The organism is Methylotenera oryzisoli, from assembly GCF_004661485.1.
GTDB lineage: Bacteria > Pseudomonadota > Gammaproteobacteria > Burkholderiales > Methylophilaceae > Methylotenera > Methylotenera oryzisoli.
Genome location: NZ_PQVH01000011.1, coordinates 56,988 through 108,247, shown reverse-complemented (window position 1 = coordinate 108,247; position 51,260 = coordinate 56,988). Strand labels below are relative to the sequence as shown.

At 44.2% G+C, this 51,260-nt stretch carries 45 protein-coding genes and 3 tRNA genes (1 of these 48 only partly in view); 43 read left to right on the top strand and 5 right to left on the bottom strand.

Annotation, left to right across the window (positions count from 1 at the left end; genetic code table 11):
* Positions 1 to 317 precede the first annotated feature (317 nt).
* From C3Y98_RS09235 to C3Y98_RS09205, 7 genes are all read left to right on the top strand, one after another.
* The gene (locus tag C3Y98_RS09235) at positions 318 to 2,051 is read left to right on the top strand and encodes a ShlB/FhaC/HecB family hemolysin secretion/activation protein (protein WP_209308779.1); all 1,734 of its coding nucleotides are present in this window, start codon (positions 318 to 320) and stop codon (positions 2,049 to 2,051) included.
* 46 nt (positions 2,052 to 2,097) lie between these two features.
* Complete coding sequence (locus tag C3Y98_RS09230; RefSeq protein WP_135278306.1) at positions 2,098 to 2,799, top strand: hypothetical protein; 702 nt, start codon at positions 2,098 to 2,100, stop codon at positions 2,797 to 2,799.
* A 66-nt stretch (positions 2,800 to 2,865) separates the two neighbouring features.
* Positions 2,866 to 9,711, top strand: coding sequence for a hemagglutinin repeat-containing protein (locus tag C3Y98_RS09225; RefSeq protein ID WP_135278305.1), 6,846 nt, complete (start codon positions 2,866 to 2,868; stop codon positions 9,709 to 9,711).
* Positions 9,708 to 10,583: a hypothetical protein gene (locus tag C3Y98_RS09220; RefSeq protein ID WP_135278304.1), complete on the top strand. Its 876-nt coding sequence runs from the start codon at positions 9,708 to 9,710 to the stop codon at positions 10,581 to 10,583. The genes C3Y98_RS09225 and C3Y98_RS09220 overlap by 4 nt, the downstream gene beginning before the upstream one ends.
* Positions 10,584 to 10,762: 179 nt before the next feature.
* Positions 10,763 to 12,247, top strand: a complete 1,485-nt coding sequence (locus C3Y98_RS09215) for a cytochrome P450 (RefSeq protein ID WP_135278303.1) — start codon at positions 10,763 to 10,765, stop codon at positions 12,245 to 12,247.
* A 734-nt stretch (positions 12,248 to 12,981) separates the two neighbouring features.
* The gene (locus C3Y98_RS09210; protein WP_135278302.1) at positions 12,982 to 13,824 is read left to right on the top strand and encodes a hypothetical protein; all 843 of its coding nucleotides are present in this window, start codon (positions 12,982 to 12,984) and stop codon (positions 13,822 to 13,824) included.
* 369 nt (positions 13,825 to 14,193) lie between these two features.
* Positions 14,194 to 14,595 carry a hypothetical protein gene (locus C3Y98_RS09205; RefSeq protein ID WP_135278301.1) on the top strand — a complete coding sequence of 134 codons (402 nt, stop codon included), beginning with the start codon at positions 14,194 to 14,196 and terminating at the stop codon, positions 14,593 to 14,595.
* A gap of 201 nt (positions 14,596 to 14,796) precedes the next feature.
* Here C3Y98_RS09205 and msrA read toward each other — a convergent pair whose 3' ends face one another.
* On the bottom strand, positions 14,797 to 15,336 hold the full coding sequence (msrA, locus tag C3Y98_RS09200; protein ID WP_135278300.1) for a peptide-methionine (S)-S-oxide reductase MsrA: 540 nt from the start codon (positions 15,334 to 15,336) through the stop codon (positions 14,797 to 14,799).
* A gap of 134 nt (positions 15,337 to 15,470) precedes the next feature.
* Between msrA and C3Y98_RS09195 the strand changes: the two genes are divergently transcribed.
* The 5 genes from C3Y98_RS09195 (at position 15,471) to C3Y98_RS09175 (ending at position 21,226) form a co-directional block, all read left to right on the top strand.
* Positions 15,471 to 16,700: a Y-family DNA polymerase gene (locus C3Y98_RS09195; protein WP_135278299.1), complete on the top strand. Its 1,230-nt coding sequence runs from the start codon at positions 15,471 to 15,473 to the stop codon at positions 16,698 to 16,700.
* Positions 16,701 to 16,864: 164 nt separating this feature from the next.
* The gene (locus C3Y98_RS09190; RefSeq protein ID WP_135278298.1) at positions 16,865 to 17,548 is read left to right on the top strand and encodes a glycine zipper 2TM domain-containing protein; all 684 of its coding nucleotides are present in this window, start codon (positions 16,865 to 16,867) and stop codon (positions 17,546 to 17,548) included.
* 150 nt (positions 17,549 to 17,698) lie between these two features.
* Positions 17,699 to 18,667, top strand: coding sequence for a hypothetical protein (locus C3Y98_RS09185; RefSeq protein WP_245234352.1), 969 nt, complete (start codon positions 17,699 to 17,701; stop codon positions 18,665 to 18,667).
* Entirely contained in the window at positions 18,664 to 20,364 is a 1,701-nt protein-coding gene (gene recJ, locus C3Y98_RS09180) for a single-stranded-DNA-specific exonuclease RecJ (protein WP_135278297.1), read from the top strand. The genes C3Y98_RS09185 and recJ overlap by 4 nt, the downstream gene beginning before the upstream one ends.
* 7 nt (positions 20,365 to 20,371) lie before the next feature.
* Entirely contained in the window at positions 20,372 to 21,226 is an 855-nt protein-coding gene (locus tag C3Y98_RS09175; protein ID WP_135278296.1) for an NAD(P)H-hydrate dehydratase, read from the top strand.
* Between the two features lie 93 nt (positions 21,227 to 21,319).
* Here the strand turns inward: C3Y98_RS09175 and pagP are convergent, their stop codons facing one another.
* On the bottom strand, positions 21,320 to 21,868 hold the full coding sequence (gene pagP, locus C3Y98_RS09170) for a lipid IV(A) palmitoyltransferase PagP (protein ID WP_135278295.1): 549 nt from the start codon (positions 21,866 to 21,868) through the stop codon (positions 21,320 to 21,322).
* 173 nt (positions 21,869 to 22,041) lie between these two features.
* Here pagP and tpiA point away from each other — a divergent pair, with 173 nt between their 5' ends.
* The 31 genes from tpiA (at position 22,042) to C3Y98_RS09015 (ending at position 49,876) form a co-directional block, all read left to right on the top strand.
* A complete protein-coding gene (gene tpiA / locus C3Y98_RS09165) occupies positions 22,042 to 22,794 on the top strand; it encodes a triose-phosphate isomerase (RefSeq protein WP_135278294.1) in 753 nt (250 codons plus the stop codon).
* A 72-nt stretch (positions 22,795 to 22,866) separates the two neighbouring features.
* The gene (secG, locus tag C3Y98_RS09160; RefSeq protein ID WP_135278293.1) at positions 22,867 to 23,208 is read left to right on the top strand and encodes a preprotein translocase subunit SecG; all 342 of its coding nucleotides are present in this window, start codon (positions 22,867 to 22,869) and stop codon (positions 23,206 to 23,208) included.
* Positions 23,209 to 23,227: 19 nt separating this feature from the next.
* Positions 23,228 to 23,312, top strand: a tRNA-Leu gene (locus C3Y98_RS09155).
* Positions 23,313 to 23,440: 128 nt separating this feature from the next.
* Positions 23,441 to 23,797, top strand: coding sequence for an NADH-quinone oxidoreductase subunit A (locus tag C3Y98_RS09150; RefSeq protein ID WP_029144011.1), 357 nt, complete (start codon positions 23,441 to 23,443; stop codon positions 23,795 to 23,797).
* 7 nt (positions 23,798 to 23,804) lie between these two features.
* Complete coding sequence (locus C3Y98_RS09145; RefSeq protein WP_015832544.1) at positions 23,805 to 24,281, top strand: NuoB/complex I 20 kDa subunit family protein; 477 nt, start codon at positions 23,805 to 23,807, stop codon at positions 24,279 to 24,281.
* Between the two features lie 32 nt (positions 24,282 to 24,313).
* On the top strand, positions 24,314 to 24,910 hold the full coding sequence (locus C3Y98_RS09140) for an NADH-quinone oxidoreductase subunit C (protein ID WP_135278292.1): 597 nt from the start codon (positions 24,314 to 24,316) through the stop codon (positions 24,908 to 24,910).
* Positions 24,903 to 26,156: an NADH-quinone oxidoreductase subunit D gene (locus tag C3Y98_RS09135; protein ID WP_135278291.1), complete on the top strand. Its 1,254-nt coding sequence runs from the start codon at positions 24,903 to 24,905 to the stop codon at positions 26,154 to 26,156. Before C3Y98_RS09140 ends, C3Y98_RS09135 begins: the two co-directional genes overlap by 8 nt.
* Before the next feature lie 89 nt (positions 26,157 to 26,245).
* Positions 26,246 to 26,719 carry an NADH-quinone oxidoreductase subunit NuoE gene (gene nuoE, locus C3Y98_RS09130; protein WP_135278290.1) on the top strand — a complete coding sequence of 158 codons (474 nt, stop codon included), beginning with the start codon at positions 26,246 to 26,248 and terminating at the stop codon, positions 26,717 to 26,719.
* On the top strand, positions 26,719 to 28,035 hold the full coding sequence (gene nuoF, locus C3Y98_RS09125) for an NADH-quinone oxidoreductase subunit NuoF (protein WP_135278289.1): 1,317 nt from the start codon (positions 26,719 to 26,721) through the stop codon (positions 28,033 to 28,035). Before nuoE ends, nuoF begins: the two co-directional genes overlap by 1 nt.
* Positions 28,036 to 28,059: 24 nt before the next feature.
* Positions 28,060 to 30,495 carry an NADH-quinone oxidoreductase subunit NuoG gene (nuoG, locus tag C3Y98_RS09120; RefSeq protein WP_135278288.1) on the top strand — a complete coding sequence of 812 codons (2,436 nt, stop codon included), beginning with the start codon at positions 28,060 to 28,062 and terminating at the stop codon, positions 30,493 to 30,495.
* Positions 30,495 to 31,523, top strand: a complete 1,029-nt coding sequence (nuoH, locus tag C3Y98_RS09115; protein WP_135278287.1) for an NADH-quinone oxidoreductase subunit NuoH — start codon at positions 30,495 to 30,497, stop codon at positions 31,521 to 31,523. The genes nuoG and nuoH overlap by 1 nt, the downstream gene beginning before the upstream one ends.
* A gap of 57 nt (positions 31,524 to 31,580) precedes the next feature.
* Positions 31,581 to 32,072 carry an NADH-quinone oxidoreductase subunit NuoI gene (gene nuoI / locus C3Y98_RS09110; RefSeq protein ID WP_135278286.1) on the top strand — a complete coding sequence of 164 codons (492 nt, stop codon included), beginning with the start codon at positions 31,581 to 31,583 and terminating at the stop codon, positions 32,070 to 32,072.
* 124 nt (positions 32,073 to 32,196) lie between these two features.
* Entirely contained in the window at positions 32,197 to 32,865 is a 669-nt protein-coding gene (locus C3Y98_RS09105; RefSeq protein WP_209308778.1) for an NADH-quinone oxidoreductase subunit J, read from the top strand.
* Positions 32,865 to 33,170 (top strand): NADH-quinone oxidoreductase subunit NuoK, encoded by a 306-nt coding sequence (nuoK, locus tag C3Y98_RS09100; RefSeq protein WP_135278285.1) that lies wholly within the window; start codon positions 32,865 to 32,867, stop codon positions 33,168 to 33,170. Before C3Y98_RS09105 ends, nuoK begins: the two co-directional genes overlap by 1 nt.
* Before the next feature lie 9 nt (positions 33,171 to 33,179).
* Positions 33,180 to 35,207 carry an NADH-quinone oxidoreductase subunit L gene (nuoL, locus tag C3Y98_RS09095; protein WP_135278284.1) on the top strand — a complete coding sequence of 676 codons (2,028 nt, stop codon included), beginning with the start codon at positions 33,180 to 33,182 and terminating at the stop codon, positions 35,205 to 35,207.
* 21 nt (positions 35,208 to 35,228) lie between these two features.
* On the top strand, positions 35,229 to 36,728 hold the full coding sequence (locus tag C3Y98_RS09090; protein WP_135278283.1) for an NADH-quinone oxidoreductase subunit M: 1,500 nt from the start codon (positions 35,229 to 35,231) through the stop codon (positions 36,726 to 36,728).
* Positions 36,729 to 36,731: 3 nt separating this feature from the next.
* Positions 36,732 to 38,180, top strand: coding sequence for an NADH-quinone oxidoreductase subunit NuoN (gene nuoN / locus C3Y98_RS09085; RefSeq protein WP_135278282.1), 1,449 nt, complete (start codon positions 36,732 to 36,734; stop codon positions 38,178 to 38,180).
* Positions 38,181 to 38,483, top strand: a complete 303-nt coding sequence (locus C3Y98_RS09080; RefSeq protein WP_135278281.1) for a DUF2818 family protein — start codon at positions 38,181 to 38,183, stop codon at positions 38,481 to 38,483.
* 187 nt (positions 38,484 to 38,670) lie between these two features.
* Positions 38,671 to 39,213 (top strand): NUDIX domain-containing protein, encoded by a 543-nt coding sequence (locus C3Y98_RS09075; RefSeq protein WP_135278280.1) that lies wholly within the window; start codon positions 38,671 to 38,673, stop codon positions 39,211 to 39,213.
* Complete coding sequence (locus C3Y98_RS09070; protein ID WP_135278279.1) at positions 39,206 to 40,060, top strand: SDR family oxidoreductase; 855 nt, start codon at positions 39,206 to 39,208, stop codon at positions 40,058 to 40,060. Before C3Y98_RS09075 ends, C3Y98_RS09070 begins: the two co-directional genes overlap by 8 nt.
* Positions 40,053 to 41,372 carry a lytic murein transglycosylase gene (locus tag C3Y98_RS09065; protein WP_135278278.1) on the top strand — a complete coding sequence of 440 codons (1,320 nt, stop codon included), beginning with the start codon at positions 40,053 to 40,055 and terminating at the stop codon, positions 41,370 to 41,372. Before C3Y98_RS09070 ends, C3Y98_RS09065 begins: the two co-directional genes overlap by 8 nt.
* 228 nt (positions 41,373 to 41,600) lie before the next feature.
* Positions 41,601 to 41,677, top strand: a tRNA-Val gene (locus C3Y98_RS09060).
* Positions 41,678 to 41,879: 202 nt separating this feature from the next.
* A complete protein-coding gene (gene thrS / locus C3Y98_RS09055) occupies positions 41,880 to 43,787 on the top strand; it encodes a threonine--tRNA ligase (RefSeq protein ID WP_135278277.1) in 1,908 nt (635 codons plus the stop codon).
* A gap of 39 nt (positions 43,788 to 43,826) precedes the next feature.
* Positions 43,827 to 44,351 (top strand): translation initiation factor IF-3, encoded by a 525-nt coding sequence (infC, locus tag C3Y98_RS09050; RefSeq protein ID WP_135278276.1) that lies wholly within the window; start codon positions 43,827 to 43,829, stop codon positions 44,349 to 44,351.
* 110 nt (positions 44,352 to 44,461) lie between these two features.
* Positions 44,462 to 44,659 carry a 50S ribosomal protein L35 gene (gene rpmI / locus C3Y98_RS09045; RefSeq protein WP_019897898.1) on the top strand — a complete coding sequence of 66 codons (198 nt, stop codon included), beginning with the start codon at positions 44,462 to 44,464 and terminating at the stop codon, positions 44,657 to 44,659.
* 9 nt (positions 44,660 to 44,668) lie between these two features.
* Positions 44,669 to 45,028, top strand: coding sequence for a 50S ribosomal protein L20 (rplT, locus tag C3Y98_RS09040; RefSeq protein ID WP_015832524.1), 360 nt, complete (start codon positions 44,669 to 44,671; stop codon positions 45,026 to 45,028).
* A gap of 213 nt (positions 45,029 to 45,241) precedes the next feature.
* The gene (pheS, locus tag C3Y98_RS09035) at positions 45,242 to 46,240 is read left to right on the top strand and encodes a phenylalanine--tRNA ligase subunit alpha (protein ID WP_135278275.1); all 999 of its coding nucleotides are present in this window, start codon (positions 45,242 to 45,244) and stop codon (positions 46,238 to 46,240) included.
* Between the two features lie 70 nt (positions 46,241 to 46,310).
* The gene (pheT, locus tag C3Y98_RS09030) at positions 46,311 to 48,680 is read left to right on the top strand and encodes a phenylalanine--tRNA ligase subunit beta (protein WP_135278274.1); all 2,370 of its coding nucleotides are present in this window, start codon (positions 46,311 to 46,313) and stop codon (positions 48,678 to 48,680) included.
* 99 nt (positions 48,681 to 48,779) lie between these two features.
* The gene (locus C3Y98_RS09025; RefSeq protein ID WP_135278273.1) at positions 48,780 to 49,073 is read left to right on the top strand and encodes an integration host factor subunit alpha; all 294 of its coding nucleotides are present in this window, start codon (positions 48,780 to 48,782) and stop codon (positions 49,071 to 49,073) included.
* Positions 49,074 to 49,246: 173 nt separating this feature from the next.
* Entirely contained in the window at positions 49,247 to 49,717 is a 471-nt protein-coding gene (locus C3Y98_RS09020; protein WP_135278272.1) for a MerR family transcriptional regulator, read from the top strand.
* A gap of 82 nt (positions 49,718 to 49,799) precedes the next feature.
* Positions 49,800 to 49,876 (top strand) — tRNA-Pro (locus C3Y98_RS09015).
* Positions 49,877 to 49,965: 89 nt separating this feature from the next.
* Here the strand turns inward: C3Y98_RS09015 and tatC are convergent.
* The 3 genes in view from tatC to tatA are tightly spaced (at most 22 nt apart) and all read right to left on the bottom strand, a layout consistent with a single transcriptional unit that may run on beyond the window.
* Positions 49,966 to 50,730: a twin-arginine translocase subunit TatC gene (gene tatC / locus C3Y98_RS09010; protein ID WP_135278271.1), complete on the bottom strand. Its 765-nt coding sequence runs from the start codon at positions 50,728 to 50,730 to the stop codon at positions 49,966 to 49,968.
* Between the two features lie 5 nt (positions 50,731 to 50,735).
* Complete coding sequence (gene tatB, locus C3Y98_RS09005) at positions 50,736 to 51,197, bottom strand: Sec-independent protein translocase protein TatB (RefSeq protein WP_135278270.1); 462 nt, start codon at positions 51,195 to 51,197, stop codon at positions 50,736 to 50,738.
* A gap of 22 nt (positions 51,198 to 51,219) precedes the next feature.
* A protein-coding gene (gene tatA / locus C3Y98_RS09000; protein ID WP_135278269.1) for a Sec-independent protein translocase subunit TatA crosses the window boundary here: on the bottom strand, positions 51,220 to 51,260 show its end. 181 nt of this gene lie beyond the right edge of the window; only the last 41 of its 222 coding nucleotides appear in the window; the start codon falls outside the window, past its right edge; it ends in the stop codon at positions 51,220 to 51,222.

Here is a 51,260-nt window from a genome sequence, read left to right as displayed (position 1 = left end):
GTGATTAAGAGTAGTCTGTATTCTAGTCTTGTACGTCATTAGTGTAGGCCTAGCGTTTGATATCTTAAGCGTTAGGTTTTGCTTCATGTAATACTTTATCCTCAATTAATCAATCAGTTGCAATCGTGATTGAGTGTTTATCGGCGTGTATTGTAAACAATTGTTAACTTTATAGGTCGAGTCAACTGTAGCTCGGTATTGTCGGATATTATTTTCAAAAAATTAAAATAGCACGCATCGCTATCTATACTTTAATGAAAATAATAACAATTAATCATACACAATTTTGTTTCGTCGTTCTGTGCCTGTTTACCCCTTTGCAACTTTTATCTGCTGAAGTTATTAATCAAGCAGATACCAACGCGCTTGAGCAAAACCGCCAACAAGAGCGTTTGCGTCTATTAAAACAACAGCAAGAAATCAAGCCCGATGTACGCGAAGCGGTTGAAAAACTGCAAAATGCTGCCACGGTAATCAGTGATCAGATTCCTGAGTCTGAAACACCATGCTTTGCTATTCATCAAGTTGAGCTGGTTGGAGACTCCGCTAGTAAATTTCAATTTGCCTTAGATGCTGTCCTCACCCATGCGCAGGAAGTTAATCAACCAATTTTAGGACGCTGCCTCGGTGCTGTGGGGATTAATGCTCTAATGGCACGTGTTCAGCATGCCATTATCGCAAAAGGCTATATCACCACCAGAGTGCTAGCCGCGCCGCAGGACCTTAAATCTGGCGTACTTAAACTTACTATCGTTCCCGGTAGGCTATCTTCAGTACGTTTTACACCAGACTCAAGTAAGCGCATATCGGCGTGGAACAGTCTGCCAATCCATGTAGGTGATATTTTAAACCTACGTGATATTGAGCAGGCGCTGGAGAACTTTAAACGCGTACCTACTGCTGAGGTAGATATTCAAATTGAGCCAGCTCAGTCTGGATTGAACGGAGAACAACCATTATCTCAGCCAGGTTTAAGTGATCTTGTGATTAGCTACCGCCAACGCTTTCCACTAAGAGTGTCGCTCAATTTAGACGATAGTGGCGTTAACAGTACGGGTAAGTATCAAGGTGGTATTACCCTATCAGCTGATAATTTGTTATCCATTAATGATTTGTTTTATGTGAACTATAACCATGATTTAGGTGGCGGTGATTCAGGAAGAAGGGGTAACGAAAGCCATAGTGCGCATTATTCTATTCCTCTTCAAAACTGGTTATTAAGTACAAGTGCATCACACAGTACATTTCACCAAACGGTAGCAGGTACTAACCAAAGCTATGTGTTTAGTGGTATTTCCCAGCAAGGTGATGTGAAAGCCTCACGGCTAGTTTACCGTAGCCAAATCAACAAGACGTTTCTCTCTGTAAAAGGCTTTTTACGCAAATCTAGCAACTATATAAACGATACTGAAATTGAAGTGCAACGTCGTCGCACTGCTGGTTGGGAGCTTGGTGTTAATCAAAGCTGGTATTTAGGCAGTGCTGTTTTAGATTATAACCTTGCCTATCGCCGTGGCACTGGCGCAAAAGACTCACTTAAAGCGCCTGAAGAGGCCTTTAACGAAGGCACTTCACGGATGGAGATGCTTATCGGTGATTTAAGCTTAAATGTGCCATTCAAGGTGAGTGCTCCTTGGGGGATGCAGCCCTTGCAATACAACGCTAATTTACGCGGGCAAGCCAACTACACACCGTTAACTCCACAAGACCGATTTAGCATTGGCAACCGCTTTACTGTGCGAGGTTTTGATGGTCAGCAGACTTTATTAGCAGACCACGGATGGTTTATACGCAACGAGCTTGCTGTACCTATCGCTGCATCTGGTCAGTCTATGTATTGGGGGCTGGATTATGGAGAGGTGGGCGGTCAGTCTGCTAAAAACTTACTGGGTCAATACTTAGCTGGTACAGCTCTCGGGATGAGGGGAGGGTTAGGCAGCCGCTTTGGATATTTAAGTTACGACGTATTTGTGGCAAAGCCAATTAACAAGCCGCAAGGGTTTGAAACGCATAGCACCACAGCTGGTTTTAACTTCAATTACTCATATTAGATTTAGTCACACATTTTTTAAGTTCAACAATAGGAACAATCAAGCAATGAAAGCACCAGTATATATATACACCTTGTCAGCATTAATCGCATTTACAGCAACTGCGTGCTCAACAACACCATTAACATCGAAAGATGCACTGAGGGATTCAATATTAAATAGCCATATCGTCGTTGCGCCAATCGCTAAACCAGCGCAGCTTGCAGAGCGTACAAAAGCACAAGCGGTTGGTAACTTTGTGGTGTCGTCTGTCGCTGGGAGTGTGGCAGGTAGTGCAGGGGATGCTAGAAACATGCAGCAGCTACAAAATAACATGAACATCGGTCAGACATTCGGCAGAGAGCTCTCCAAAGCATTACCAGATAGTTATGCCGTAGGGGCTGGTAAAGGAGCTGATTTAGCACTGGCAAAAAAACTTTCTGATTATTTTGATAATCGTGCACCAGCGTCTGCCTCTGTTGGGCGTGAACTCACCATAGCTGTCAATGCGCCATTATGGGAGTTGGGCTACGTGTCTTTTCTTACGAGTCAAGATTACGCATTGAACTATCACTTACAGGTAACTTTGCTAGAGCAAAAAGAGGGGAAGCGGCAGGCAATTAAGACCGTCAGTTGTGGTAGCGCTGCAAAGGAAAAAATGCCACTAGAGAACTGGAAAGCAGAAAACTACAAAGCAGTAGATGCTAGTGCGGCAATGATCGTCAATGAGTGTTTTGGTCGATTCCTAGCTGAAGTCGGCCTGAATTAGAAATAGCACGAGTGCTAGCTAGCCAGTTTTTTATTTACCTAACCTGTATTCAAAAGGAAGTTGTTGATGAACAAACAATGCTATCGCATCATCTTTAACGCTGTACGTGGCAGTATGATGGTTGTTGCAGAAAATGTTAAATCGCATATAGGTAAAGCAGCTACAGGCAAAACTGTTGCTACTAGTATCATTCGACTGCCAGCGTTACAACAAAGCCATACTTTAAGACCCATGGCATTTAATCTCATGCTAGCACTCGGTATGGCGATGGTGATTCCTAATCCTCTTAATATACCAATAGCTCAGGCTGATATTGTTGCCGATCAGACCGCAGCTAGCACGCTACGCCCAATGGTGATGAATGCGGCTAACGGTACACCGTTAGTGAATATACAAACACCAAGCGCTGCAGGCGTTTCGCGTAACGTTTACAGCCAGTTTGATGTTAACAGTAATGGCGTGATTCTTAATAATAGCCGTAGCAATATAGAAACACAGCTTGGTGGATGGGTGCAGGCAAACCCGTATCTTGCGGGTGGTTCTGCTAAAGTGATCTTGAATGAGGTGAACAGTCAGAACCCTAGCTTACTTAATGGTTATATTGAGCTTGCTGGTAGCCGTGCACAGGTAGTAATTGCCAATCCTGCTGGCATTAGTTGTAATGGCTGTGGTTTTATTAATGCACATCGTGCTACCTTAACTACTGGTACGCCCATTCTTAACAATGGTAGTTTGTTAGGTTATCGTGTGGGCGGCGGCAGCAGCATAAACATATTAGGTAACGGCTTAGATGCCTCACAAGCAAACTTTACCGATGTGATAGCGCGTGCTGTTGAGGTGAATGCAGGTATTTGGGCTAACGCCCTCAATATCACCACGGGTACTAATCAGGTTAATGTGGACCAAAATGGCCACCAAACCAGTGTTACACCAATTAGCCCCAACTCCAGCAGTGCTACCCCCGCATTTGCGGTTGATGTAGCTGCTTTAGGTGGTATGTACGCAGGTAAAATCAGCATGGTAGGCACTGAATCTGGCCTTGGCGTGCGTAATGCAGGCTCAATTGGCGCTAGTGTAGGTGAAATTAGCATTACTGCCGATGGTCTACTGCAAAACACAGGCAGCATAAGTGCTAAAACCAATATCCAGATAGATACCGTTGCTTTAACTGGTAATGGCAGCATTAAGGCAGATGCCAATATTTCAATTAATCTTAATGCAGATTATACGCATACTGGCGAACTACAAGCTGGTGGCAACCTTAACCTACAAACCACTGGCGACATTGCCAATCAATCTACATTGCTTGCTAGTCAGTCAGTCACTATCAGCGCGCAAAATATCAACAACACTGCCGCAGGTGAAATCGTAGGTGCTGACACTGAACTCAACGCAACTGGCACGCTCACAAACCTTGGCCTGATTGATGGCGTTGATACGCGAGTTAATGCCGGTACGCTGATCAATACTCAAACCGGTAGCCTGTTTGGTGATCACTTATCCGTAAAAGTCGCTCATTTAAGCAATACAGCTGGTGCGACTATTGCCGCCCGTACTCAGCTTGATATTGGCGCTACCACCATTGAAAATCGCAGCGATAGCCTTATGTTTAGTATCGGTGATCTTGCCATTGGGGGTAGCCTAGACAATAATCACTTAGCCATCGGGTCTGCTGACTCTCTCATTAATGATGGCGCGACTATCGAATCACTTGGAAACTCTACCTTTGCAGTAACCGATTTACAAAACTTAAATGCTGATTTAGTTACACAAGTGGTGCAGACCGGAACTGGGAGCTTTGATCGTTTTACTCCAAGGCATCAAAGCGTTATTTTAGAAAGTGGGGATTATCCAGCCTTTCAAATCGGTAATGTCAATGTCGAGTGGCGCTATGGCTCAACTTACGGTCTGCCATATAATTTCCGTGAATACACGCGCTACCTTGGCACTAAAACCATCTACGAAACGCAAGTGGTTACATCCACCCCTGGGCAGATACTTGCTGGTGGAAATATGACGTTCAGCGGATCAGTCCTCAATAGCGATAGCCAAATCATTGCTGGCGGCAACCTCGATGTGAGTGGCGCATCAGTCCAAAACTTAAATACAGAAGGCCAAACTACCACCAGTTATAACGGTACTGCCTATTATTACGACTGGGACGGTAACGACGATGATTATGATGTAGATGTGATTGGTGCCTACAACCCAGCCAATACAGTGCTTACCTATAACCTCTCAACCAGCCGATTAGAAGGTAGTACGACACCAACTGGCAGCGGCACTACCGTGAGTTCAGCGGCTGTGCCAGTAGTGACGAGTAGCTTGTTCCAGACTAGCCCAGACGTAGCGGCGAGCTACCTGATAGAAAGCAACCCTCGCTTTACCAACTACCGTAACTGGCTAAGCTCGGATTATATGCTAAGCCAACTAGCGTCTGACCCTGCCACCATGCAAAAGCGTCTAGGTGATGGCTTTTACGAACAAAAGCTCATCCGTGAACAAATCAACCAGCTTACGGGGCGCCGCTTTCTAACAGGCTACGCTTCAGATGAGGCACAATATCAAGCGCTGATGGATAACGGCATTACCACCGCACGCACTCTGCAGCTCATCCCAGGTGTGGCACTTACCGCAGCCCAAACCGCGCAACTCACCAGCGATATCATGTGGTTGGTGGAAAAAACGGTCACACTGCCAGATGGCACCACCACTCAAGCACTAGTGCCACAAGTCTACGTTAAGCTACAATCCGATGACCTACACCCCACCACAGGCATCATGTCTGGCAACAGTGTCACCATGCAGTTATCTGGTGACCTTGTTAACCAAGGCACCATCGCAGGCCGCAACTTTATCAGCCTTGATGCGCAAAATATTAATAACCTAGGCGGGCAACTACAGGCCGACACCACACTACTCAAAGCCAGTAACGACATCAATAATATCGGCGGCCAGTTTGTAGCCAAAGATGCCATGTTGCTAGAAGCTGGTAACGACATCAACCTACGTAGCACTACGCAAAGCAGCCAAAACAGTAGCGGTGCCAGTAGTTTTAGCCGTACCAATCTAGACCGTGTTGCAGGGCTTTATATGAGCAATCCTGACGCGATACTGGTTGCCAACGCAGGCAATGATGCCAATCTGATGGCAGCAACTATCATCAATCGTGGCGAAGGTGCAGTCACGCAAGTCAATGCTGGTCAAAACATTAACCTAGGTACAGTGACTATTGCCGAGCAGAACAGTAGTGTCCGTAATGCCAAAAACTACGTTAAACATGGCGGCACCCAGGAGATAGGCACACAAATCCAAACCAATGGTGATATCACTCTCAATACAGGCAAAGACTTTAATGCTAAAGCGGCTAACGTCAATAGTGAAGATGGCGCAATTAAAGTGGCAGCTGCAGGAGATATCAATATTATAGAAGGCCGTGAAACCAGTAACTTTGATACTGCCCGTAAAGTCAAAAAAAGCGGCACCTTCAGCAGTAAAACCAAAACCCAACGCGATGTATTTGCATCAGACAACAGCATCAGCAGCAATTTCAGTGCAGACAACATCACCCTACAAGCAGGCAATGACCTCACCGTACGCGGCAGCAACATCGTCAGCGACAACGGCACCACATTAAACGCCAACAACAACCTCAACATCACCAGCGCACAAAACACCGCCTATGAACTACACGAACGTAAAACCAAATCCAGCGGCCTCAGTAGTAGTGGTGCCAGCGTTAGCCTAGGTACAAGTAAACTCAGTACTAAACAAACCACAAACAGCACCAGCCAAACTGGCAGCACCGTGGGCAGTGTAGAAGGGGACGTGAATGTTACGACTGGTAAGGTCTATACACAAACAGCTAGTGACGTACTTACCCCAGCAGGTGATATCAATATTAATGCGCAACAAGTGAACATTACTTCTGCACAAAATACCAGCCAAACCTTACAAGAAACTAAGTTTAAACAAAGTGGTTTAACCCTGGCTATCAGCAACCCAGTGATCAGTGCGATTCAAACAGCTCAACAAATGAGCCAAGCAGCCAGCCAAACTAGTGATAGCCGTATGCAAGCCTTAGCAGCGGGTACCACAGCATTGGCAGTCATGAATGCAAGTGATGCACTCGGGAAAGTAGATCAATATGGTAATGTGCCTACCGCAGGCAATACTGGCCCTAACGACATGACTAATGTACGTGAAGCCAATGCTGTGGACCAAATGGGTGGCATTAACATCAGTCTCTCAATTGGCACCTCAAAAAGCAGCAGTAAAACCACTCAAACCAGCAGCAAAGCACAAAGCAGTACACTCAATGCTGGTGGTGATATTACTATTGTCGCTAGTGGCGCTGGTGAAGATTCAGATATCAACATCATTGGCAGTCAAGTAAAAGCCAGTGACGATGTTATGCTAAAAGCTGACGACCAAATCAACTTACTTGCTGCGCAAAATACCGATACTCTCACTGGAAAGAATAAATCCAGCAGTGCTAGTTTAGGAGTAAGCGTTGGCACAACAAGTGGTTTTGCTGTCACTGCCAGTGCTTCACAAGGCAAAGGCAAAACCACAGGTAACGGCACCACCTGGACAGAAACCATTATTCAAGGTGGACATCAAAACGGCGACAAAGTCACACTAGAAAGTGGTACCGATAGCACACTTAAAGGCGCACAACTCACAGGTAACCAAGTGGTTGCCCATATTGGTACCAGTGGCACAGGCAATTTCAATATAGAAAGCCTGCAAGACACTAACCAATACAAAGACAAGCAAAAAAGTGCAGGTTTAAGTGTCAGTATCCCGATTGGTGCAGGTAGCTATGGTGGCTCTATTAGCGCCTCCAACAGCAAAACCAAATCCAACTACGCCAGCGTGAATGAACAAAGCGGTATTATGGCGGGGGATGGAGGATTTCAGGTGAGCGTCAATGGCAATACTAACCTCACAGGTGCAGTGATTGCTTCCACAGATAAAGCCATCCAAAATAATGCAAACAGCTTGAATACACAAACGCTGACAACGGCTAATATCGAAAATAGTGCAGAGTACAGTGCAAAAGGCTTAAGTATTAGTGCTGGCGTAGGGCTTAACCAGCAACCAGATGGCACAGGCTATAAAAATAGCCCAACCGCCAGTGCTGGTAGTGCAAACTTAAGTGATAACAGTAGCAGTGTAACCGTCAGTGGTATTAGTGGCGGTGTGGTGAATATTACCGATAACACGAACCAACAAATAAAAACAGGTAAAGACACTACAACTACAGTAGCCATGCTTAACCGTGATGTGCAAACCCAACTCAGCTCCGATGCTCAAGGCGACACTTTAGCTATCGCAGTGGATAGCCAAGGCAATAGTCTAGCAGGCACCTTAACCCCTATCTTTGATAAAGAGCAGGTGCAAAGAGAACTCAACGCACAGATACAAATTACCCAAGCGTTTAGTCAGGTAGCGCCGAAGGCGGTAGGGGATTATGCTGGTAGTCAATATGACAAACTCAAAACCAGCAACCCAGAAGAAGCTGCTAAATGGGCTGATGGTGGAGTCTATCGTGTCGCATTGCATACACTAGTTGGGGGCTTGGTGGGGAGCTTAGATGGCGCCTTAAGTGCAGGTGTCTCTTCAGCAGTAATTCCAAAAGTAGGCAATGAAATTGTTAAGCTAGATATCCCAGAGGTGTTAAAACAAAGCTTGATCATGGCCACAGCTTCAGCTATTGGTGTGAGTGTCGGTGGGCAAGTTGGAACAGGGACAGCATTAAGTGAAGCAACCAATAACTATCTGAATCATCAAGAGAATCAAGAGCGTAAAAAAGCTATTACGGATTGTGATGAAGGAGATGATGAAGCGTGTAACCGGGCAAATGAGTTGACAGATCTTGATAAACAGCGAGATATTTCCTTACGTACTGCATGTGTTGATGCTGTAAGCTCTGATGCTTGCCGTACTGCTACTATTGTAATGCGTCAAGCGCTAGGTACTTATTTTGATAAAACAGCAGACAATAAACCTATAAGAAACGTAACGCCTGAAGATAAAGCAGTACTTTCAAGTTATACAGACAAAAATGAGTTGCAAAGTTATGTCCCACTTATTCGTGTGTCAAATCAGGAGCTAGATAGAGTAAGTATTGGTAATGCAGATAAAAGTCAAAGTCCTGATCTTTATAATGGCGATCCCTATGACGTTATTGATCGTAACACTCATAAAAACTATGTCGTGGTCAAAGTGGCGGATCAATGGGGGGTGATTGGTAGTTCCGATGATCAGGTCTATACAAACAAAGCTGGCGTAAATGGCATGCAAAATTCGCCAATTTACGCCCCTGCTTTAATGGGGATTCATGTTGAAGATGCCTATGCAGGTACTAGTGTCTATACACTTAATTATGTGCCTAATAATGATTTTGTAACGGATCTTGCATTGTCACTGGCTGACAAAGTGAGTTTAGGCGGTCTATCAACTACATCTGAGGCCAAGTTTTTGTCGAGAGTGTTGCAAAACGTACAAGATAATGGCAATCAAGTGGATTGGGTAGTGCATAGCCGAGGCGGCGCAATATTTACACAGGCTGTGAATATTGCGCTTGGCAACTTATCCAGCAATACCGTATTGTTCCACTCAGGGGCTAATAATGAATTGGTAACAGGTTTGATTTTGGATCGTGCAGGAATTAAATTTGGATTAGGAACGAAAGATAACCCACAACCCGCTTATAAAAATTCAGATGCTGACGTTGTGCCTAATATCGCTGGTTTAAATGGCAATCCGATAAAATGGATAAAGTCTATTATTGCTATACCTGATTTATCTAAAGGACCATCAGACAGTCCGCACACCTTGCCACTTGGTTATCTCGTAGAACCAACACGTTACAGCGGCCCATATAAAGAAGAAAGTAACCCATGAAATACTACCCAATTACATTAGCCATGATTGCTATGTCATTACTCATACCAACACAGCTGCTTTCCGCAGACTTGGAAACATACAAAAACTTCAGAGATCCACAAGAGCGTCTTGATCAGGACTACCCAGTACCCCCGGGCAGCTATACCATTCGTATAGACGACCGTACCTTCATTATGACTATCCCACAAGGAAGAACTGCCGCGACTTACAATCGGGAAAACATTGATACGCAGTATTATCGAGAGCAAGTTTTTGGAACAAATTATAGAAGAGAAAAGACTGTTGGTTTGATTGGCTTTCGACGCAAAGATGAGACTGGCATATGGCCATTTGTGAATACATATGGAGAAACCGGGATTGGTGCTAGTCTTTATCTGGCTGAAGAATGGGAATCAAAGATAGACCGTACCTCAGATAAGGCCTGGATGTGGGCAGATTATAGAACCTTAGAAAGCTTAGTGAAAATGACGAAGGGTTTTAATTATATATATGATGCTCAAGGTAACCGTTTAGGTAAAAAAGATATCCCTCGAGATGTGGTGGTCATCAATGGTCGCCAATGGGCACGAGAGCATTATGAAAAGGGGGGGAGAGCACGCGCCGTTGCTGGTCTAGCTGGAGAGACTGTAGATACCTATTACACAGGTATATCAGAAAACAGTTATATTCGATTAATAGTAGTAGCTCCATATACTGCTAGTAGTTATCCTAAAGATAAAGAGCGTCCAGAGTGGGTAAAGCAATCCTCTGCATTTATCGCACAAGCTTTAACTTCTATCAAAATATCCGCCCCAGCAGGTAGTACAGAGCCGGATTTCTTCACTGTAGATGAATCACAGAATACACCCATTGAAATGCTTGTGCCGTAAGAAAAATGGGGTGTTGAATAATGCAGCTGCATTAACGCCGGTAAGAGAAAAAGCCCATAAAGGCTGTGTAAGCCAAATAAGGAAATTAATCCTGATTGCTCCTTACTTTCTTCATTAATTAGAGCAACGTCCCACACTTATTTTTACATTTTGTATTTGATTCTTTATCAGGGTAGATCATGAGTTTTTTAAAAAATATATGGCAACAACTTCTAGGGATTAACCCATTTAAAGGAGATATGTTGCCGTCGCGTGTATATGTGTTTGAACGTGGACGTCCATGTCTTCCTTTTCCTCATCTTTTAAACTACAAAACGCCTTTGTCTATCTTTGACGCTTTTTATACAAATGCTAAATCAGCAGATTTATTTGAGCGAGATAACAGATATTTGTATGTGATGGGTATGCCTCCGGTTTTCATTACGCGTGACCCTGCCGTGATTAAAGCTATCCTACTTGCAACTGGCGACAAGCCTGGGCAATTTGATCGTGATACTGCGCCAATGAAGGGGATCGCTCAAGCAACAGGCGTTAATTCTTTATTATATGCAAACGGTAAAGTATGGCGAAAACAAAAACAGATGTCGGCAAGACCTTTCGGTAAAGGCACTTTGTTTCAACCTGAAGAGTTCCATGAGTTTGAGAAAACCTTTCGTAAAACGATAGAGGAGCGACTAATCGTTTTACGTGATGCGCAAGAGATTAGTAAGCAAAAGTTTACGCGAGTGGAAATTGAGCAGGAAATTCAGCCCATCATGTTAGAAATGTTAGTCAATAATTTCTTTGGAGGTTCGGTTGAGTATAAAGAACTGCGTGAACGCTATGTGCCCGCGTTGCTATCATTAATTGATTATATGATTACTAATACAGTAGCACCCAACCTTTCAGCTATTCATCAATTTGTTACAGGTAAACATGTTGCCGTGCAGCAATGGCGAGAAGCCCTTGAGGACTTAACTGATATTGCACTTGCGGGCAGAGGTGAGAAGGCTGGACATTGGAAAAACTTCATTGGTGATATTGAAGATGAAGAGGCATTGCGCAGTAACATCAGAGTATTTTTAGCTGGGGCGTTAGAAGCGACGACGTCGTTTGCGACTTGGACGCTATCTCACTTGTCTCGACAACCTGAGTTACAAGAGCTAGTGTATAGCGAAATAAAAGACATTAATGTCTACGATCCTGAAAGTTTAACAGAAGCAAAGTTGCTTAATCATTGTTTAAATGAAACTTTGCGTTTAACGCCATCGTTGTATTTTTTTCCTAGAAAAGCCACAGCCGATACTTGGCTTAAACTAGACGACACAAGAAAAATAATGATTCCTAAAGGCACCACAATTCGTTTAGACATTTGGAATGCAAACCGTAACGAATTCTTTTTGGGTAAACATATTTCAGGATATCCAGCTGATTCTTTTGTTCCAGCGCGTTGGGATGTGCTAGCAAGTGAAGGCATATCGCGAAAAAATTTAACGCATTTTGGATTTGGTTTAGGGGCTCGTGTATGCCCAGGTCAATTTCTGGGTCAGTTAGAGGTTGGTTTAGTAGTAGGGGCTTTTATTAAAGTGTTCAAGTTCAAGGCTGTCAATAACGTAACTGGAGCACGTGCGGGTGTTACAACCAAACCGGATGACGGTACGTTGATTGATATTGAGCTAAGGTAAACTACCTTAAGATCAACATAGAAAATAGTAGCCGGTTTGTTTATGTTAGGTGATGGGGTAGGGGCAGTTCATATCAGGTGGATGAGGGAAGTTTAATTTTACACTGACCCTAATTATTCGTGAAAGCATTAAAGGTGGCCTAGGCGGAGCGATTGGTTATGGTATAGGAAGTTCCGCAACCAGTGGTTTAACAAAACCTATTAATCCCAATGTATCTGTTCTATTTCAAAATTATGATAATCTTGCCCCGCAGTTGTGGGGTAATGGAATAGGAGGGAGTGCTTCAGGTATGACCCCTATCATTTATGACCAAATTAATACAACGAAAAGCCCTAAATGAGAAAAAAATATACGTATGTAAGTTCGATAAGTGGATTTCTGAGAAATTGGTTGAAGAAAGTTGGGGTAGTGTGATTTTTGCGCTAGCCATAGTTTCATTATGCTATACCATCTTTTACTTTCTTCCTGAGATTATGCTTTATATAAATGGTTACGCAGAGCGGCCAAGCCGTCATAAATGGACCATGATGTGGTCGAGTACGTTATGTGGAATCTGGGTATTTCTCATATTGCTCAAAACTATTCGCTTGTTAAGAAAGGTAATTTTAAAAAACGAGTGAGTGATTAATAATAAAAATAGGGGACAGAACACTATTATGATGGCATTCAAGCAAAGGAAATCAACGGAGCCCGGCCTTATTGATTGGTACTCAATCACATTCGCAATGCTTGTTGTGTCATTACTCATGCCTAAGTTGCTGTTTGCCGCAGACTTGGAAACATATAAAAATTTTAGAAATCCACAACAACGCCTTGATCAAGACTACCCCGTGCCCCCGGGCAGCTATACTATTCGGATAGACGATCGCACCTTCAGTATGACGATTCCAGAAGGCAGGACTGCAGCGACCTACAATCGGAATGATATTGACACGCAAAATTATCGGGAGCAAATCTCCGAAGCAATTAAAGTATTGGACAAAAATTTACCTAATCGGATGTTGGGCTTGATAGGCTTTTGGCGTAAAGACCAGACGGGTACATGGCCATTTGTGAGCACATATGGTGCAACTTCGATTGGTACTGGTCTTTATCTAGCACCTGAATGGGAGTCAAAGATAGACCGCACCTCAGATAAAGAGTCATTGTGGGCGGACTATCGAACTTTAGAAAGTCTGGTGGAAAAGACGAAAGGAACTATTCAACAATTCGACGCTAAAGGTAACCGCCTAGGTAGAAAAGAAACCCCAAGAGATGTGGTAGTCATCAATGGACGACAATGGGCACGAGAGCATTACGAAAAAGCGGCTATTGTAGATTTGCCGGAGGAAACTGTAGACACCTATTACACCGGCGTATCAGAAAACAGTTATATACGATTAATAGTAAGAGCACCCTACACGGCAAGCCGTTACCCTAAAGATAAAGAGCGCCCAGAGTGGGTGAAACAATCTTCTGCATTTATTGCGCAAGCCTTAACATCAATCAAAATATCTGCACCAGCTGGCAGTGCTGAACCAGATTTTTTCACTGTAGATGAATCACAGAATACACCCATCGAAATGCTTGTGCCGTAAGAAGAATAATTGGGGTCAGTGTGGAATTAAATTGTGAATCGCCACTAGTTTACTAGACACTATCTTAATAGTCTTGTTTTGCAATTAATCAAACGCTTAGTCTACAAATGATTTGTACTGTACCTATGTCAATTGTTGTTGACTGCATTGTTGTTAACTATTCAGTTAACAACAATTTACAGTGAAGGTATTCAGAATTGAGTAGCATGTATGTTTAATACATTCTGTTCGCAATTTGGCTGTGTTGTTGAGTTGACAGGGGCCTGTTGCAACGATTGAATGGCATGCAAAAAAGTAGTTTGCGTGATTAACGAAACACGCTACTACCTTGGTATGAGTTTAAAGTGTAGTGGCAATTAAGGATTGGGAATGAGTTTTGTTAGTAAGCGGTTATTGAGGTGTGGGTTTTTGTGTGTTTTATGCCTTGTGTCAATTGCAGTATTTTTTGCCATGGAGAACGTATCAAACTCAGTTTTGTTTAGGATAATTTTGGCACTAGATGTGAGTTTTTTAATATGCAATATTGCGCTCGCCATGCGATTTCTATCGCAGGGATACGGTGATTTTTTAAAGATGATTTCGCATAAAAATGAAGAAATGTTTTTATCAACGGTATTCGTATTATCACCATTGGCTTTTTCAAATAAATATCTTAATGATACGGGAAAAATATTAAGAAATAGTATGGTGAGTAACGCTGTTTCATTTGTTTTGATTGTGATTATTAACATAATCATAGGACTTTTATTAATCAATCTAATACAAAGTTAATTGCAATACTTGTATAAGTAAAGATTACGGTAGTCGCCCTCTCTGCTAGACATAATAATAGCGAAGCAATGACAGTGACAGTGAATCAATGAAGCAAGGCTTCATTGATTATTCTTTAATAACTGGTGCAAAAATATCTAATATAAACTAGTGTTCAAGTCTGCCAATTACTGTAATCGATTAACACTAAGCCTCACATGCTTAATCCTTAATTAACTGCGCATACTTAGCCCGAATCTTTGCTGCTTTAGGTGCGGCTACTGCCATGCAGTAAGGCTGGTTTGGGTTCTTGTCAAAATAGTACTGGTGGTAATCTTCTGCCGGGTAAAACACTTCAGCAGCATTGACCTCAGTCACAATTGGGTTAGCCCAGATATGTTGTTGATCTAACGCTTTTATCATATTCACAGTTACCGTGCGCTGTGCTTCATTTTGGCAAAATACTGCTGAGCGATATTGCGTACCAATATCGTTGCCTTGGCGGTTAGGTGTGGTGGGGTCGTGCGATACAAAAAATATTTCAAGCAGTATTTCAAAGCTAATTAAGTCTTCATCATAAGTAATCTGTATCGCCTCTGCGTGGCCAGTATCACCATTACAAATCTGCTTGTAGGTTGGGTTGGTAGTGTGGCCGCCAATGTAGCCTGATACCACTTTTTTAACGCCGTTAAGCTGGCTGAATACGGGTTCTGTGCACCAAAAGCAACCGCCGGCAAATACTGCAATTTGTTCCTGACTCATGATGTAATCCTTATAATAATGCTTTGGGTGTTTAAGCTATATTTTATGCTTAGCGCTAATTATCTGCTGTATTGTTAGTCACAACATCAAGCTAAACATTCATTTTTTCTAAATATTTCTCATCGCCATTATTCATGCAGTTAAATGCTTTATACGTAGATTTTAATTCTTACTTTGCTTCAGTTGAGCAACAATTGATGCCTGAGTTGAGAGGCAAGCCGATCGGCGTGCTAGCGGTGATGGCAGAAACTACCTGCTGTATTGCCGCCAGTTATGAAGCAAAAGCGTTTGGTATTAAAACGGGCACTTTAGTCAGTGAAGCACGAAAGCTATGCCCGGATATCATTTTTGTAGAGGCGAGGCCGCCAGTTTATGTGCAGTATCACCACTTTTTAATTGATATTGTAGAAAGCTGTACGCATGTAGAAAAAGTGCTTTCGATTGATGAAATGGTTTGTAAGCTGACTGGTAGCCAGCAGCAGCCAGAAAATGCGCTGAAATTAGCGGCAAAGATTAAATCAGCACTTGCGGAAAAGGCTGGAGACCTTATCCGTTGCTCTATCGGCATTGCTCCCAATACTTTTTTGGCGAAAGTGGCGTCTAACATGCAAAAGCCTGATGGCTGCGTGTTGATAGCACCGCATGAGTTACCGCAGCGTTTATATGGTTTAAGGTTACGTGACTTAAACGGAATTGGTAAGCAGATGGAGGCACGGTTAAATCGATATAAGATTACGACAGTGGAGCAGTTGTATTCGGCTAATCGGCAACAGTTGCAAGTGGCATGGGGTAGTGTAGAAGGCGAGCGCATGTATGATAAGTTGCGCGGGATAGAGCCTTATTACGTGAAAAATGCACGCAGTAGTTTAGGGCATTCACATGTGATGCCGCCTGAACAGCGCAATGAAGTAGGCGTCAGGGCGGTGTTGCATAGGCTGCTACAAAAGGCTTGTATGCGTATGCGTAGCTACGATCTACTTGCTTCAAGAATCAGTGTTAAGGTGAAGTTTAGAAATATGCCCAGCTGGCAAAAAGAAAGTGCGCTTTCGCCCACAGATAATACGTTACGGCTGATTGAAGCATTAGAAACCTTTATGCAGCAATATCCACAAACTAATGCCGAACCTTATGCGGTAGGGGTGTCTTTTTCAGGGCTGGTCACCGCAGACGAAGTCGCTCGTGATTTGTTTCAGGTAGCCCCACTAGAAAGTGAAAAGAAGTTAAATCAGGCAATTGATAGCCTTAATTCAAAGTTTGGCAAAAACACGATTTACTTTGGTGGTGCACATGAGGCGCTAAAGGATGCGCCAATGCGTATTGCGTTTAATCACATTCCTGATATGGATGTAGAAAGTGATGAGTAAGTCATTTTAGGTGCTTATGGTTTGCGCTAAGTAAAATCATTAGTTACAAATTATTAACAATTGCAGGTAAGCCAATTTAAATCAATCGCGTTAACTGAGCATGGTCACGACTAATTGGCCTGATTCAGTGGCTTAATAAATTCTAGAAATAGAGGAGAAGTAAAATGCGTAAATTTAAGTTGAACGTTGTGAGTAGCACGCGCTTGGCGATGGCTGTGCCTGCATTAATCGCAGCAGTGTTTGCAACGCCAGCGTTGGCCAGTGATCAATATGTCGATACTGCCCGTGTGATTTCAGTCACACCACAAACCGAGCGTATCAATACTCCACAGCAAGAGTGCCGTACCGAGTATCAGCAACAGAGCTACTCTCAAGGTAATCGCTCTATGACAGGTGCCATTATTGGTGGTATTGCCGGTGGTTTGTTGGGTAATACCGTAGGTAGAGGTAGCGGCCGTATTGCTGCTGCCGCAGTGGGTGCAGGTGTTGGTGCGATTGCGGGTGATCGTATTGCAAATAGCCGCCCCAATGAAGTGGTAACGCGTAACGTCCCTGTAGATGTATGTTATCAGGTGGACCGTTGGCAAACTGTGAATACCGGTTATTTTGTTACTTATGAGTACAACGGCAGAACATACAACACGGTGACTGCTGAGCATCCTGGACGTTATGTAGATGTTAATGTGATGGTGGCACCAAACCGTTATACAACATCACAAGTCAGCTATATTGAGCCAGGTTACCGTCGTGATGATCAATGGCGAGGTCATCGTGGCCATAAAAAGCAGGATTGGAAAGATCAGGAACGTGATGGCCGCTATGATGGAGATAACCGTCGTTACTACTAAGCGTTAGATAGTGCATAGTATGCCCCGCGTGATTGGGTTGTGATTCAGCCTAGTAGCAATAAATGCTACTAGGTTTTTTTACGTCATCTACCCCATATCGGGCTAGTTGCAAGTAAAATTAGTGCTTAACTATCAATTGAAAATAACTTAGTGAAGCTTACTGTAGACTGTGTATCGACTGGGCAACTCTTTGCTATACCAGCAAGTAGCGTGCTGGCGTATTTGCTCTCTAAAGCCAGTATCCGCGAAGAGGCCTTGCCGCTAGAGGCATTGGTGTGCTCGCAAAGCCGCTTGGTGCCTATGCCAGACTATCCTATTGCTGCTATTGCTGCGGCGGAGGACGGGCTGGATGTCGGCACGGACTACTGGCTGCGTGCTGATCCTGTGCATTTGGTGCTGCAGCGTGACAGCTTTAGCTTAAATGAGCCTTGTCCATTAGCGGTATCACGAGCGCATGCACAAGCGATGATTGCCAGTTTTAATGCGCACTTTGCACAAGATGGTTTAAAGTTTTGTTTGGGGGAGTCTGGTGCATGGTATGTATCTTTAGCGCAGCCACCACAAATTAAAACTGCACTGCCAGCAATGGCGATGGGTAAAAATATTGCCCACTTTATGCCGCAGGGCGGTGCATCAGGTCAATGGGTGGCGTACTTAAATGAGGTGCAAATGCTATTACATGCACATGTTGCTAATACTGAGCGTGAAGGTGCGGGTGAGGTTGCGGTGAATAGCATTTGGCTATCTGGCGGCGGCGTGATGTCAGCGCCAGCAAGTGTAAAACCTGATAGCGATATTGATTGCTTAGCTGGAAACAGCACCTTGTATCAAGGTTTGGCTAAGCGCTCTGGATTGATGTATCACGGCATATCCGCATCATTGCAAACCCTTATGTCTCAGGTGGCAGGCCACGCGCACGTGCGCGTGCAATTAGCGCAGGGCTTACTGTCGGCAGAAAATAGCTTACAGCCATTATTAAACGGGTTAAAAAACGGCAGCATCACACAATTGGTGCTTAATCTAGCTTGTTATGAAAAAACCTTGGTGGCTACAATTAAGCCGCTTGATCTCTATAAATTCTGGCGGACAACTAAACCTATGAGTGCGTATTTGCTATGACGTCGATTACACAACGTAATGCGCCTGCTGCAATAGTGCAGAGCCTTCAATCATCAGGCATCTCGCCGCTGATGTCTCGCTTGTTATCTGCACGCGGGGTGTCTGATATTGCGCAAACCAGTATTCAATTAAGCGCATTGCTGCCGCCGCAGCAGCTCACGCATAATCAGTCCATGGCAAAGTTGCTGGCTGAGGCAATCAAGACCAATAAGAAATTGTTAGTGGTTGGAGATTATGACGCAGATGGTGCCACCGCTACTGCTGTTGCGGTAAAAGGCTTGCGTTTATTTGGCGCTAACGTAGATTTTTTGGTGCCCAATCGTTTTGAGTATGGTTATGGCCTCACTCCTGAAATCGTCAAACTTGCCGCAACACAAGCACCAGACGTGATTGTGACGGTAGATAATGGTATTGCCAGTGTGGATGGCGTAGCAGTTGCCAATGCAATGGGCATACAGGTATTGATTACCGACCACCATTTGCCTGGCTCGCAAACGCCAGAGGCGGCCTGTATCGTTAATCCTAATCAGCATGGTTGTACTTTCCCCAGTAAAAATCTTGCGGGTGTAGGCGTCATGTTCTATTGTTTACTGGGCTTGCGGGCAGAGTTGCGTGAGCAGGGTGCTTATCAGTCCAGTGTTGAGCCAAACTTAACCGAACTGCTAGACTTAGTCGCTTTGGGTACGGTCGCGGATTTAGTAAAGCTGGATGAAAATAACCGCATTTTGGTAGAGCAGGGCTTACGCAGAATCCGTGCTGGGGCATGTAGCCATGGGGTTGCCGCTTTGCTTAAAATTGCAGGGCGTGAACCAGCAAAGGCCATGGCGCAAGATCTGGGTTTTTATGTGGGGCCGCGATTAAATGCAGCGGGTCGACTAGATGATATGACCTTAGGTATCCAGTGCCTGTTAGCAGACACTGAAAAAGATGCAGTCATGCTCGCCCAGCAATTGCATGATCTAAATAAACAAAGGCGCAGTATAGAAGCCGACATGCAAGAGAGTGCCAATATCTCGCTTGATGATATCGCGATTGCAGATCAATATTCGATCAGTATCTACGAGCCTGATTGGCACCAAGGCGTGATTGGGATTTTAGCATCCCGCATTAAAGAACGTCACCATCGCCCAGTAATTGCATTTGCTGACGGCGGCTCCGGTTTGCTCAAGGGCTCTGGGCGTTCAATTGCAGGCCTACATCTACGTGATGCTTTAGATTTGCTGAGTAAGCATCAGCCTGATCTGATATTGAAGTTTGGTGGCCATGCCATGGCGGCCGGTTTGACTATAAAAGCTGAGGATTTCAATCTATTTAAATTGAGTTTCGAAACGGTAGTCAGAAGCCTACTCACCGAGGCGGATTTAGAGGCAGTGCTGGAAGTTGACGGTAGCTTAAGCGCGAACGATATGACCTACGCCATTGCACAAACGCTAGAAAATCAAGTGTGGGGGCAAGGTTTTCCTCCACCCTTGTTCTACGATGAGTTTGAGGTGGTCAATCAGCGCATCTTGGCCGAGAAGCATTTAAAACTTGGCTTGAGGGCATTGTCCAGCCAATCGGCAGCAGTGATTGATGCGATTTATTTTAATCAAACAGAATTTTTAGATAGCCAAATTCAAGCAGCCTATCAATTGCAAACTAATAGCTACAACGGCACGCAAAAAGTACAATTAAATATCCGGCATGTGAACGTTTAATCACAGTATGCAAACAGACCAGCACTTAATCACCAAACAAATGCTCCAGCCTTGGCTACCAGTCCGTGCAGTAGATGCGCATAAAGGTAATTCAGGCAGCGTTGCGATTATTGGCGGTGATAGTGGCATGGTCGGTGCCGTATTGCTAGCGGCAAGGGCTGCATTGCTGTCTGGAGCAGGCAGGGTTTATGCCGCAATGCTTTGTGACACAGCGCCTGTAGTAGATTTGCTACATCCAGAGGTTATGATGCGTAAGCCAGATACGATTGCAGCATTGTCACAGCTAGATGCTGTCGCAATTGGCCCGGGTTTGGGTCAATCAGATAGAGCTATTGCCGTACTGACTTTTTGGCTCGCTCAAGCACGCCCTTTGGTGCTGGATGCAGATGCGCTGAATTTAATCGCTCAACATCATCATTTAACAGAGCTATTGAAAAGTCGGCATGCCCAAACCGTTATCACTCCGCACGTGGGCGAGGCTGCAAGATTAATGGCTATCGGCTCGGTAGATATTCAAAAGCAGCGAGTTGAAGCTGCCATTAAATTGGCACATTCACTACAAGTGACTTGTGTGCTTAAAGGTGCGGGCACTGTGATTGCCGAGCAAGATGGCAGTTATTGTATTAATAGCACCGGTAATTCTGCGCTGGCTACAGGTGGTACCGGTGATGTGTTAACTGGCGTTATCGCAAGTTTAATCGCACAAGGCTTGGAGTCAGTTCGCGCAGCTAAACTTGGTGTTTATGTGCATGGTGCGGCAGCAGATTATCTGGTTGCGCAGGGGGTAGGGCCTCTCGGTTTAACTGCATCAGAGCTCATCACTGCGGTGCGGAGCGAAATTAATCAACTAAGCCTATGCTAATCATGCAGTGTATTTAAGCCGGTAGCGATAGGGTTTTGTACTAGATAATTGTCTAAGTTGATATTTGGGCGTGCAAAGTACGTGCGCTACTTGCTACTTCAATTGCCATTTGAGCCAAGTAAATAAAATGTTGCCATTCCCTTGGCCGCCTACAATATAGGTAGATTGCACCGCGAATTGCTTGTATTCAATAGATGCAAGAGGCGCAATCACAGGTATTGGTAGGTAATGATAGTCTTGACGTAAAGTTACCCCTACCGTGTAGCCAGCGCCTAAGCGAAAGTCATTATTGGCATGCCACATTTTTTGAAAGGCGTATCCCGCTACAGGCTCCGTCTCGTTATGTGAGTCTGCAAATACCATTGCATATATGCCATGCCAATCACCATCGGCATCGTACCTATATTTACCAATTCCTAGGCCCCATGGCTGCTCATTGTAGCCATCTATTTTTTCCTTATCATAGAACTGGCGGTTGTGCCACGTGCTGACTGGTACGTACAATTCGTACTCGCTGCTGTTCCATGTTTCGCATAACGTGTTTTTAACATCACTCCAAAATCCATCAGATGAAGTATCGGCAAATGCATGAAAGCAGGGTGAAATGATCAGTAGCGTTATAACTGCAAGTTTTTTAATCATGATTAATCATACTATTATTCGTGCTTAAATCCCATCATCTAAAATTAAGTTACAATGTTGCACGGCCATTGCTAATTAAAATAGCGGTGCTAATTTCACTAGCAATATCGCCTGCTTAAAGTACATAAACCATATACTTTTAGTTTAAAAACTCAAGAAAAATTAGGGGTAGCATGCCTAGAAAAATAGTCGTTGCCAATTGGAAAATGCATGGCAACTTAGCCACGAATCAGCAGCTTCTGCAAACTTATATTGATCGATTAGATACACTTAAAAATGTTGAAGTGGTTGTCTGTGTCCCATATCCATATCTTGCACAAGTGCAAAGTCTTTTGCAAAACACCTCCATCGCATGGGGTGCTCAAAATCTAAGTAAAGATGTGGTCGGAGCGTTTACTGGTGAAGTAAGTGCAAGTATGTTGAAGGACTTTGGCGCAACTCATGTGATTATTGGGCATTCAGAGCGGGCAACGGCTTATTGCGAGTCTGATGAAAATATTGCAGCCAAGTTTATGCAAGCTAAAGCGCACGGTTTGGTGCCGATACTCTGCGTCGGTGAAACATTAATCGAGCGTGAGGCCGGTGTGATGGAGATGGTGGTTGCAAAACAGATTGATACCATTATTAACCTATATGGTGCGCAAGTGTTTGCCAATACGATTATTTCTTACGAACCCATTTGGGCGATCGGCACCGGTTTGGCAGCTACACCAGATCAAGCGCAGAGTATGCACGAGTTTATTCGGCATAGGATTGCAAGCCATCACCAAGAGGCGGCAGCCAGCTTGAAAATCCTTTATGGGGGGAGCGTAAATCCGCAAAATGCGGTACAATTATTTAATATGCAGGATATTGATGGTGGCTTAATTGGCAGGTGTTCATTAAGCGCAGAAGAATTTGAAGGAATTTGCCGGGCGGCATCTTAGGTTTTATATCAGCCAACATGTTGATTTGGCTGGGTTTTATCCCAAGTGTTGCGGTGGTGTATAAGGTTAAAAATGGAAAATATAGTATTGGTAATTCATGTGCTGGCGGCTACTGGTGTCATTGGCTTGGTGTTGTTGCAGCATGGTAAAGGCGCTGATATGGGCGCATCTTTTGGTAGCGGCGCATCAGGTAGTTTGTTCGGTGTGTCTGGCTCGTCTAATTTTATGAGTCGCGCAACAGCGGGTTTCGTGTTTGTATTTTTTATTACCAGTTTAACTTTGGCTTATTTGTCGAGTCATAAAGCTAGTAGCGGTAGCGTGGTTAAAGCAATGTCAACTCAAGCGGTTGATGCTGCTAAACCTGCAGTAACTACTACAACAGAAGCAACCAGTACTGAGGCTGTGCCAAAATAATCATGTAATTTAAGCATATGCCGTCGTGGTGGAATTGGTAGACACGCTATCTTGAGGGGGTAGTGACGAAAGTCGTGAGAGTTCGAGTCTCTCCGTCGGCACCATTTGGAAGTTTTGATTTTTTGGTTGAAAGCAGTGAATATCTAGTCTCGAAGTTGGTTGGTTCTGGCGGTAATAGTGCTGTGCTTTTAATTGTTGCAAATTCTTTAGTGATTTAGTCTGGGGTTTGTTAGTGCTAGAAAATTATTTTCCAATATTGTTGTTCATTCTTGTGGGTTTGGCAGTTGGTGTTGGCCCGCTAATCCTATCTAAATTAGTCTCCCCAAGCAGACCTGACTCTGCAAAAAACTCCCCGTATGAATGTGGCTTTGAAGCCTTCGAAGACGCGCGTATGAAATTTGACGTGCGCTACTATCTTGTTGCTATCCTGTTTATTTTGTTCGATTTGGAAATTGCATTTCTATTTCCGTGGGCTGTTGTGTTGCAGGAAATAGGCTTGTTCGGTTTCCTTGCTATGATGGTTTTTTTAGGCGTACTTGTGATTGGCTTCATCTACGAGTGGATGAAGGGCGCATTGGAATGGGATTGATTGAATCATGAGTCTTGAAGGTGTTTTAGAAAAAGGGTTTGTCACCACTACGCTGGATACGGTGATTAACTATACCCGTACTGGTTCTTTGTGGCCGATGACTTTTGGTTTGGCCTGTTGTGCGGTTGAAATGATGCATGCAGGTGCTTCACGTTACGATCTTGATCGTTTTGGTATCGTATTTCGCCCTAGTCCACGGCAGTCAGATGTGATGATTGTGGCTGGGACTTTGGTCAATAAAATGGCGCCCGCATTGCGTAAAGTGTACGACCAGATGGCTGAGCCGCGCTGGGTTATCTCCATGGGCTCGTGTGCTAATGGTGGCGGTTATTATCATTACTCTTATGCTGTTGTGCGCGGGTGTGATCGTATTGTTCCAGTTGATGTCTACGTGCCAGGTTGTCCGCCTACTGCGGAGGCGTTGTTGTACGGCATTATCCAGTTGCAAAATAAAATTAAACGTACAAACACCATCGCCCGTTAAGTTAATCGGTCTGTTAAATTAAGAACAAAATTATGTCAGCTAAATTAGATCAGCTATTAGCCAGTTTGCAGGCGGTGCTTGGTGAGAAAATTACCAAGCAAACTGTGGCTCTGGGTGAAGTTACTATTGAGTGCCGTGCCGAAGATTATCTCGCTGTTTGTCAGTTGCTACGTGATGCTGCTGCTTTAAAGTTTGAGCAGTTAATTGACTTGTGCGGTGTGGATTATCAAGAGTACGGTGAAGGCAGTTATGATGGCTTGCGCTATGCAGTGGTCTGTCATTTCCTCTCTGTCTCCTTGAATCAGCGCCTGCGTTTGCGCGTATTTGCTAAAGATGAAGATTTCCCAATATTGCCAACTTTAGTTGGTGTTTGGTCTGTTGCCAATTGGTTTGAGCGTGAAGCGTTTGACCTGTACGGCATTATGTTTGAAAACCATCCAGACTTGCGTCGTTTGTTAACTGACTATGGTTTTGTTGGTCATCCATTCCGTAAAGATTTCCCTATGATAGGTAACGTTGAAATGCGTTATGACCCCGAACAGCAGCGTGTAATTTATCAGCCAGTTTCTATTGAGTTACGTAATAACGTACCACGCGTGATTCGTAGTGAAGGAGCGCATCGTGGCTGAGATTAGAAATTACACCATGAACTTTGGTCCACAGCACCCAGCAGCGCACGGTGTGCTGCGCTTGGTGTTGGAATTGGATGGCGAGGTGATTCAGCGTGCTGACCCACATATTGGTCTATTGCACCGCGGCACTGAGAAGTTAGCTGAAAATCGTACTTACTTACAAAGTGTGCCTTATATGGACAGGTTGGACTACGTGTCCATGATGTCTAATGAGCATGCCTATGTAATGGCAATTGAAAAGATGTTGGGGCTCGAAGTCCCGGTACGCGCACAATATATTCGTGTGATGTTTGATGAAATTACCCGCGTGCTGAATCACTTGTTGTGGCTAGGTGCGCATGCCTTAGACGTAGGTGCGATGACAGTATTCCTGTATGCATTCCGCGAGCGTGAAGATTTGTTTGATGTGTATGAAGCAGTATCTGGTGCGCGTATGCATGCTGCTTACTATCGTCCAGGTGGTGTTTATCGTGATTTGCCGAACTCGATGCCGCAATATCAAGTGTCATCTATGCGCAATGCCAAAACAGTTAAAGCGCAAAACGAGAACCGCCAAGGTTCACTTTTAGATTTTATTGAAGACTTTACTAATCGTTTTCCTACTTATATCGACGAGTATGAAACATTGCTGACTGATAACCGTATCTGGAAGCAGCGTACAGTGGGTATTGGTGTGGTGACCCCAGAGCGTGCTTTAGCACTTGGTATGACTGGACCAATGTTGCGTGGCTCGGGTATCGAGTGGGATTTACGCAAGAAACAGCCTTATGAAGTTTATGCGGATTTGGATTTTGATATTCCTGTAGGTGTTAATGGTGACTGTTACGATCGTTACTTAGTGCGTATGGAAGAGTTCAGGCAATCTAACCGCATCATCAAGCAATGTGTAGATTGGTTACGTAAAAATCCAGGCCCTGTGATTACTTCAGATAATAAGGTTGCGCCACCAAACCGTGAAGGTATGAAGACCAACATGGAAGACCTGATTCACCACTTTAAACTTTTCACTGAAGGCTTTCATGTGCCTGCTGGTGAGGCGTATGCTGCGGTTGAGCATCCTAAGGGTGAGTTCGGTATTTACATGGTGTCAGATGGCGCGAATAAGCCATACCGTTTGAAGATCCGTGCACCAGGATTCCCACATTTGGCAGCACTGGATGAAATGACCAAAGGCCATATGATTGCCGACTTGGTTGCAATTATCGGTACCCAAGATATCGTTTTCGGAGAAATCGACCGATGAACGCAGTCTGCAATATTTCTTCGTTGTTGTTAGCATTTTCGTCATTGCCATGTGCGCTGTTGCGCTGCTTGGAGTAGGAATTAATTAGTATGTTAAGCCCAGAAGCAACCACAAAAATAGATTATGAGTTGACCAAATATCCTGCTGATCAACGGCAGGCTGCGGTGATGAGTGCCTTACGTATCGTACAAACTGAACGTGGCTGGTTGTCAAAAGAGAGTATTACAGAGGTGGCGCAATATTTAGGGATGCCTGAAATTGCAGCGATGGAAGTGGCAACTTTTTACAATATGTATGACTTGTCGCCAGTCGGTAAATATAAAGTAACGATCTGTACTAATATTTCATGCATGCTACGCGGCTCTGATGAAATCGTTAGCCATTTGCAGAACAAGCTTGGCGTAGGCTTTAATGAAGTTACATCAGACGGTAAGTTTTGCTTAAAAGAAGGTGAGTGCATGGGTTGTTGCGGTGGTGCGCCGTTGATGCACGTCAATAATACAGAAATGCATGAATTTTTAACCACAGACAAAGTGGATGCAATTATAGAGGGGCTTAAATAATGGTCGCTTCTAGCAAGCCAGTTGTGAAAACAGATTTGGCTGGACAAACTTTGGTTACGCTACGCACGCTAACTGAGGAAAATCCAGCGTCATTGGAAACCTACCTGAAGTTGGGTGGGTACGCCGCACTGAAGCGTGTGGTCACCGAAAAAGTTAAGCCTACCGATATTATTACTGAGGTGAAAACCTCTGGCTTACGCGGTCGTGGTGGTGCAGGTTTTCCTACCGGTCTTAAGTGGAGTTTCATGCCGCGTTATTTTGACGGTGTGAAGTATCTGGTTTGTAACACTGACGAAGGCGAGCCTGGCACTTTTAAAGACAGAGATATCATTCGTTACAACCCGCATCAATTAATTGAAGGTATGGCAATCGCTGCATATACGTTGGGTGCGCGTGTAGGCTATAACTATATCCATGGTGAAATCTGGCAAGATTATGAAATCTTTGAGGCTGCCTTGCATGAAGCAAAAGCCGCCGGCTATCTAGGTGAAAATCTATTTGGAACAAACTTCAGTTTTGATTTGTACGCAGTGCATGGTTATGGCGCCTATATTTGTGGTGAAGAAACTGCATTGATCGAATCAATCGAAGGCAAAAAGGGTCAGCCACGTTTTAAACCACCATTTCCAGCAAGTTATGGTGTGTTTGGTAAGCCGACTAATGTCAATAATACAGAAAGCTACACTAGCATCCCTTGGATTATGCAAAACGGCGGTCAGGCATTTGCTGATTTAGGCGTTCCAAATTCTGGTGGTACCAAGTTGTTCTCTATCTCTGGTCATGTTGAAAAACCAGGCAACTACGAAGTTAACATGGGCATGCCGTTCACCGAGCTTTTAGCTTTGGCAGGTGGCATCTGGAAAGGCCGTCAATTGAAGGCAGTGATTCCTGGTGGACCATCGACTGCGGTGATGCCTGCATCCGCAATTATGGGTGCCACCATGGATTACGATGGTTTAAGTAAAGCCAGATCTAGCTTGGGTGCTGGCTCAATGATTGTGATGGATGATACAACTTGCATGGTAAAAGCCTTGCATCGTTTGGCTTATTTCTTCTATGAGGAAAGCTGTGGTCAATGTACGCCTTGTCGTGAGGGTACTGGCTGGGTGTATCGTGTGATTGACCGTATCGTTAAAGGTCAGGGCAAAATGGAAGATTTGGATTTGCTCACGGATGTAAGTAACAATATCGCAGGTCGTACGATATGTGCGCTTGGTGAGGCGGCGGCAACCCCAGTGTTAAGTTTTATTAAGCATTTCAGGCCTGAGTTTGAATACTACATTCAGCACGGCAAGAGCATGGTTGACGGTAAATAACTGTAAAGACGGTAAAAATACATAATGTTGAATATTGAAATAGATGGTAAATCGATAGAAGTCGAGCACGGCAGCACCATTATTGATGCAGCTGATAAGGTCGGTATTGCGATTCCACGTTTTTGCTACCACCCTAAATTATCCGTGGCAGCAAACTGTCGCATGTGTTTGGTACAGGTGGAAAAATTTAACAAGCCATTGCCTGCATGTGCAACTCCGGTTGCTGACGGCATGAAGATATTCACACGATCAAAATCTGCGATTGAAGCGCAGCAAAGTGTGATGGAGTTTTTACTGATTAATCACCCGTTAGATTGCCCAATTTGCGATCAGGGTGGCGAGTGCGATTTACAAGACGTTGCTGTTGCTTACGGTGTGAGTGGTTCTCGCTACACCGAAGAAAAGCGTGTGGTATTTAACAAAAACATCGGTCCATTAGTCAGTACCGACATGACACGCTGTATTCAATGTACGCGTTGTGTGCGCTTCTTAAAAGAAGTGGGTGGCATGCAAGAGCTAGGCATGATTGGCCGTGGTGAACATGCTGAAATTACCGCATATGTAGATAAAAGTGTTAACTCGGAATTATCTGGCAACATTATTGATTTGTGTCCAGTTGGCGCGTTAACAAGCAAACCGTTCAGGTACTCAGCACGTAGCTGGGAATTAACACGCAGACCAAGTATCGCAGCACATGATAGCTTAGGCTCACATATTGAAGTACACGTGAAAGACAATAAAGTCATGCGTGTGTTACCGCGTGAAAAAGAAAGTATCAACGAATGCTGGTTGTCTGACCGCGACCGTTTCTCATACGAAGGTCTTAACAGTCCTGACCGCCTCAAAGTGCCAATGATTAAACACAATGGTGCATGGGTAGAAACCGATTGGAAAACTGCGCTTGAATTCGCTGCTGGCCAATTAAAAGATATCACCAATGAACATGGTGGCGAAGCATTAGGTGTGTTGGTTTCGCCAAATAGCACCATGGAAGAAGGTTTCCTTGCTAAGAAGCTAGCGAATGGCTTGGCTTGCGGCAATGTGGATTATCGCTTACGCCAAACTGATTTTAGATTAGATGGTAAGCGTTTAGGTACACCATGGATGGGTTGTAATATCCATGAAATTGAAGAGCTAGACCGTATTATTGTGATTGGCTCTAATTTGCGTAATGAGCATCCATTATTGGCACAGCGCTTCCGTAGAGCTGTGGCGAATGGTGCTGAGCTATCTGTGGTAAGTCCTTTGGATAATGATCCGTTGATGGATATTGCGCATAAAGTGATTGTGCGTCCAAACGACATGGTCAATGTGCTGGGTCAAATCTTGAAAGCGATGTCTGGCTTGCAACGTTTGTCACTATGCTTACCACCATCACTTACTGCGTTGTTGGATGACATTAAAGTACGTCCAAACACACAGGCAATCGCAGAGAGCTTGGCTGGTCATGGCAAAGACTATGACTTAATCGCACCAAAGGTTGGTATTTTCTTGGGTAATATGGCATTAAGCGATCCACGCTTTACTGAAATGTACAGTATGGCGGAGGCTATTGGCGGCATTACTGGCGCTAAAGGCGGTATCTTGCCAGCCGCGGCAAATAGTACTGGTATGCATATGATGGGGGTAATGCCATCAAGTACCGGTATGCACGCGCGTGCAATGCTGGAAATACCACGCAAAGCTTATCTGTTATTAAATATTGAGCCTGAGCTTGATTGCCAGCATGCCGCATTAGCAAAAGCCGCGATGGAAAAAGCTGAGTGTGTGGTTGCGCTGACTACTTATAAATCACAAGCACTAGACAATGCGGATATTTTATTACCTATCACCCCGTTCACCGAAACCTCAGGCACTTTCATGAGCATGGAGGGACGTGTGCAGAGTTTTGCTGCGGCAGTTAGACCTTTAGGTGAGTCTCGCCCAGCATGGAAAGTATTGCGTGTGTTAGCCAATACCTTAGGTTTAGCTGGGTTTGATTTTGAATCTAGCGAGCAAGTTAAAGATGCGATTTTTGCAGGCGAGAAGCCATCTGCTGTCGTTTGGCGTAGTTTGAATAACAACTTGAGAGAGTTGGTTGAAATTCAGGTGAATATCAAACATGATGGTCTGCAACGTATTGGTGAAGTGCCGCAGTATGAGTCTGATCCGATTGTACGACGCTCACCGCCATTACAAAAAACCAAATACAACATCAAACCAATGGCACGTATGTGCAGCCGTCAGTTAGCAGCTTTAGACTTGGTTGAAGGTGACCATGTGTTGGTTAAACAAGACAAGGGTAGCGCGGTATTAACCGTACGTTTAGATGATCATGTGGCGATGGGTTGTGTGCGTGTGGCAGCTGCACACGAGGCGACCATCGGTCTTGGTGAATTAATGGGAGATATCACAGTTGAGAAACTGTCTCCGCAGCAATTACTGGATATTAATAAAAACATTACGGAAGCGCGTGCCTAATGGAATGGTTATCAAATCTATTTGGTAGTTACTGGCCAGCAGTTGAAATCACTGGCTGGACTTTGATTAAAATTATTGCAATCGTGGCGCCGCTGATGGGTGCTGTTGCTTATCTAACGTTAGCTGAGCGTAAAGTGATCGGCTATATGCAAGTGCGTATCGGCCCTAACCGCGTTGGTTACTTCGGTTTGCTTCAGCCGCTAGCAGATGGTATCAAGCTCTTGTTTAAAGAAGTGATTCTGCCTACGGCTTCTAATAAGGCATTGTTCCTGTTAGGTCCAGTGTTGGCAATCGCTCCGGCATTTGCAGCTTGGGCGGTTGTTCCGTTTGATTTGAATATGGTGCTCGCAGATGTAGATGCAGGCTTGCTTTATATCCTTGCCATGACCTCCGTGGCTGTTTATGGCGTGATTATCGCGGGCTGGGCATCTAACTCTAAATATGCATTCTTAGGTAGCTTGCGTTCAGCCGCACAAATCGTTTCATACGAAATTGCGATGGGTTTTGCACTGGTGGGCGTGTTGATGTGCGCTAACAGTTTAAACCTAGGCAAAATTGTTTTAGGACAAGAAGGTGGTTTCTGGCATTGGTACTTCATTCCATTATTCCCTTTGTTTATTGTTTACTTTATTAGTGCAGTTGCTGAAACGAACCGCGCACCCTTTGACGTAGCCGAGGGTGAGTCTGAAATTGTTGCGGGTTTCCACGTTGAATACTCAGGGATGGCGTTTGCAGTATTCTTCTTGGCTGAGTATGCCAACATGATTCTAGTTTCAATGCTGGCAGCATTGATGTTCTTAGGTGGCTGGTTATCGCCTGTGCCATTTATTCCAGACAGTTTCTTATGGTTGCTGGCTAAAGTTGGCTTCCTTTTATTCTTATTCTTATGGTTTAGGGCAACTTTCCCGCGCTATCGCTATGACCAAATTATGCGTTTAGGCTGGAAAGTGTTTATTCCAATTACTATTGTGTGGATTGTGTTTGTAGGTGGCATGATGCAAACTCCTTGGGCTCATTTGTTTCACTAAAGTTTTCTTTCACTAGGTTTTTTTCGCTAAGTTTAGTGATTAGGTTTTGAATAAATTATGATTAAATCGATTAAACAAACATTAGGTAGCTTAATGTTATGGGAGTTGCTAAAGGGCATGGCGCTTACCGGCCGTTACTTTTTTGCACCTAAAATTACGGTTCAATACCCAGAGGAAAATACACCTCAATCAAATCGATTCCGTGGTTTGCATGCATTGCGTCGTTACCCGAATGGTGAAGAGCGTTGCATTGCTTGTAAGCTGTGTGAGGCCGTGTGTCCTGCGATGGCGATTACGATTGAGTCTGAGCAGCGTGAAGATAATACGCGTCGCACCACACGTTACGATATTGACCTGACCAAATGTATATTCTGTGGTTTGTGTGAAGAGTCTTGCCCTGTGGATTCTATTGTAGAGACGCGTGTGTTTGATTATCACGGTGAGCAACGTGGTGATTTGCTCTATACCAAAGAGATGCTATTGGCGGTAGGTGACAAACATGAGAAACAAATTGCGGCTGATAGAGCGCAAGATAAGCAATATAGATAGTCAGCAGTTTAGATAACAAACTATTTAGATTAGTAATAATAAGTTTAAGCATCTGATGCTAATTATTAATAATAAAGCCTTCATACATCGTTTAAGTACTTTTAACAGATAACCATTTAAAAATATGACATTTTTTGGCTTGCATTTTCAAGACATCGTTTTTTATACGCTCGCAACTATCCTGCTGATCGCAGGATTACGTGTTATTACCACACGTAATCCTGTTTATGCGGCGCTCTATCTTGTATTGGCGTTCTTTACTGCGGCGGGCATTTGGCTGTTGCTTGAGGCTGAGTTCCTAGCAATCGCACTGGTATTGGTGTACGTGGGTGCGGTGATGGTGCTGTTCTTGTTTGTGGTGATGATGCTGGATATCAATCTGGATAAATTGCGCGAAGGTTTCTGGAAAGCCTTGCCGATTGCGTTGCCAGTAGGCGGCTTGATGGCGGTAGAAATGGTGATGATTGTAGGCGCACGTAATTTTGGCGCTGATGTGGTTCCAGCGCCAGCTGCTCATCCTGCTGATTACAGCAACACGGCAGAGCTAGGTCGTGTGTTATATACCGATTATTTGCTACCTTTTGAATTGGCATCAGTAGTGTTGTTGGTGGCTATTGTGGCCGCCATCGCACTGACTCTACGTGATCGCAAAGATAGTAAGTCTATGGATCCAGCGAAACAGGTACTGGTTAAAAAAGCAGACCGCCTAAGAATTGTAAAAATGGAAGCCGAAGTGGAAAAAAATGATGTGGTAGATACATCAGCGCAGGCTGATGATAAAGGGGCTAAATAATGGTCGGTTTATCTCACTATCTGATTTTAGGTTCATTGCTATTTGCGATTAGCGTGGTTGGTATTTTCTTGAATCGTAAAAATGTGATTATTTTATTGATGGCGATTGAGTTAATGCTATTGGCAGTTAACCTTAACTTTATTGCTTTCTCACATTATCTGAATGATATTGCAGGTCAGGTTTTTGTATTTTTCATTTTAACGGTAGCTGCTGCAGAGTCTGCTATCGGTTTGGCAATCTTGGTTGTGTTGTTTAGAAATTTACGCACTATCAACGTTGACGATTTAGACAGTCTGAAAGGCTAAGTGTTTAGCATGAGTATGCAACAAATCTATCTTGCAATTCCTTTGCTTCCATTATTGGCCGCAATGATTATCGGTCTATTTGGCAAGTATTTGCCTAGAGCCGCAGCCCATGTGGTGACCATTGCTGGTGTGGCGATTTCTTTTGCCTTGTCGGTGTATGTGCTAAAAGATGCCATGGTTAGCCAACCTTATAATGAAACGGTCTATTCTTGGTTGAAGAGTGGAAATTTTTCGTTTGAAATCGGCTTCTTAATCGATAGGCTCAGTGCCATGATGATGGTAGTGGTGACCTTTGTTTCATTAATGGTTCATATTTATACCATCGGTTATATGCACGAAGATAAAGGCTACGCACGTTTCTTCAGCTATATCTCGTTGTTTACCTTCTCAATGCTGATGTTGGTGATGAGCAATAACTTCATGCAACTATTCTTTGGCTGGGAAGCAGTAGGTTTGGTTTCTTACTTATTGATTGGTTTCTGGTACACACGTCCTACCGCTATCTACGCTAACTTAAAAGCATTTTTAGTGAACCGTGTGGGTGACTTTGGTTTTCTGTTAGGCATAGGCTTGGTTTTATTCCACTTTGGCAGTCTTGACTATGCAGCGGTGTTTTCAGTAGCGCCTGCAATGGCAGACACTAAAATCAACCTGATTGGCAATGCATCATGGTCGTTGATGACAGTGACATGTATATTGTTGTTTATCGGCGCCATGGGTAAATCTGCACAAGTGCCTTTACACGTATGGCTGCCTGACTCAATGGAGGGTCCAACTCCAATTTCAGCGTTGATCCATGCCGCAACTATGGTGACTGCAGGCATCTTTATGGTGGCGCGTATGTCACCACTATTTGAGCTGTCATCTACTGCATTATCCTTTGTGATTGTTATCGGTAGCATCACTGCATTGTTTATGGGCTTTTTGGGCATCATCCAGAACGATATTAAACGTGTGGTGGCTTACTCTACGTTGTCACAGTTAGGCTATATGACTGTTGCATTAGGCGCATCAGCTTACTCAGTTGCTATATTTCACTTAATGACCCATGCGTTCTTTAAGGCATTGCTGTTCTTAGGCGCAGGTTCTGTGATTATGGGCATGCACCATGATCAAGATATCCGTAATATGGGCAATCTGAAAAAGTATATGCCGATAACATGGATTACCTCTCTAATCGGCTCATTAGCCTTAATTGGTACACCATTGTTGTCAGGTTTCTACTCTAAAGACAGCATTATTGAAGCAGCGAAGTTCTCTACAGTAGCTGGTAGCGGTTTCGCTTACTTTGCAGTGTTAACCGGTGTGTTCGTAACCGCTTTTTATAGTTTCCGTATGTACTTCTTGGTGTTTCACGGTAAAGAGAAGTGGCGCGAAGTTAAACATGACGCACATCACCATGATGATCATGATGAAGAACATCATCACGGTTTAAGTCCAACGGATGATCCGCATGAGCCGGGCTGGGTGGTTAAATTGCCATTGATCCTGTTGGCAGTGCCATCGTTAGCAATCGGTTATTTTGCAATTGAACCGATGCTGTTTGGTGATTTCTTTAAAGGTGTTATTTTTGTAGATGCACATGCGCACCCTGCAATGCATGAGCTTGCGCATCATTGGCATACCATTTTCCATTCGCCTGTAGGCATGGCTGTTCATGGATTGATGACGCTGCCGTTTGCATTGGCTGCATCTGGGGTGGTGCTGGCATGGTTCTTCTACATGAAGCGTCCTGATATCCCTGCTGCGATTCAGGCTAAGTTCAGCATGATTAATCAGATTTTAGAAAATAAATACGGATTTGATAGTTTTAATGATCGTTTCTTTGCGGCAGGCTCAAGGTTTATAGGTAATAAACTATGGCAAATCGGCGATGTTAAAGTGATCGATGGTGCTATGGTGAATGGTACGGCTAATCTGATCGGCAAGTTATCTGGTGTGGTGCGCAAGCTTCAGACTGGTTTGATTTATCACTATGCATTCGCGATGATTATTGGCGTGTTTTTAATGCTATCTCTTGGTCTTTTAAAGATTTAATTCTTTTCTAAAGTATAAAAAATGCTTGAATATTTTTTGCAACATATCCTTAGTTTTTCCATCTGGCTGCCAGTATTGGCAGGCGTGTTGGTACTCTTTACCGCAAATGACAGCAAACCTAACCTCACCCGATGGTTAGCCTTGTTCGGCAGTGTTGTGAGCTTTTTGGTCACAATTCCGCTGTATACACACTTTAATTTTGCTGATGGCGGCTTTCAGTTCCAAGAGCGTTTTTTGTGGATTATGTCTTTCAATATTCATTACCACTTAGGTGCTGACGGTATTGCGATTCCTCTGATTTTGCTCACTAGCTTTACTACAGTAATTGTTGTGATTTCTGCATGGGAAGTAATCGAGAAGCGTGTTGCCCAATATATGGCCTCATTCCTCATCATGAGCGGCCTCATGATTGGCGTGTTTAGTACATTGGATGCGATTCTCTACTATGTTTTCTGGGAGGCGATGCTTATCCCAATGTTCTTGGTGATTGGTATTTGGGGTGGCCCCAACCGTGTGTATGCTACGGTTAAGTTCTTTCTGTACACGCTGCTTGGCTCATTGCTCATGCTGGTTGCGTTTATTTATATGTTCCATCAAACCGGTAGCTTCGCGATTTCAGACTATTATCAGTTGCCACTGCCTCTGAGTGTTCAAGTGCTGATTTTCTTGGCGTTCTTTGCGGCATTTGCGGTAAAAATTCCAATGTGGCCAGTGCATACCTGGTTGCCGGATGCCCACGTTGAAGCGCCAACAGGCGGTTCTGTAGTGTTGGCGGCAATTGCGCTGAAGTTAGGTGGTTACAGTTTCTTACGCTTTGCTATGCCAATTGCGCCTGATGCTGCCCATTACTTATCAGGTTTCATGATTACATTGTCACTGATTGCGATTGTGTATATTGCATTGGTGGCACTGGTGCAAAAAGACATGAAAAAGCTGATTGCTTATTCTTCAATTTCACACATGGGCTTTGTTACCTTAGGTTTCTTTATCTTTAATAACTTAGGGTTAGAAGGCGCTGTTGTACAAATGATTTCGCATGGTTTCATTTCCTCAGCCATGTTCTTGTGCGTGGGTGTGCTGTATGACCGAGTACACAGCCGCCAGATTGACGCTTACGGTGGTGTGGCAAACACGATGCCAGCATTTGCAGCATTTGCAGTATTGTTCGCAATGGCGAACAGCGGCTTGCCTGGTACTTCTGGTTTTGTCGGCGAGTTTATGGTGATTTTAGGCGCAATCCAAGTTAACTTCTGGTACGCGTTCTTGGCTTCATTTACGCTAATCTTCGGCGCTGCTTATACTTTATGGATGGTTAAGCGCGTATTTTACGGTGAGGTTGCTAACGCTAATGTGCAAGCGCTTAAAGATTTAAACAAACGTGAGTTCTTTATCTTAGCAATATTGGCAATCTTAGTGCTGGCCGTAGGTATCTACCCACAGCCACTCACAGATATGACCAATGCAACGGTTACTCAACTTCTTTCACATCTAGCAAATAGCAAGCTGCCAGCAGGCTTATAAGTCATGGAAAATATACGTTACGACCTCATTACCGCCTTACCTGAAATCATCCTGTTAGGGATGGCAATGCTAGTATTGATTACTGATCTGTTTTTAAAACAGTCTAATCGCATTGCTATTTACGGATTGTCTCAGCTAGGCTTGCTGTTAGCTGCCTATTTTACAGTGACGACACATGTGCCTAGCGTCGGCTATGCATTTACAGGTGCTTTTGTAGATGATGCAATGTCTGATGTGCTGAAGTTAATGATTTACGTGGGTACTTCATTGATCTTTGTTTACACCAGACAATATATACAGTTACGCAATATGTTTCGCGGTGAATTCTATGCGTTAGTCTTGTTCTCTGTTGTGGGCATGATGATCATGGTCTCTGGCCAGAGCATGCTCACCCTTTATGTTGGTTTAGAACTGCTATCTCTTAGCTTATATGCTTTGGTTGCACTCGATCGCGATAATCATTTTGCGACCGAAGCTGCTATGAAATACTTCGTGTTGGGTGCTTTGGCATCAGGCATGCTGCTATACGGTATGAGTATGATTTACGGCATGACCGGCAGCTTGAATATTTCTGACATTAATCATGTGCTAATGAATGGCAGTGGCATCCATGCCGTATTGGTATTAGGTTTGGTGTTTATTGTAGCTGGCTTGGCATTTAAGTTGGGTGCTGTGCCGTTCCAGATGTGGGTGCCAGATGTTTACGAAGGCTCACCTACAGCAGTAACCATGTTGATTAGCTCAGTACCTAAGTTAGCAGCTTTCGCATTTGTGATTCGTTTGCTGGCTCAGTCGCTACAGACTATGGCTATAGATTGGCAGCAAATGCTATTAATTATGGCAGTGTTATCTATCGTACTGGGTAACGTGACGGCGATTGCCCAAACTAACCTTAAACGTATGTTGGCATACTCTACAATTTCTCACGTGGGTTTTGTGCTGCTAGGCTTGATGAGTGCAAGCGGCAACGGCTATATCTCCGCTTTGTTCTACATCGCTAGCTATGTGGTAATGACACTAGCCGGTTTCGGTATTATTCTGCTGTTATCACGTAAGGGTTTTGAAGCACAAAACTTGAGTGATTTAAAAGGTCTGAATCAGCGCAGTCCTTGGGTAGCGTTTTTAATGTTAATCGTGATGTTCAGCATGGCAGGCATTCCGCCAACATTGGGCTTCTATGCTAAGTTCGCTGTCTTACAGGCGGCATTGCAGGCTGGCTTCCTGTGGGTGGTGGTGTTTGCTGTACTAATGGCAGTGATAGGTGCGTTTTACTACCTACGCGTTATCAAATTGATGTACTTTGATGAACCAGAAGATAATAGCCCGATTACAGCGCCATTCGATATGCGCGTTATTCTAAGCATGAATGCATTAGCTTTATTAGCAATTGGCATCATGCCGCAAGGGTTAATGACTATCTGTTTTTACGCTATCAGCAGAAGCTTAAGCTAAATGACTATTTGGGTATTGCTAGGCATTATGTTCTTGGCTGCGAATCTGCCTTGGTTTTCAGATAAGCTGTTTTATATTATTCCGCTCAAGGCCGCAACCGGCACCAAAAATATAGCTTGGTGCCTGCTTGAGCTTATCATCCTCTACTTCTTGGTGGGTGTTTTAGCGCAGTATGCGGAGCGCGCAACCTTTGGTCAGGTTGCCCCGCAGGACTGGGAGTTTTACGCTGTCACCAGCTTTTTGTTCTTGGTTTTTGCATTCCCGGGCTTTGTATACAAAGTACTGTGGAAGAAAACTATCTAACCATTCCATTTAATCGCTAACGCTAGTATTTTCCGATGCTAGTGTTAGTGCTTAAAGTCGTTTAATCATCAGCCTTACTTGAAGTTTAGTCTTTTGCTATTATCTTCTATCACTAATTGCTTTATCCAACCTGTTACAGGCATACAGCACATCACTATTTTGAAATTAGCAATTAAAAGGTTTTGACATGGACTTGACTGAGCATTGCATTAGTACAGAGGATTTAGCGCAAGGCGATTTTCTTTGTGTTAAGCGTGATCAAGTACGTTTGCCTAATGGCAATATCAGTCAGCGTGAGTATGTGACACACCCTGGCGCAGTAGTTGTTGTTGCTGTATTAGCTAGTGGCAATATCGTATTTGAACGTCAGTTTAGGTATCCATTACATCAGGTCTTTATTGAGTTACCTGCAGGTAAGATAGATGCAAATGAGGCAACATTGCAGACTGGCCAGCGAGAGTTACTGGAAGAGACCGGATATATTGCCAAGGATTGGGTAAAGCTCGGCGAGCAACATCCATGTATAGGCTACTCCAATGAAGTGATACATATCTACTTGGCACGTGACCTGACTGCCGGTACTAGTCAATGTGATGAGGATGAGGCTTTAGAGATATTTGATCTATCCTTAGCAGACGCGATACAACTTGTGCTGCAAGGTGAAATTACCGATAGCAAGACCATCGTCGCGCTGTTTCTTGCCGAAAGATATATACAGCAACATGAATAAAGAGCCGCCATCAAAAGTATTAATCGTAGGTTATGGTGATTTAGGCAGCGCAATAGCCAAGCGTTTAACTAACTCAAACGCAGAAGTTTATGCGGTTGCCAGAACGCCAAAGGCTACAGCGCAGGCGCATATGATTCAAGCTGATGTAACAATGCCCAGTTCGTTAGATGCCTTACGCATGATTCAACCGGATATTCTGGTGTATTGCGTCGCTGCTGGCGGTCAAACTGATGCGCAATACCAGCAGGCTTATGTTGATGGGCTAAGTAATGTTTTGCTAACACAGCGTGATAACCCGCAATTGAAACATGTATTTTTTGTTTCAAGTACGCGCGTTTACGGTCAACAAACAGATGAGCTGTTAAACGAAATGGTCACTGCTGATCCAACTGATTTTGGTGGTGAGCGTCTGTTAGAGGCTGAGTCTTTATTAAATACACTATCCTGTGATACTACGGTACTAAGGCTATCTGGCATTTATGGCCCAGGGCGTTTGCGCATGATTAATCTGGCAAAAGCACCAGAACGCTGGCCAGCTTACGACGGCTGGACCAATCGCATTCACCGGGATGATGCAGCAAATTTTATGGTGTATCTGATACAGCAGGTTTTTGCTGGTCAGCAGATTAAGCCTTGTTATATTGTGACTGACTCGCAACCTGTTAGACAGTATGAAGTACTGAACTGGATTGCAGTTCAATTGAAATTGACGCCCTCTGAAGCGCCCATAGCGAGTGGTGGAAAGCGGCTAAGTAACCAAGCCATGCTGGCAACCGGTTTTGTGCTGCAATATCCTGATTACCAAGCAGGCTATCAAGCGCTACTGTCGGAGCTGGCGCATGATTAAACACCTGAATATGCTGCAACATTTACAATTGATGTTGATGGGCTGTATGTTGCTGTTTGCGAGCAATGTGGTAGCCAAAGAAGATTTTTATACTTGGCTTGAAAATGTAAGGTACGAAGCCAAGGCGCTTGGTATGGCGGATGAAACCACACTGAGCTTTGTAAATCGCACAGTGTATTTACCGAACGTGATTAAATTGGATAGGGCGCAGCCTGAGTTTATCAGTCCATTTTTAGAGTATTTTGCTCAACGTGTAGATGATAGGAAAGTACAAAAAGGGCGCGCCTTGTTGCTTAAGCATCAGGCACTATTGGCGCAGATTGAAGCCCAGTATGGCGTACCCAAGCAGGTACTTATTGCATTTTGGGGCATGGAAACGCAATACGGCAATGTGCAGGGCAATATTGATATTCTGTCTGCCTTAGCTACGCTGGCTTATGAAGGGCGCCGCGCTGATTTCTTTAAATCACAATTGCTAGATGCGCTGTTGATGGTAGACCTTGGCTATGTTGACGCTGAAAGCTTTAAAGGCTCGTGGGCTGGTGCTTTTGGCAATATGCAGTTTATGCCCACTACCTTTATGCTTTATGCCGTGGATGGTGATGCTGATGGGTTGATTGATGTAACCAACTCACTGCCAGATGCTTTTGCCTCCGCCGCACATTATCTTGCGAGTATAGGGTGGCAAGCAGGTGCGCCGGTGATGCTGGAGGTCAAATTGCCAGCGAGCTTTGATTGGCAAAGTGCACAGTTGGCAATCAAGAAAACGCCGCTAGCATGGGCTAAATTAGGGGTACAGGCTTATCCGCTTGCTAGTAATGAAGAGTCTGTAGCAGCAGGTGTTGATGCTGTAGCTGAGCGCGTGAATTCAACAGCATCACAATCGGTGCTGAATAATGATGTAGTACGTACGCAAGTATCTGATTTGTTGTCAAATGCAACAGCGACGGCATCTCTCTTGTTACCACAAGGCTGGCAAGGGCCTGCATTTATGGTATTTGATAATTTCGACATCATTATGCAGTGGAACCGTTCGGTTAACTATGCACTTTCAGTCGCGCAGCTGGCTAAACTTTTAAACCAAGAGTCAGCGATCATGGGCGGAGATTTTGCTGAGGGCGGCGCACTTAGCTATCAACAGATGCTAGACCTGCAGAATCAATTAAATGCCCGTGGTTTTGATGCAGGAGTGGCAGATGGACTGCCTGGATTACAGACACAGGCTGCAGTGCGTGCTTACCAAGTTCAGCAACAGTTGCCGGCAGACGGCTATGCGAGCCCTAGTCTGTACCAAAATTTACTATTGCACTAATTATATTTATAGGTGCTATATCCATAGGCGTATCTATAATTACCATTATCAAACTTGGTATTTTAAGTTTCTCAGAAAATACTACGATTATTGTGATTGTTTTTACTGAGCTGTTGTTATTTCTGTTTGCGCCTGATGTCACAATCGGCTAAAATCGTGCCCTGTTTAGAATTGCCAAGTAAATAAAAGTAATAAAGGCTTTGTTGTGCGTAGGGCAATATCAAGTATAGGCGGTTAGCTCAGTTGGTTAGAGCGCTTGGTCGACATCCAAGAGGTCAGCAGTTCGAATCTGCTACTGCCTACCAAATTTAAACCACTTCAATATTGAAGTGGTTTTTTAATGCACTAAATTTATGCAGTTTGCAGGAACTCATCATTAATTGTTGATAGCGCGATAATTGCACGCGATAAATTGCAGTCTTTTATCCTGCTGTGCGATAATTCCTGCTTTATCCCTTACGTTATTCAAAAGCCGCTTGCGGCTTTTATGTTTTAGAGAGAAATTGTATGCCAGTCATTCGCCTGCCCGATGGGTCGCAACGTAGTTTTGATCAGCCAGTCACCGTGGCTGAGGTCGCCATGAATATCGGTGCTGGCTTAGCCAAAGCAGCGCTGGCAGGTAAGGTGAATGATAAGTTGGTAGATACCAGCTATTTAATTGAGGCTGATAGCGACTTAGCCATTATCACTGACAAAAATCCTGAAGGCTTGGAAGTGATTCGTCACTCAGCAGCGCATTTGTTGGCGTATGCAGTGAAAGAGTTGTTCCCAGATGCACAAGTCACAATTGGCCCTGTGATTGACAATGGATTCTATTACGATTTCTCATATAAGCGCCCGTTTACACCAGAAGATTTAATTGCCATTGAAAAGAAAATGGCCGAGCTCGCGAAAAAAGACGAGCCTGTTACCAGAAAAGTATTGCCACGTGATGAAGCTGTAGCTTATTTCAAAAGCATCGGCGAGCAATATAAAGCTGAAATTATCGAATCTATTCCGGCTGGCGAAGATGTTTCTCTATACACAGAGGGCAACTTTACTGACCTATGCCGTGGCCCACACGTACCAAGCACAGGTAAGATCAAATCATTCAAGCTAATGAAGTTGGCTGGTGCATATTGGCGCGGTGATAGCAATAATGAGATGTTGCAGCGTGTATATGGTACTGCATGGCGTAACAAAGAAGAGTTAGAGGCTTATTTGTTCCAGCTTGAAGAAGCAGAAAAGCGCGATCATCGTAAATTGGGTAAACAACTGGATTACTTCCATATGCAGGACAATGCACCAGGCATGGTGTTTTGGCATCCACGCGGCTGGAGCATATGGCAAGAGATTGAGCAATACATGCGTCAAATGTTTAAAGACTTTGGCTATCAGGAAGTGCGCACGCCAACGGTCATGGATAAAACGCTTTGGGAGCAATCTGGCCACTGGCAAAATTACCGTGACAACATGTTTGTGACTTCATCTGAGAACCGTGAGTATGCGGTGAAGCCGATGAACTGTCCTGGTCATGTGCAGATTTTTAATAACCAGTTGCATAGCTATCGCGATTTGCCTTTGCGTTTGGCTGAGTTTGGTTCTTGCCACCGTAACGAGCCATCAGGTTCATTGCACGGTTTGATGCGTGTGCGTGGCTTTACCCAAGATGATGCGCACATCTTTTGTACTGAAGATCAGGTTGAAGCAGAAGTGGCTGACTTTATCCAGATGCTTTATAAAGCTTACGGTGATTTTGGCTTTAATGATGTGTTGGTTAAGCTATCAACACGCCCAGAAAAACGTGTAGGTGCTGATGAAACATGGGACAAAGCGGAAGCAGCGTTGGCAAATGCATTAAATAAAAACAATCAGGCTTTTGATTTACAGCCGGGTGAGGGGGCTTTTTATGGCCCTAAAATTGAATTTACATTGAAAGATAGCTTGGGTCGCCTCTGGCAGTGCGGTACCATCCAGCTAGACTTTAACTTACCAGAGCGTTTAGGTGCAGAGTACGTGGCGGAAGATAATACACGTCAGCGTCCAGTAATGTTGCATCGTGCAATTGTTGGTTCGATGGAGCGCTTTATCGGTATCTTGATTGAAAACTACGCAGGTGCAATGCCACTTTGGCTAGCGCCGGTCCAGGTGATGGTGTTGAATATTTCTGAAAGTCAGGCAGATTATGTGCGCCAAGTAGTTGAAACTTTGAGGCAAAATGGCATTCGATGCGAATTTGACTTGAGAAATGAGAAGATTACCTATAAAATACGCGAACATAGCATGCAGAAAATGCCTTATCTGCTCGTTGCAGGTGAGCGCGAAATGCAAGCAGGACATTTGGCCGTGCGTACCAGAAAAGGTGAAGACCTAGGTTCTATGCCGATTGACGCGTTAGTTGAGCGCCTAAAAGCAGAGATTGAAGCTAAGGTTTAAACATACAGGTGCACGGCTTAACTATTTGGAGAATTTGATATAGCACAGGAAAAAGAAACCCGAATCAATGGCGACATTACAGCGCAACAGGTTCGTTTGGTGGGTGTTGAGGGTGAGCCCTTAGGTATTGTGAGTTTAGCTGAAGCTTTTGCAAAAGCGGAAGAGGCTGACATTGATCTTGTAGAGATAGCGCCAAATGCGGCGCCGCCTGTTTGTAGATTGATGGACTACGGTAAGTTTAAATATGCCGAAAGTAAAAGACAGCACGAAGTTAAGCTTAAACAAAAGCAAGTGGTTGTAAAAGAAATCAAGTTCCGTCCAGGTACGGATGATGGCGATTACAACATCAAAGTGCGCAATATCATTCGATTTATTCAAGATGGCGATAAAGCAAAAATTACTTTGCGCTTTAGAGGCCGTGAAATCACGCACCAAGAGTTTGGTATGGCTTTGCTAAAACGTGTAGAAGCAGATTTGAAAGAATACGCAATCGTTGAACAGTACCCAAAAATGGAAGGTCGCCAAATGGTGATGGTACTGGGTCCGATTAAGAAAGTTAAGTAATGACTGTTTGATACTACAGTGATTACGCTAAAGAAGTAGTAAGTAGTACCCCTGAGTGATACGGCTAAACGGCATGCCTAGGCACTCTTAACCACTCTAAGGAGAACAAAATGCCAAAGATGAAAACCAAGAGCGGCGCCAAAAAGCGCTTTAAATTCTTGGGTAATGGTAAAGTGAAGCGTACACACTCTCACTTGCGCCATATCCTAACGAAAAAGACCACCAAGCAAAAGCGTAAATTACGCGGCACGGCGATCATTTCTTCAACTGATGTCAAGCGCGTCCGCGCTATGATGCCAACACAATAGGAGTAGAACATGCCTAGAGTAAAACGTGGTGTCATCGCTCGCGCTAGACACAAAAAAGTATTAAAAGCAGCTAAAGGCTACCGTGGTCGTCGTAAAAACGTTTACCGCGTAGCTAAACAGGCGGTAATGAAAGCGGGTCAATACGCTTATCGTGACCGTCGTCAAAAGAAACGTCAATTCCGCACATTGTGGATTGCACGTATCAATGCTGGCTCACGTGAGTTCGGTTTGACATATAGCCGTTTCATGAATGGCTTGAAAAAAGCTGCGATCGAAGTGGATCGTAAAGTATTAGCTGACTTGGCTGTGTTTGATAAAGCTGCATTTGCAAAATTCGTAGAATTAGCAAAAGCTGGTTTAGCAGCATAAGTAGGTAGGTAAGTACTTTTCAAACTTAATTTAAGTTTGATGAAAAAAAGAGGCTTCGGCCTCTTTTTTTTGCTGTAAAATCCAACTTTGCAATTTTTACATGCAAATCAATGTATTACAAAAATCTATTGGGCGCTATTATTGGCGCTGCTTTGATTTTAAATTCGATTTTAAATTCTATAGCATTAATCATAATTAAAAGATTGAAACAACATGGCAGACTTAACGCATTTAATTGCTGAAGCAGAAGCAGATTTTATTAATAGTGCTTCAATGAATGATTTGGAAATTGCTAAGGCAAAGTACTTAGGAAAATCAGGTTCACTAACAGATGCGTTAAAAGGTTTAGGCAAGTTAAGCGCAGAAGAGCGTCCTGCTGCCGGTGCAGCGATTAACGTAGTAAAACAAGCCATAGAGGCGGCACTAACTGCGCGCAGAGAGTCGCTACTCAATGCCGAGCAGGCAAAACAATTAGCGCAAGAGTCAATTGATGTGACTTTGCCAGCGAGAGCGCAATCGCAAGGCGGTTTACACCCAGTAACCCTTACCTTGAAGCGTGTAGAGCAGTTGTTCCATTCGATTGGTTTCGAGGTGGCAACTGGGCCTGAGATAGAAACAGATTTTTATAATTTCACTGCATTAAATATTCCAGAAGATCATCCTGCACGTGCCATGCATGACACGTTTTATATTGATGAGGCTAATGTGTTGAGAACGCATACCTCACCAGTGCAGGCGCGCTATATGGAAAATGCTTTAAAAAATAACCAAACACCGCCATTCAAGATTATTGCCCCTGGTCGTGTGTACCGTGTGGACTCTGATGCAACACACTCACCAATGTTCCATCAGGTGGAAGGTTTGTGGGTAGATGAAGACATTAGTTTCGCTAATCTTAAAGGTGTGGTTCAGGATTTCTTACAGAAGTTCTTTGAGCGTGATGACCTAACCGTGCGCTTCAGGCCATCATTTTTCCCATTTACCGAGCCATCAGCTGAAATGGATATGAGTTGGAATGGCGGTTGGTTAGAGATTGGCGGTTGTGGCATGGTGCACCCTGAGGTGTTTAAACACGTGAATATTGATAGTGAAAAGTACCGTGGCTTTGCTTTTGGTTTAGGTATTGAGCGTTTGACCATGCTACGTTATGGCGTTAATGATTTACGTCATTTCTTTAACAATGATTTGCGTTTTTTAAGTCAATTCAAATAACGCAATAGTTTGCACAAGCTCACATTGAGTACTTACAAATTTAATCCTTAATTCAAGGTTGTAAAGCATTATGCAATTTTCAGAAAATTGGTTACGCAGTTTAGTCGATACAGATTTAGATAGTCAGTCACTGAGTCACGCCCTAACAATGGCTGGGCTTGAGGTTGAAGAGATGCAGCCGGTTGCTGCAGCGTTTAACAAAGTAGTGGTTGCTAAGATTCTTTCTGCCGAGAAGCATCCGGATGCAGATCGCTTACAAGTGTGCAAGGTGGATGTAGGCCTGGCTGAGCCTTTGCAGATTGTATGTGGCGCAGCCAATGCACGTGCTGGTCTTATTGCACCGTGTGCCATGGTAGGTGCTGAGTTGCCGGGCATTTCGATTAAACAGGCGAAAGTGCGCGGCGTAGAGTCCTTTGGCATGATGTGTTCATCCAAAGAGCTTGGTATTAGCGCAGAGGCAGCCGGTTTGCTGGAGTTAGATAGTGATGCAGTGGTGGGTCAGGATATTCGTGAATATCTGGATTTGAACGATCATCTTTTTACATTAAAACTTACTCCTAATCGCAGTGACTGCTTGAGCTTGAACGGGATTGCGCGTGATGTTGCAGCCATTACCGGTGCGCAGACTCGCTTTAACGCAATTGCACCTGTGGCGGCGGAACATGCACAGGCTAAAAATGTTGTGGTGAAAGAATCAACGGTTTGCCCACGTTATTGCGGACGTTTAATCAGCGGCATTAACACGGCAGTAGCAACACCGGCATGGATGGTAAAACGTCTAGAGCGTAGTGGTTTACGTAGCATTAGCGTGGTGGTTGATATTACCAACTACGTGTTATTAGAACTTGGGCAGCCTATGCATGCGTTTGATGCAGCTAAGCTAAATGGCGATATCAACGTACGATTTGCTAATGCAGGTGAATCTATCGCTTTACTCAATGACCAACTCATAGAGTTAAAAGCAGATGATTTAGTGATTGCCGATGCAAATGGTGCACTTGCACTCGCTGGTGTCATGGGTGGCAAGCCTAGCGCGGTGGGTGATGGCACAACCGATATTTTTCTGGAAAGTGCGTTCTTTACGCCAGCCGTGATTGCAGGTAAAGCACGCAGACTTGGTTTTAGTTCAGATTCATCTTATCGTTTTGAGCGCGGTGTTGATTTTGGCAACACACGTAATGCGCTTGAGTATGCAACGTCACTGATTAAAACCTTGTGTGGCGGCCAAGTTGGCCCTGTGACAGAAGTGCTGGCTACATTGCCAGCGCGTGACGCGGTGAAGTTAAGAATGTCACGTTTGGTCTCTGTATTAGGCATTAGCCTAACGCAGCAAAAAGTTGCCCAATTATTGACGCAATTGGGTTTTGAATTTGACTGTACTAATGATGTGTTCACTGTAGTGCCGCCTAGCTATCGTTTTGATATCACAATTGAAGAGGACTTGATTGAAGAGGTTGCACGTTTACATGGCTATGACCACATTCCAGCGATAGCGCCGGTTGCTGGTTTAAATATGCTGGCAGCACCTGAGCAGCACCTACATTTGAACCAGTTGCGTGATAGCTTAGTGTCTGCTGGCTATCAAGAGGTGGTGACGTATAGCTTTGTGGATGAAAGTTGGGAGCGTGATTTAATCGGCAACCCAACACCAATTAAGCTAAAGAATCCAATCGCAAGTAACTTGAGCGTAATGCGTACCAGTTTGTGGGGTGGTTTGCTGGATGTGCTCACTTACAACCTTAACCGCAAGCAAGAGCGTGCTTACTTATTTGAGATTGGCGCGGTGTATCAGCAGCAAGCAGGTACCTACCAAGAGACTACACGCGTATCAGGTCTTGCATATGGTAGCGCTAAGCCTGAGCAGTGGGCTGCAGCCAATACTGAAATTGATTTCTTTGACGTTAAAGCGCATGTGAATAGCTTAGTTGGGGCTGATGGCTTGCATAAGCAGGTGTCTTATGAAAAAGCCGAGCATTGCGCTCTGCATCCGGGTCAAACAGCCAAAATCTTGCTGAATGGCAAAGCCATTGGATGGTTGGGTAAACTGCATCCAAAATGGCAGCAGCATTATGATCTGGCGAAAAGCACTTATGTGTTTGAACTTGAGGTAGACGCGATTGTGGCTCGCCCATTACCGGCATATCAGGAAGTTTCAAAATTACTGCCTGTGCGCCGTGATTTGGCCATCGTTTTAGATGAAAATATTGCAGTGCAAACAGTGTTAAGTGCAATTCATGAGGAGAATATCGCCTTGATTGCAGATGTGGCATTGTTCGATTTGTATCAAGGTAAAGGTGTGCCAGAAAATAAAAAAAGCCTTGCATTATCAGTACTTATGCACGATACTCAAAAAACATTAACAGACAGTGATGCTGATACTGCAATCGCGAATCTGCTACAATTGTTGCAAATAAAATTTGATGCAGTGTTAAGAAACTAAGTCCTCCATACTATAGTAGGGGGGATTTATTTTTTTGCATTGAGCATCAACCAATAATATTAAATAGCGATACAAAGCATTAAAAAAACGGGAGTGTTTATGACTTTAACAAAAGCTGAACTTGCTGATTTACTGTATGAGCAAGTTGGGTTAAATAAGCGTGAAGCCAAAGATATGGTGGAAGCATTTTTTGAAGAAGTGCGTACTGCGCTAGAAGCTGGTGATAGCGTTAAGTTATCTGGTTTTGGTAATTTCGAATTGCGTCAGAAATCAGAACGTCCTGGCCGTAATCCTAAAACTGGCGAGGAAATACCTATCACTGCGCGCCGTGTGGTTACGTTCCATGCTAGCCAAAAATTAAAAAGCAAGGTTGATGCAAACTTTGCAACTTAGTGCATGTCGATGATTGACTGTTGTGTAGTATCCCTCGTAAGACAATCGCGCAGTATAAATTACAGCGCAGTACAAGTTGCATGAGTGTAATGTTTTAGCTTTACTGGGGTGTTAATGTTCCTAGTGAATTAGTTTTCTTAGTGTAGTAGTTATTGAGTGAGAAAGCCGAAAGTATGACTGAACAGGTCGCCAAGGTGCAATTGCCACCAATTCCAGCAAAGCGCTACTTTACAATCGGTGAGGTAAGCGAGCTTTGTGGTGTTAAACCGCACGTGTTAAGGTACTGGGAGCAGGAGTTCACACAGCTTAAACCAGTCAAACGTCGCGGTAACCGTCGTTATTATCAGCATCATGAAGTATTGCTGATTCGACGCATTCGAGAGTTATTGTACGAGCAAGGTTTTACGATTAGTGGTGCGCGTAACCGCCTGGATGACCTTGAGTTTAACGCGAAGACCGTCCACAGCGAGAAACCTGCTAGTGTGAGGAGTGCTACTGTAGCTCTTACTGAAATTGAGCCTACTACTTTAGCTGCTGGTGAAGATAAGAGTAAGGCTTTTGATTACCAAGCGGTTAAAGCCGAGTTGCGTGAAATTTTGAGTTTATTACGTACAGATTTTTCGTTAGCAAATACGGCGCATTAATTATTTATACTGCCAGTTTTATGGCGGCATGGCTTTTGCGATATAATGCACACCTTGTTACGAGTAGTGAGTAACAACGGTTCGGGGCGTAGCGCAGCCTGGTAGCGTACTTGCATGGGGTGCAAGGGGTCGTGTGTTCGAATCACACCGTCCCGACCAATCAATCAATGAGTTTTTAATATTAAAGCCGGCGTTTAGCTGGCTTTTTTATTTTGTGCTATCGATATGCTTTAGAAAATAGCTTGGGTTTATTCGTCAAGCGCAGCTAGTTGAGTGCCGACACTTGAGGTGCCTGTACTGTGGGATTTCTGAGTGAGGTTAGCTACCAGAATACCGGCCTCATATAAGAGCCATAGCGGCATGGCCAGCATGAACTGAGATATTACATCAGGCGGCGTGACAATCGCCCCTACTACAAAAGCGCCTACTACCACGTAAGAACGAGCCTCACGCAAACTTGCAACGCTTACTATTCCAGTCTTTACCATTAGTACCACGGCAACCGGTACCTCAAATGCAAGGCCAAACGCGATAAAAAGTGACATAGCAAAGTCTAGGTAATTGCCGATGTCAGTCATCACCGCTACGCCTTCTGGTGCGGTGTTGCTGATAAAGCCGAACACAACCGGGAACACGAGAAAATAGGCAAATGCCATGCCGCACAAGAAAAGCAGCGTGCTAGCAGAAATTAGAGGCCAGATTAGACGGCGCTCATACGTGTATAGCCCTGGGGCGACAAAAGCCCATATCTGATACAAGGTATGAGGCAGAGAAATCACGAAGGCAGTCAGTAGCACAGACTTCATGGGTACGAAGAAAGGCGTGGTTACGTCGGTGGCTATCATTTGCCCGCCCGCAGGTAGGCTTGCTAGTAGGGGCATTGCTAGAAAATGGTAAATCTCATTCGCAAACGGAAATAGCGCAATAATGATGAGCAATAAGCCTATTGCTATGCGTAGCAGGCGATTACGCAATTCAATCAGGTGTGAGATTAGATTATCCGTGATGCCCAATTTGATTAGCCTTGGTTTGATGCGGTTTGTTGGTTAGACATGGTTTTATTTATCTGGGCTTGATTTAGAGCTTGTGCCCTGAGCGGCGTTGGGATGTAGTCACCCTCTGTCATCGTGGTTGGATGTACAGTTCTTGTTGTTAAATCTTCGTTTACATCTATATCATTGAGTATCTGGGCATTATTGGCAATAAGGTCATCGCGGATAATCTGACCATGGCGGATTACCTGACCTACTTGGTATTTAGGTGCGGATTGCGTATTTTCCAGTATCTCATCCTGTAGTTTTTTCAGCTCTTCTAAGCGCAGTTCATTGTCCATTTCGGACCTGATATCATTGACATAGCGTTGCGCCCTGCCAAATAGGTGGCCTGCGGTGCGTGCCACTTTTGGTAGTTTGTCTGGACCGATGACGATGAGCGCTACCACGCCAATCACTACCAACTCTGAGAATGCGATATCAAACATAATGCGTTACGTCCTGAATGACTTATTGCCTGGTCTTAGCTGTGGTGTCATGCTCTATTGTCT

What these genes read in the sequence shown, in the direction of transcription:
- C3Y98_RS09230 (WP_135278306.1), top strand. Translation starts at nt 2,098, where the DNA reads ATGAAAGCACCAGTATATATATACACCTTGTCAGCATTAATCGCATTT.
- C3Y98_RS09225 (WP_135278305.1), top strand. Translation starts at nt 2,866, where the DNA reads ATGAACAAACAATGCTATCGCATCATCTTTAACGCTGTACGTGGCAGT.
- C3Y98_RS09220 (WP_135278304.1), top strand. Translation starts at nt 9,708, where the DNA reads ATGAAATACTACCCAATTACATTAGCCATGATTGCTATGTCATTACTC.
- C3Y98_RS09215 (WP_135278303.1), top strand. Translation starts at nt 10,763, where the DNA reads ATGAGTTTTTTAAAAAATATATGGCAACAACTTCTAGGGATTAACCCA.
- C3Y98_RS09205 (WP_135278301.1), top strand. Translation starts at nt 14,194, where the DNA reads ATGAGTTTTGTTAGTAAGCGGTTATTGAGGTGTGGGTTTTTGTGTGTT.
- msrA (WP_135278300.1), bottom strand. Translation starts at nt 15,336, where the DNA reads ATGAGTCAGGAACAAATTGCAGTATTTGCCGGCGGTTGCTTTTGGTGC.
- C3Y98_RS09195 (WP_135278299.1), top strand. Translation starts at nt 15,471, where the DNA reads ATGCAGTTAAATGCTTTATACGTAGATTTTAATTCTTACTTTGCTTCA.
- C3Y98_RS09190 (WP_135278298.1), top strand. Translation starts at nt 16,865, where the DNA reads ATGCGTAAATTTAAGTTGAACGTTGTGAGTAGCACGCGCTTGGCGATG.
- recJ (WP_135278297.1), top strand. Translation starts at nt 18,664, where the DNA reads ATGACGTCGATTACACAACGTAATGCGCCTGCTGCAATAGTGCAGAGC.
- C3Y98_RS09175 (WP_135278296.1), top strand. Translation starts at nt 20,372, where the DNA reads ATGCAAACAGACCAGCACTTAATCACCAAACAAATGCTCCAGCCTTGG.
- pagP (WP_135278295.1), bottom strand. Translation starts at nt 21,868, where the DNA reads ATGATTAAAAAACTTGCAGTTATAACGCTACTGATCATTTCACCCTGC.
- tpiA (WP_135278294.1), top strand. Translation starts at nt 22,042, where the DNA reads ATGCCTAGAAAAATAGTCGTTGCCAATTGGAAAATGCATGGCAACTTA.
- secG (WP_135278293.1), top strand. Translation starts at nt 22,867, where the DNA reads ATGGAAAATATAGTATTGGTAATTCATGTGCTGGCGGCTACTGGTGTC.
- C3Y98_RS09145 (WP_015832544.1), top strand. Translation starts at nt 23,805, where the DNA reads ATGAGTCTTGAAGGTGTTTTAGAAAAAGGGTTTGTCACCACTACGCTG.
- C3Y98_RS09140 (WP_135278292.1), top strand. Translation starts at nt 24,314, where the DNA reads ATGTCAGCTAAATTAGATCAGCTATTAGCCAGTTTGCAGGCGGTGCTT.
- nuoE (WP_135278290.1), top strand. Translation starts at nt 26,246, where the DNA reads ATGTTAAGCCCAGAAGCAACCACAAAAATAGATTATGAGTTGACCAAA.
- nuoF (WP_135278289.1), top strand. Translation starts at nt 26,719, where the DNA reads ATGGTCGCTTCTAGCAAGCCAGTTGTGAAAACAGATTTGGCTGGACAA.
- nuoG (WP_135278288.1), top strand. Translation starts at nt 28,060, where the DNA reads ATGTTGAATATTGAAATAGATGGTAAATCGATAGAAGTCGAGCACGGC.
- nuoH (WP_135278287.1), top strand. Translation starts at nt 30,495, where the DNA reads ATGGAATGGTTATCAAATCTATTTGGTAGTTACTGGCCAGCAGTTGAA.
- nuoI (WP_135278286.1), top strand. Translation starts at nt 31,581, where the DNA reads ATGATTAAATCGATTAAACAAACATTAGGTAGCTTAATGTTATGGGAG.
- C3Y98_RS09105 (WP_209308778.1), top strand. Translation starts at nt 32,197, where the DNA reads ATGACATTTTTTGGCTTGCATTTTCAAGACATCGTTTTTTATACGCTC.
- nuoK (WP_135278285.1), top strand. Translation starts at nt 32,865, where the DNA reads ATGGTCGGTTTATCTCACTATCTGATTTTAGGTTCATTGCTATTTGCG.
- nuoL (WP_135278284.1), top strand. Translation starts at nt 33,180, where the DNA reads ATGAGTATGCAACAAATCTATCTTGCAATTCCTTTGCTTCCATTATTG.
- C3Y98_RS09090 (WP_135278283.1), top strand. Translation starts at nt 35,229, where the DNA reads ATGCTTGAATATTTTTTGCAACATATCCTTAGTTTTTCCATCTGGCTG.
- nuoN (WP_135278282.1), top strand. Translation starts at nt 36,732, where the DNA reads ATGGAAAATATACGTTACGACCTCATTACCGCCTTACCTGAAATCATC.
- C3Y98_RS09080 (WP_135278281.1), top strand. Translation starts at nt 38,181, where the DNA reads ATGACTATTTGGGTATTGCTAGGCATTATGTTCTTGGCTGCGAATCTG.
- C3Y98_RS09075 (WP_135278280.1), top strand. Translation starts at nt 38,671, where the DNA reads ATGGACTTGACTGAGCATTGCATTAGTACAGAGGATTTAGCGCAAGGC.
- C3Y98_RS09070 (WP_135278279.1), top strand. Translation starts at nt 39,206, where the DNA reads ATGAATAAAGAGCCGCCATCAAAAGTATTAATCGTAGGTTATGGTGAT.
- C3Y98_RS09065 (WP_135278278.1), top strand. Translation starts at nt 40,053, where the DNA reads ATGATTAAACACCTGAATATGCTGCAACATTTACAATTGATGTTGATG.
- thrS (WP_135278277.1), top strand. Translation starts at nt 41,880, where the DNA reads ATGCCAGTCATTCGCCTGCCCGATGGGTCGCAACGTAGTTTTGATCAG.
- rpmI (WP_019897898.1), top strand. Translation starts at nt 44,462, where the DNA reads ATGCCAAAGATGAAAACCAAGAGCGGCGCCAAAAAGCGCTTTAAATTC.
- rplT (WP_015832524.1), top strand. Translation starts at nt 44,669, where the DNA reads ATGCCTAGAGTAAAACGTGGTGTCATCGCTCGCGCTAGACACAAAAAA.
- pheS (WP_135278275.1), top strand. Translation starts at nt 45,242, where the DNA reads ATGGCAGACTTAACGCATTTAATTGCTGAAGCAGAAGCAGATTTTATT.
- pheT (WP_135278274.1), top strand. Translation starts at nt 46,311, where the DNA reads ATGCAATTTTCAGAAAATTGGTTACGCAGTTTAGTCGATACAGATTTA.
- C3Y98_RS09025 (WP_135278273.1), top strand. Translation starts at nt 48,780, where the DNA reads ATGACTTTAACAAAAGCTGAACTTGCTGATTTACTGTATGAGCAAGTT.
- C3Y98_RS09020 (WP_135278272.1), top strand. Translation starts at nt 49,247, where the DNA reads ATGACTGAACAGGTCGCCAAGGTGCAATTGCCACCAATTCCAGCAAAG.
- tatB (WP_135278270.1), bottom strand. Translation starts at nt 51,197, where the DNA reads ATGTTTGATATCGCATTCTCAGAGTTGGTAGTGATTGGCGTGGTAGCG.